Genomic DNA, 56,151 nt, shown 5'->3' with positions numbered 1-56,151 from the left:
CGGCTGGTCGCCCGTATAGGAATGGATGGTCGTCATCATGCCCTTCTCGATGCCGATGGCATCGTTCAGGACCTTGGCGACGGGCGACAGGCAGTTGGTCGTGCAGGAGGCGTTGGAGACGACCTTGTGCTCGCTCGTCAGCTTCTTGTGATTGACGCCATAGACGACGGTGAGATCGGATTTGTCGCCCGGCGCCGAGATCAGGACCTTCTTGGCGCCGGCCTCCAGATGAGCGGCCGCCTTGTCGCGCGCGGTGAAGAGGCCGGTGCATTCCATGGCCACATCGACGCCGATCTCGCCCCAGGGCAGGGCCTTGGGGTCGCGCTCGGCGGTCACCTTGATCGGGCCGCGACCGACATCGATCGTGTCGCCCTCGACCGTGACCGTGCCGGGGAAGCGGCCATGGACGCTGTCATAGCGGATGAGATGGGCATTGGTCTCGACCGGGCCGAGATCGTTGATCGCGACGACTTCGATATCGGTGCGGCCCGATTCGACGATCGCCCGAAGCACATTGCGACCGATGCGGCCAAAACCGTTGATTGCGACGCGAACTGCCATGAGGGGTCCTCCGTTGAGACACGCCGCGGCCGCGGCGGATCGGGATGGGGCCGGGCATCCCGGCCATGGGTGGCTAGGCTCTAAACCCGCGCCGGCCGGCGATCAATAAGCGGCAGGCCCGGCTTTGCCCGAGTTCGCCCAACAAGGTCGGGCGGACGGGCCCGGTCTTCAACCTCTGGCCTCTCTCAAGCGGCTGGTTCGCCCGGTTCGCCCTCGTCCGCGCCGCGAATTTCGGCGTGGCGCGCCAGGACAGCGTCCACGAGGCGGTCGGCGGTGATGCCGAAATGGGCGTAAAGCTGGCCGGCCTTGCCGCTTGCGCCAAAGCCCTCCATGCCTATGAAGAGGCCGTCCGGCCCGATCAGCGCGTCCCAGCCCTGGCGGATACCGGCTTCGACCGCGACCTTGATCGAGGCGTCCTTCAGAAAGGCCGCCCGATATTCCGGCGCCTGGCGGGCGAAAGTCTCAAAGCATGGCACCGAGACGACCCGCGTCGGCAGGCCAGCCTTCAAGAGCACGGGGCGGGCCGCCGCCGCAATCGCGACTTCCGACCCGGTGGCGAAGATCGTCACCGCGGCTTCGCCCTCGGCCGAGAACAATTCATAGGCGCCGCGCGCCGTCCGGTTCTCGTCATATTCGTCCGTGCGAAGCGCCGGCACGCTCTGGCGCGACAGGACGATGGCTGTCGGATGGTCGGATGCGGTCAAGGCAAGGTGCCAGCATTCGAGCGTCTCGACGGCATCGGCCGGCCGCATGACGTCGAGGCCGGGAATCGCGCGCAGTGCCGCCAGATGCTCCACCGGCTGGTGGGTGGGGCCGTCCTCGCCAAGACCGATCGAATCATGGGTGAGCACATAGACGACCCGCAATCCCATGAGCGCCGCGAGGCGGATGGCCGGCCGGGCATAGTCGGAAAAGACGAGGAATGTCCCACCATAAGGGATGACGCCGCCATGCAGGGCTAGACCGTTCATGATGCCGGCCATGCCATGTTCCCGGATGCCGTAGTGAACATACCGGCCGGTGAAGTCCTCGGGCGTGATTGCCGGGGTTGCCTCGACCTGCGTGTTGTTCGAACCGGTCAGATCGGCCGAGCCGCCGAGAAGCTCGGGCACCGCCTCGGTGACGATCTCGAGCGCCATCTCCGAAGCCTTGCGGGTGGCGACTTCGGGCCGCTCCTCGTTGAGCCTCCGTTTGCCGCGCTGAACGGCTTGCAGAAGACCGCTTGGCAGATCGCCGCGCATGACGCGATCGAACTCGCCGCGCGTCTCGGCGTCGAGCTCGCCATAGCGCTCGTCCCATTCACGCCGACCGGCGCCCGAGCGAAGCCCAGCAATGCGCCATTGATCGAGCGTTTCGGGTGGGATGTGGAAGGGCTCGTGGGTCCAACCGAGGGTCTCGCGCATTTCTGCGATCTCGGATGACCCGAGCGGTGAGCCATGGGCGGCCTGAGTGCCCGCCTTGCCCGGCGCGCCGAAGCCGATTGTGGTCTTTGCAGCGACCAGGGTCGGTCGGTCGCTCTTGATCGCCGCCTGCAGCGCCTCGGCGATCGCATCGTGATCATGGCCGTCACAGGCGATCGTCTCCCAGCCGCAGGCGGCAAAGCGCGCGAGCTGGTCGGTCGAATCGGCGAGCGAGACCTTGCCGTCGATGGTGATGCCGTTGTCGTCCCAAATGAGCGTCAGCTTCGAGAGCTTCAGGTGACCGGCCAGCGCAATGGCTTCCTGGCTGATGCCCTCCATCAGGCATCCGTCGCCGGCCAGACAAAAGGTGCGATGATCGACGATCGAGCCGAAACGCGCGGCGAGATGCCGTTCGGCGATAGCCATGCCGACGGCGTTGGCGATGCCCTGGCCGAGCGGCCCCGTCGTCGTTTCGATACCGGCAGCATGGCCATATTCGGGATGGCCGGCGGTCTTGGCGCCGAGCTGTCGGAAGCGGCGGATCTCGTCGAGATCGATGTCCTTGTAGCCCAGGAGATGAAGGAGGGCGTAGAGGAGCATCGAGCCGTGACCGGCCGACAGCACGAAGCGGTCGCGATTGGCCCAGGCGGGCGCCGTGGGATCGAAGGTCAGGAAGCGGGTGAAGAGGACGGTCGCGATGTCGGCGGCGCCCATGGGCAGACCGGGATGGCCGGAGCCCGCCGCCTCCACCGCGTCAGCGGCCAGAAAGCGAATGGCATTGGCCATGTCGCGCCGCGCCTCGGGTGTCGTCATGGATGGCAAACTCCCTTCCCGCGCCAGATAGAGGCCGGAATGCCGCCGGGAGACACCACAGGTCACAAAGGGTGTCAACATCGGCACGCGAGCGCGCGACGCTTGGCAAAGCGTTGGGCAAACCGATCTTTTCATGGCGCCGGCAACGGGTTACAGCGGGTCGTTCAGCCGCCGGTCGCCTCGCGATCGTCATGGGCCGAGGGGAGTCTTGTCAGGGTGAAGCGTGACGAAGAGTTCGAGGCTGCCGAACAGCGCCTGCACGCGGCGGGCGAGGCGCTCGGTGCCGCTGTCGAGGCGCGCCTGGCGCGCGAAGCCGTGCTCGTCGATGCCGAGGCCGAGATCCAGCGCATGACCGCCGATCGCGGTCGTCTGGCCCGCGAGCTCGACACGGCGCTGGCTCGCGGCCAACGCCTGGAGCGGGCCAATCGCGAAGTCTCCAAGAGGCTCGTCGACGCCATGGAACGGGTGCGGCAAGTCCTCGCCCCGCGCGAGGATTAGGAGGCCGACGGCTCATGCCGCAAGTGGTCGTGACGATCGACGGCAAGACCTATCGCATGGCCTGCGGGCCGGGCGAGGAGGAGCATCTGCAGGGCCTTGCCGCCGATATCGAGGGCAAGATCGCCTCGCTAAAGGACGATGTGGGCCAGATCGGGGATCAGCGCCTGACGATCATGGCCGCCATCATGACGGCGGACGAACTCTCCGATGCGCGCCAGCGCATTGCCGCGCTCGAAGCCGAGAGCGAGACTTTGCGCGGCGAGATCGCGGCGGCCGAGGCCGGAAGGGCGGCCGATCGGTCGCGTTTTCTGCGCGCCATGGACGAGGCAGCGCTCTTCATGGAACGGCTGACGGCAAGGCTCGGCTCGGGCCTTTGACCGCCGATTGGGCAACGGCTCTCCCAATGAGACGATCGAGCCTCATTGCACCGCACGCGTCCGGCGATAGATCACTCGTCTATGAGCCAGTCAGTTTCCACCTCTCCAACCCCTGAGCCCTGCGACGAGCAGTGGCCGGCGCGACGGCGCGGCTTCAGTCGCAGCGCCCGTGCCTTGCGATTCATTGCGGCCATCCTGCCGGCTTTCGCATTGACCGCTTGCGCGGCGGTGCTCAATGCCGTCACCAGCGGCGCCGGCTATGACGTCGTTCGCAACGTGCCTTATGGCGATGGCGAGCGGGCCAAGCTCGATCTCTATATTCCAAATCGAACCACGCCGACGACACCCGTCGTCGTCTTCGTCCATGGCGGGAGCTGGGATACGGGTTCGAAGGACATTTATCTCTTCGTCGGCCAATCTTTGGCGAGCGAGGGGTTCATCGTCGCCATCCCGAATTATCGGCTTTACCCACAAGTTCGCTTCCCCGCCTTTGTGGAGGATGCGGCCAAGGCTGTCGTCAAGGTCGAGCGGATGATGGACGGGGGAGTCTATGGCGTGCCGGGCGGCGACCATCCCATTGTCCTGATGGGCCACTCGGCCGGCGCCGAGATTGCCGGGCTTCTCGCGACCGATGGCCGGTATCTGAAGGCGGCCGGCGGCTCCATCGGTTCGCTCGCCGGCTTCATCGGCCTGGCCGGCCCCTATGATTTTTTGCCGCTGACCGAAGAGCGCTACAAGCGCATCTTTCCGGAAGCGACGCGCGAGACGAGCCAGCCGGTCAATTTCGTCTCCGGTGACGAGCCGCCCATGCTTCTGATCCATGGAGCCGACGACACCACGGTCGATCCGAAGAACACGCTTTCGCTGGCCGAAAAGGCGAGGGCGGCGGGCGTCTTTGTGCGCGATCGGATCGTTCAAGGCGTCGATCATGTGGGTGCGATCACGGCGCTCGCGACGGCGATTCCCTTCAATGACGAGACGATCCGGCGTGATATCGTTGCTTTCGTGAAAGCGCGCTCGGGCAGCGGCGAGACGGGCGATCGCGCGAAAGCCGAGCGAGGGGAGACTGCACGATGACGAATGAAGAAGACGGGTCCGCCGATTTGACGGCCTATGCGCCACGCCGCTTTCCGCCGGTCGAGACCCTTGACGGGCGGAGCGTCGCGCTGGAGCCGATCGTCGACGAAAGCCGATTTACCGAGCTTTGGGACGCCTTTTCCAAGGATAGCGAGGGGCGGATCTGGGATTGGCTCGCCGGCGGACCCTTCGCCGATTTCGAAAGCTTCAGCCGTTATGGGCGCGAAGCCTATCTGGCCGCTGGCCACCGCTTCTACGCCTTCGTGCCTCGCGAAAGCGGGAGGGCGGAAGGGGTCGCCGCGCTGTTTCGGGCAGACCTTGGCAACGGCGTCATCGAACTCGGCCATATCTGCCTCGCCCCCTCGCTGCAAAGAACCGTGGCGGCAAGCGAAGGCTTCTTTCTGCTGATGGAGCTCGTCCTGGGATCGCTCGGCTATCGACGGCTCGAATGGAAGTGCAACGACGGCAATCAGGGCTCGAAGCGGGCAGCTGCGCGGCTCGGCTTCACCTATGAAGGGCTCTTCCGCCAGCATATGATCGTCAAGGGCCACAATCGCGACACCGCTTGGTTCTCGCTTCTGGACAGGGAATGGCCGGCGCAGCGCAAGGCATTTCAGGCTTGGCTCTCGCCAGATAACCTTGATGCGGATGGTCGGCAGCTGCGGAGTTTGAGGGATTTCGGCCCGTCGCGATGAGCTTGTCGCCGAGCATCTTCGTCATCTATGTCGCGGCAGCGCTTGCGGAAATCGGCGGCTGCTTCGCGGTTTGGGCCGTTCTGCGCCTCGATCGCTCCGCGCTCTGGCTCATCCCCGGATGTCTCTCGCTCGCCCTCTTTGCCGGGCTCCTGACCTTGATCGACAGCGCTGCCGCCGGCCGAGCGTTTGCGGCATATGGCGGCGTCTATATCGCCGCCTCTCTCGGCTGGATGTGGCTTATCGAGGATGTGCGCCCGGATCGCTGGGACGTTGCAGGTCTGGTGCTTTGTCTCATCGGCGCCTCCACGATTTTGTGGGGGCCGCGCGGCGCTTGAACGAAAGCCCCTTGAGAAGGCGCGAGACGCTTATAGACGCCGAACGGGCTCGTCCGGCGTCGTGTCGATCACGTCACGTTCGATTTCCGATGCAGATCAGCTCTTGGCCGGAACGATCGTCACGATCGCCTGGGCGGGATAGACCGACTCGTAGAGCACGCCGTCGCCGGGCATGAAGCGCAGCACGGGTCGCTCGCCCGCATCGGCCATTTCCAGATAGCCTTCCGCCGTACGGCGCCATTTGGTGACCCGGGCAAGATCGGGCGAGCCCTGGCAGTCCGGCCCGACTGGGGCGAAGCTGAAATTCTCCGACAGACGATGGGGATAAGGCATCCGGCAGGTCGCGCCGCTGCGAAGGTCGATCAGGCGGATTGCTTCGGTCGGACGCTGCTCGGGAGCGGCTGGAATGCTCGTGATCGTCATCGGATCGAGAAGGGTTGCCCCCGCCCGCGTGGTCTCGTCTTTCGGAAGCGGCGCGCCCTGGAGATTGGCGACCAGGACGATGGCGGCGAGACCCGCGCCGGCGACCGTTGCAGCAAAATTCAACATCACACCTCTCCACACGCTCGAACACTCGACATTCTCGGCGCCGGGCCCTTGGGAGCGGCCGCGCCAGCGGAACGTCGCGAGGTGGCGAGGAAGGGTGGTTAGAGAATCCTTGACCCTTCAACTCGCTTACGGGCCATTATCCACTCGGAAAGCTTAAGCGAAGGTTGAGGCGTGAAAGCCCTTGTTAGCTTTTCACTGGGTCGTGATCGCGAGGTGGGCGATCTTCCGATCCTTTCGTGCCCGGTGGTGGCGTCCCGGTCGCAAGCCCTGTCTGCTCAGCCGGCGGCTTGGCCGCGTTGGGACATCTCCCAATGTTCGCTCGAAGCACGCACTTTCAGCACGGGGCGGATCAGCACGGTCTCGTCGCTCGCCGGCTGGCCGGAGAGGCGATCGAGCAGCGCGCCGGCAGCCCGATGGCCGACTTCGGCTTGGCCATTGGCCACCGTGGTCAGGGAGGGCATGGCAATGCTCGCCTCGTCGATATCGTCATAGCCGATGACTGCGACGTCGATTCCGGGTCTCAGGCCTTCGCGCGCCAGACCATACATGAGGCCGAGCGCGACGAGATCGGAGAAACAGACTGCGGCCGTTGGCAAGGGATCGAGACCGGCGAAGGTCTTGGCCGCATTGAAGCCGGCATGACGCGAGCGTGGGCCCTCGATCCGCCATTCGGGTCTCGGCTCGATTCCGGCCTTCATCAGCGATTGGCGCCAACCTTCGGCCCGGTCTCGGCCGGTCGAGGTCTGATGGGTGCCGCCGATCATGGCGATCGAGCGGTGGCCCTTGGCGATCAGATGATCGACGGCGAGCGACATTCCATAGGTGTCGTCGCCGCGAAAGCCGCAGACGCCCGAGCCTTCGATCGTGCGGGCGATCAGGACCGCCGGCAGATTGTTGGCCTCGGCAAGGCGGATGTCATCGGCCGGCGTGCCGATGGCCGGCGAAAGAATGAGACCGTCGGCCCCGAGCTGCAAGAGCGTGTCGACGAAGGCGCGTTGCTTCGACAGATCGTCATAGTGATTGCACAGGATGAAGGTCTGGTGATGCCGGTCGAGCTCGTGTTCGATCGATTTCAGGATCTCGCCGAAAAACGGATTCATCACGTCGTGGACGCAGACCCCGACAATGCCGGAGCGGGAGGTGCGCAGGCTCGCGGCGCGGCGATTGTAGATATAGCCGAGCTCTCTCGCCGTCGCCTTGATGCGCTCGCGGGTGATATCCGCCACGAGAGGGCTGTCCCTCAGGGCAAGCGAGACGGTCGCGGTGGAGACGCCCAGCGCTTCGGCGATCGTCGACAGTTTGACCTTTTGCGCCACCGTTTCCTAACGCGCCCCTCGTGCGACCCAATCCATTGTCGATCTATGGCAAATGGCGAGGCCGAGCGTAAAGCCACGTGGCGCGCTTTGCCGCCGATCGACCCTCATTTGGCCGAAAGGAGATTGGCCTCGACCCGCTTCAGGAGTTTGCGCAAGGCCTTGCGCTCCTTGTCGCTGAGATCGGAAAGGGCGCTCTTCTGAACCCGTTTACGCACTTTCTCCAAATCTCCCACGATCGCCCGTCCGGCATCGGTCAAGAACACATGGCTTTGCCGCGCGTCGGCCTTGGAAGCGCGCTTTTCCACAAGACCCTGCGCCGAAAGCCGGGCAATGGTCTTGGTGATCGTCGGCGGGCGGACGGCCAGGAGGTCAGCGAGGCTCCGGAGCGCGATCCCATCCTTTTCCGCGATCGTCAGAAGCACCGTCTCCTGGCCCGCATGAAGACCCATGGCGGATAGCTCGGCTGTGAAGGCGGTCCTGACGGCGCGGGCGGTCAGGGTCAGCTGGCCGATCGTATCCTTCTTGCCGTTGGTCATTTCATCTCCCGCTTCATCCGACCATGTGCAAAGCTCAGTTTGCTTGTCCACATGCCGGGCGGGCAATCCACCGCAATCGCCTGGAGGCAAGCCTTGCTCTCACGCTTCTACGAGGATTGGACGAGCCCTGAATTGGCGGCAGCCGATCTCAGCCGTCTCGTTCCCATCCTCCCGATCGCCGCCATCGAGCAGCATGGCCCCCATCTGCCGCTCGGCACGGATGCGATTCTGGCCCGTGCCATGGTGGCAAAGGTCGCAGCGGAAGCCCCGTCCGACTGGCCTGGGATCTTCCTGACCGTTCAAAGCATCGGCTGTTCCAGCGAACATCACAGCTTCTGCGGCACGCTGGATTTCGGGTGGCGCCTGACCACAGAGACGATCCTTGCCATTGGCGAGAGCCTCAAGCGCTCGGGCTTTTCATCTCTCGTGATCGTCAACGCCCATGGCGGCAATTCACCGATGATGGCCCAAGCGGCGGTCGAACTTCGCGCGCGCCATCGGCTGTTCGTCGCGACCTCGTCCTGGCTGCGCTTCGGCTATCCCAAGGGGCTCCTGCCGCCAGAAGAGATCGCAGAGGGTATCCATGGCGGGGCGGTGGAGACGAGCCTCATGCTCCATTTCGCCGGCGCCCGTGTCCGCCGCGATCTAATGGCGGATTTCCCTTCACAGCAGCGCGTGCTTGCGACACAGAACCGCCATCTGACCGCACATGGCCGGCTCGGCTTCGGCTGGATGGCCGAAGACCTCAATGCGCAAGGCGTCGTTGGGGATGCAAGGCTCGCCAGCGCCGAGATCGGAGCCGCGATCGCGAGCTATCAGGCGCAGGGTTTTCTGCGTTTCGTGGATGAAGTCGCCGAGACGCATCGCCAGATCAGGCCATCTCTCCGACATGCCGAGGCATCCCCTCGATAAAATGGCATAACTATCAGGAATAATTGGCGTAAACGAACCGACCATGGCGCCGGGGCGGCGAGATCATTCGGTCGGCTCCAGGACATCGTGGGTTAAGTTAGCGTCAATCTCTTCACCCTATTTTTCATTCATACGATTTTGATCACGATTGTTCAGGCAATCTCAGGGTGGAACGCATGACCGGTTTTTGGGGAAGAGGGCCGCGAAGCGGTCGTGGACGAACGGCGGATGAGCAGTTTGCCTCGGTGATGATGCGGGTATCGCCTGATGCGTGCTACGTGTTTTCCGACGGCAAACTCATTAACTGCAATCCGGCGACGGAAGCGATGTTGAAGGGGCCTCGCGATAAAATCATTGGCCTGACGCCCCTCGACATCGCGGCGAAGACCCAAGCCGATGGGCGCCCCACCGCCGAGATGTTGCCGGGTATCATGGCCGACTTGAAAACGAATGGCGTCACGCGCTTTGAATGGCGGATGCGGCGCCTCGATGGCAGCGAATTTCCGGCTTTTGTGACCCTGATCGCCGACGAAATCGACGGCCGGGACGTCATTATGACCTTCACGGTCGACCTGACGATGATGGTCGAATTGCGCGAGCAGCAGGAGCGCCAGCGTGCCGAGGCCGACCGCGAGGCCCATGCCCGCGCCGAAGCGTTCGAACATCTGACGGAAGGTTTGGGGCGGATTGCCGAGGGCGATCTGACGGTGAGTCTGAAGGGACGTATGCCGGCTGCCTTCACCAAGGTCGCCGAAGATTTCGACGTCGCCGTCTCTCGCTTGGCCGAGGCGATCTCGGATGTCGCCTCCACGGTGCAGACCGTCGACGCGGCGACCCAGGAGATCGCCGCGCGATCGGGCGATCTCGCCCGCCGCACCGAGCAGCAGGCCGCCGCGATCGAGCAGACGGTCGCCTCCCTCTCGACCCTTGCCAGCGCCGTTGAACAGACCTCGAAGAACAGCGACAAGGCTGAGCAGATGGTCAAGTCGGCCGACACTCGGGCCCGGTCGGGCGGCGCGATCGTCGCCAAGGCGGTCGAAGCCATGCACCGAATCGACGCATCGTCCCGTCAGGTCACGCAGATCGTTTCGGTGATCGACGAAATTGCTTTCCAGACAAATCTCCTGGCCTTGAATGCGGGGGTCGAGGCCGCCCGCGCCGGTGAGAGCGGCAAGGGTTTTGCGGTGGTTGCTCAGGAAGTTCGGGCGCTTGCCCAGCGCTCTGCGGAAGCGGCCAAGGAGATCAAGGGCCTGATCGCCACCTCCTCGGAAGAGGTGCAGACCGGTGTCGGTCTGGTCTCCGACTCGGGCCGCAGTCTCGAAGAGATCGTCAACGACGTCTCGGCGATCACCGAGATCATCGACCAGATCGCTTCGTCCTCGCGTGAACAGGCCGGCGGCCTGCGCGAATTGTCGGCGACCTCTGATCAGATGGACAAGATCATCCAAGAGAATGCGGCGCTGGTCGAGGAGAACACCGCCTCGGCTCAGGCGCTGGCCTGCGACACGCGCCATCTCGGCGAGGTTGTCGATCGCTTTAGTCTTTCCGATGCCTCAAACACTACGAGCGCTCGAGGACCGAGCGCGCCGATCCGCCGCGCGGCCTAAAACCTCAAGCCGAAATACGGTCGACAATGAAGACCGGATTTCGGCTGCGTCCTTCTAAACACACTCCAAATCAGCCTTCCAGGCTGCGTGCCTCCGAGGCTAAGAGGATCGGAATGCCATCGCGGATCGGATAGGCGAGTTGCGCCTTTTCGGAAACGAGCTCCTGAGCGTCGCGATCATAGCGCAGCGACGCCTTGGTCAGGGGGCAGACCAGCAGTTCCAAAAGTTTTGGATCGGGCTGCCCCTTTGTTTCGCGATCACTCATTACTCTAGTCTCTCGGCTGCCGGACATGGCGCTGATCTAAGCTCAGCCGGGGATGATGAAAAGACGAAGCTGCCATCGGCACCTATTGCAGCGTGCGCGGCCCGCCATCCTCGTCATCGTCGGCGAGCGCCATTTCGGTGATCGCGATCAGCGTATCGGTCCGTGCGCTCAAGTCCTCGGCCTCGAGAAGCGCTTGGCGTTCGGCCGCGCCCGATGGGGCGATCATCATGCAAAGCGCTGAAACCAGGGTTTCGTCGTCGGCCTTGCGGATCGAGTCCCAATCGGCTTCGAGTTGGTTGGCTTCCAGATAACGCCGGAAGACGGTCAGAAGCCCGTCCCTGTCGATCTTGGGCGATCTCTCCGCCTGGTCGAGATCCCCGCTAAAGACCGCGATGCGGCATGACCGATAGGGCAGGCGGGTCTCCAACTCCTCCAGTAGCCGGAAACGGACGATCCCGCTAAGGGCCAGCAAATAGCGGCCATCGCCGCTCTCGGAGAGCGAGGTGATGCGGCCGAGGCATCCGACGCGGCAAAGTTCCGGCTCGCCATCCTCGCGCAGTCGTCCATCAAGGCTCGGCTGGATCATGCCGATGATCCGGTCGCCGGCGATCGCATCGTCGATCATCTTCAGATAGCGCGGCTCGAAAATGTTGAGCGGCAGCTGTCCGCCCGGCAGGAGCAAAGCGCCGCTCAACGGAAAAATCGGCACTTTCGAAGGGAGGTCGCTTTCCTTCGAATAGAAGCGATTGCCTGCCTGCACCACTCGTCCACTCCTTCGAAAGCCGCGCCTTTAAAGACCTCGTTTGAGCCCCTATCCCCCTGCAAGCCGGGCTCGCCGCTATCTTGAACGAGACGTGACAGCGAAGCCGCCGTCAAAGAGGCGGGGGAGGCGGATCGGGCCTGCCATCACCTCGGCCGTGCGCCTTGGGTCATGACAGATCTGTGTCGTCACCTCAGTCCATGCCCCGCATCTGGAACAGCGCCGCCCGAACGCAAGGGCGGCGCGCGACCTGTCGCAGATCGAAGCGTCTCGCCAGTGCTCCGCAGCGCCGCCCTATTTTCACCCTGTTGAAAACGAGCCCTGTACGGGTTGGATGTCGATGGTACGAGACGTGAACACAGGACCGGGACGCTGCCTCTAGCGAAAGAGCAGCGCGGAGAGTTTGCGGCGCGCATCCTTCGTCGCCGGATCGGTCGGACCCCAGACCTCGAAGAATTCCAAAAGCTTGCGACGGGCACCGTCATCCTCGAATTCGCGGTCGCGGCGGATGATCTCTAGAAGATGCTCGGCCGCCCCCGCCCGATCACCCTTCGCCTGGGCGATCAGCGCGAGATCGAAACGGGCCCGGTGATCCTCCGGATTGGCGGCGAGGCGCTGTTCCAGGCTCGCGGGATCGCCGAGCTTGGCGATCTCCTCGGCGAGCTTCATCTTGGTCCGCAGGGCGGTAACGGCGGGGTCGGCGGCCTTGTCGGCTGGCAGCGAATCGAGAAGCTCCTTGGCGCGCTGAGAGTCGCCGAATTGCAGATAGCATTCCGCAAGGCCAGCCGTCGCGGCAACGTGACCCGGCTCATGCTGGAGAATGGCGCCATAGAGTTGGGCGGCATTCGACGCGTCGCCAGCGGCGATCATCTCGGCTGCTTGCGCAAGCGCATCGGCGATCGGATCGCCCTCTTCGCCCGCGCCGCCGCCCGCCTGCTGAATCAGGCGGTCGATGAAGCCCTTCAATTCGCTTTCGGGAAGCGCGCCCATGAAGCCGTCGATGGGCCGCCCGCCGACAAAGGCGAAGACGGCGGGGATCGATTGAACGCCCAGCTGACCGGCGATGGACGGATGCTCGTCGATATTCATCTTGACGAGCTTGACCTTGCCGCGCGCCGCCTTGACCACCTTTTCCAGGATCGGCGTCAGCTGCTTGCATGGGCCGCACCAGGGCGCCCAGAAATCGACCAGGACCGGCTGGTTGCGCGACTCCTTGATGACGTCGTCGGCAAATTTCGCCGTCGTCGTGTCCTTGATCAGACCTTCGACGGGGGCCGCGCTCTGCTGGCCGAAGCCTTCGAGGGGAACGGCAGGCGTCTGTTCTGCCCCGGCATATCCGGCGGAAAGGGGATTGGCGTAAGGATTGTTGCTCATGCGGCGCTCGTTTCGTCCTGTTGGTCGTCGGCCCCTTCGGCGAGGGGAGCGACGAGAAACTCGTGACCCGTCAGATGGAAGAACCTCTTCAGATCGGCAAGCGCGATCGAGGTAGTCGCGGTGTTGGTCAGCGGGTGGCAATTCACGATATCGTATGTGGTCAGCTGCTCATCAAGCACGACACGGACGACGCCGTCACGATCGTTGATGACGCCGAAGGCGGTGACCGAGCCGGGCTCGACGCCGAGCAGCTCGCGCATCTTCTCGCCGCTCGCAAATGACAGGCGCCCAGATGCGCCGATCCGCCGATGCAGCTGTTTCAGATCGACCACCGTCTCCTCTTCCGCGACAACCAGGAAGATCGTGCCCTTCTTGTCTTTGAGGAACAGGTTCTTGGTATGGGCGCCGGCGATCTCGCCGCGCAGACCCTGCGACTCCTCGACCGTGAAAAGCGGCGGATGCTCGACCGTCGTGACCGGAATCTGATTCGCGGCGAGTGTCGCCATGAGGTCGTCCCGGGTCAGGGTCATTGGGGCTCTCCTTCTGATCGTCTTGAGGCGCTTTGGACCACCATCTGGCGATCGTTCAAGGGACTTCCATCGAAACGACCGGAACCCTATCAAAATCTGTCCCCTGCGCGAGCGCTTATCGGCTTTGCGCAAGCGCTGTTCGGCTTTCTGCCTCCGAGGCCCGTCGGCCGGTCCGACCCTGACGCCGTCTTGCCCGTGACGAGAGGGCCACAACGCCGAGCGGAGCCGCCAAGTCTGCCACTCTGGCCTCCGCTGACTGTCCGACATTGTCTGGTGCTGTCGGTTCTCGTCACGAAGCGAGGGCCCATCAAAACGCCGTCCCTCGCGCCAAGCTTCGTGCATCGTGACGTTCGTATGAATCGGGACGAGCCGCATTGTTACGCGCGTCTTCGCCGCGAAGGCGGAGCCTGTGCCCGCAAGCGAAAAGGCGCTCGCCGAATCGCACCATAAGGCCCGTGGCGACGCTCCGTCCTTGACTAAGTAACTGATTCCAATTGATTTTGAACCGGATCGAAAATTTCTGTCGCAGACCTGTTGCAATCGCCGCCGCTTTGAGCGATACACCGCTCGTCGCCGAGGCCAACCGCCTCCGGCGCGGAGCGGGCGGGTGTAGCTCAGGGGTAGAGCACAACCTTGCCAAGGTTGGGGTCGTGGGTTCGAATCCCATCGCCCGCTCCAAATTTTATCCAGAACGACTTTTCTGAAGAATGAAGACAACGTTCCTGAAGCATGGGCGACAAGCTCGTGCCGAGTATTGTCGATTGTCTGCCGGGTTGTCTGTTTCAGGCTGAAATATTGCAAGATCGTAGCGCTAGGCGCAGGCGATCGAAACGCCGTTCTCGGTTTCCTTTATTTCGAGCCTCTGACGGGCCGTGTCGATCGAAACGTCGAAGCTACCGGCTCTGCGAACAGGTCGCCGCCTGTGTTCGAGCGTTGTGTCTTGCACGACGATCCCGAGCGCGCGGGTCGTCGTTCAGCATTGAATTCGCTGACAAATTTGTTGAAGCGCGCTTGTTTCTGCCGACTGGTCCTCGGGGCGGACACGGGCGATGCACCATCGATCAGGAAAGACGGGCGGTCCGGTTGGACGGATGTTTCTCTGTCAGCGCGCCCAGCGCAGACATGGGAGGTGGTGATCGATCGTCACGCCGGTCTCGCGAAGCTTGGCGGCGCGTCTTTCCGCATTGGACCCGGCTTGGATGCCGGTGTGAACAAGGGCTTTGGCCGCGCCGAAGCCCTGCGCGCCGACGATGTCGTGGGAGATCGAATCGCCGACGCAGAGAATCCGCGTCTTCTCGATCGCCTGCAAATGGGAGTAGGCCGCCTCATAGATCTCGCCATGCGGTTTCCCGACGAAGGTCACGTGTCCGCCGAGCTCGCCATAGAGATCGGCAATGGCGCCCGCGCCGGGCGCAAGGCCGGACGGCGTAAGCATCTGGTGGTCGGGATTGGTGCAGATCGCCGGCACGCCGCGCTTGGCGGCCGGGCCCATCCGCTCGGCATAGGCGTCCATGGAGATCCGGTCGGCCTGGCTCCCGGCAATGACGATGAGATCAGCATCCTCCGCGTCATTGACGGCGATGCAATCGAGCCGTTCGGACAGATGCGCGTCCCCCGGGCTCGACAGGGTGAGGCATCGCGTACGGCGGCCCTGCGGCACCGCAATCGTGCCGTCTTCGACCAGCGCGATGGCGACGTCGCCAGAGGTGATGCAAGCGAGATAGCTGTGCCGCGCAACACCGAATTCGGCCAAGCGCGCCTCGTTGAAGGCGGCGGGACGCCCGGAATTGGTGACGAACAGGACCGGTTTGCCGAGGGATGCGAGCGCTGTGACGGCCTCGGCTGCTCCCGGATAGGCGCTGGAGCCATCATGGACGACGCCGAACTGGTCGAGAAAGAAGGCGTCGTAGCGCCCGGCGATATCGCGGAACTCGTCCAGTCTTTCCGTCGTCCCGCTCATTAAGCCTCGCCTCACCTCAGCCTGTCCATTCGAGGCCAAGCTCGCTTTGCCTTCTTCATATCTTAGATGAAATTCGCACGATCGCATCGCGATCCGAATCGTCAAACCCACTCGAGCACGGTCGCTCACGCCTGCCGTCCGCATGGCAAAGGCGAAAGTGATGGCGTTTCAGACGCGATCTTCCTCCTGCGCAGCGCCCGCGCGATCAAGATGATTATGTAAAAGCCCGGCGGGTTTTGGGTAGCCGGGCGCCGTGCCGGCGACCGTTATTGGGACAGGAAGATATGCAAGCCGTGGCGCCTCCGGGCGCCACCGGTCTGTCACGCAGCTGAAGCCCGACTTTGCCTCGCATTGCGCTGAGGAGGCTGTGAGGCTTGCCGACGCGGTTTTCTCGCTGACGGGTAAGCGCTTATGTCCGGTTTCCAAATGTCAGCGAGAAAATGCGTGAACGTCGTAGGGCGTGCGGGCGTGACACACTATTTTCGCTCTACGCTCGATCCTCATTTTCTTTTGCGCCGGATGCTCAGTGGCAAAGGCGCGCATCTTTGATGGTCATGCCGCTTTGGGGCCCAGCGGGCATCTCCTGCAAATCGATGCTGTCGTCTTGGCTGGACGGCCGATAGTCGATCTTTTCGGCGAAGACGCCGATGAGCTTCGTCATCACGGCAATCGTCACCCATTCGCCCGCGCAGCGATGGTCCTGGGCCGGATCGCCAGCACCTTGCGGAATGAGATCGAAAGGCGAGGGCTCGCGCGTGACAAAGCGCTCCGGCTGGAAATCTTCGGGATCGGGCCAGAGGGCGGAATGGTGATCCGTGCCATAGAGATCCAGAAGAAAGAAGCGGCCCTTCTCGAAATGGTGGCCGCGCCACTCGAAAGCCTGTCTCGCCACACCGCCGACTACAGGGAAGAACGGATAGACTCGACGCACTTCCTGGACGAAGGCATGGGCGAAATCGGCGTCTTTCGCGACGCGGTCCCGCATGTCAGGCCGCTGTGAGAGGGCATGAACCGCGAAGACCATGAAACGGGCGATGGCGACGGTCGGGCGCAGAATGTTGAGGAGTTCGACGACGCAAGTCTCCGGGGGCAGGAGATGGCCGTTGAGATCGCGATGCCAGACGATCTGCGAAAAGGGACTCTCTTGCTCGGCCTCTATGAAGCCCGCCCGAACACGGTCCACTGCGCGGCGAATCTTGCGCTCGGCCCGTCGTCGCCGGGCGCGAGCCCACCAGTTCTTCGGACCGACCGTTCCCGAATTGGCGATCATGGCGGCAAGCTCGTCGATGAGGCGCGGCAGCTCGTCCCGCGGGACCGGAACCTTTGCCCATTCAAAAATCGCCTGACCCAGGATCGTGTGAAACTCGTCGATCAGCCGCACCCTATGTAGACGAGGCCAAGCTGCCGCTCTGGTTTCGAGTTCCTCGGCCGCGCGTCGGGCGATCGCTTCGGCATGGGCGGGGGAGAGAAGATCGAGGAACATCGCCTTGCGATGATGGTGCGCCGGGCCGTCCAGCGTTGCGACGCTTCCCTTATCCTGGAGAAGCTTAAGCGTCGACATGGGCAGGGCGCCCTTGCGGGTCATGCGTTCGGGCTCGTAGAACATCTCGGCCGCTTGCGCGCCGCGCATGCAGATCGCCGGACCTCCGAGAAGCCGCGTCTCGAAGATGTCGCTCCCAAAGCGCTCGCAGCGATTGGAGACGAAGCGATAGCCCTCCTGAAAGAAGGCGCGCGTGGCGTCGATCGTCTCCTCCTTCGGAATAGTGTCGAGCGCCTTTGCGGATCCGCCCGTCCGGAGGCTCTCATCGTCCATTTGCGCGATCGGGCGATCAGGCTCGTCTCGGCTCGTGTCGTAGAAAGAGTTCATGGTCCGCGCCTCGCCCTCCTTGAATTCGTTCCCAAATGGCCATGCACCTGGCAAACTCCATCGGACGCTCGAAGTTCTGGCATGACGCTGTCCGGATTGCTTGGTCGGCCACTGAGATAGGGCGAGAGAGAAGAGGGAGCGACAGGATGCAGTGTTACGGCGGATGCCAATGCGGGGCGGTGCGCTTTGTCTGCGACATCGATCCCGAACGCGCTTCGATCTGCCATTGCCGCATGTGCCAGAAGGCCTTCGGCAACGTGTTCGCGCCCCTCGTTTCCGTGCGCGAGGGAACGCTCCGTTGGACGAAGGCCGAACCGAAGCGGTTTCAGTCATCGAATGTGGTCAAGCGCGGCTTTTGCCCGGACTGCGGCACGCCTTTGACCTATGAGGCGCCGGATGGGATTGCCATTGCGATCGGCGCCCTCGACGATCCTTCGATCGCGCCGCCGGTGATCCAATACGGCACCGAGGCGGAAATCCCTTTCGTCGCGAGCCTTCACACCCTGCCGCACCGCTCCACGATGGAGGATCTTCCAGCCGCACCCTTCTTGCGCGACATCGTTTCCTATCAGCATCCGGATCGTCCTGAGAAAGGCGAGAGCCAAGGCGGAGGCAAGGAGCTCAACACTCATCAATTCGAGTGATGTCCGGATCACCAGAAATCGGGCTTCGTCGTCATAAGACGCTGATAGACACGCCACTGAACGCAAGAACTTGCCGGATGGCCGCCCCATGCCCACAGCCTACACAGACACGAAGCGCGGCTTTGTCTACGCCGTCTCGGCTTATGCGATCTGGGGCCTCGTTCTGCCGCTTTATATGAAGGCGCTGAACCATGTGTCGCCCTTCGAGATCGTGGCTCATCGCGTGCTTTGGGCGGTGCCCTTTGCCGTGCTCCTCCTCGGGTGGCAGGGCACTCTGGGTGCGACCCTGCGGCTTCTCACGGACCTGCGCACGGTTCTGCTGGCGGCGCTCACGGCGACGCTGATCTCTCTCAATTGGGGGACTTACGTTTATGCGATCATCTCGGGCCAGGCGATCGATGCGGCGCTCGGCTATTACATCAACCCGCTTCTCAACGTGCTGCTCGGCGCCATCATTCTGAAAGAGAAGCCGACGCGCCTCCAAGCGATCGCCATTGGCCTTGCGGCGATCGGCGTCGTCATCCTCACCGTCAAGGCCGGGGGCCTTCCTTGGATAGCGCTCGTGCTGGCCTGCAGCTTCGGCACCTATGGCCTCCTGCGCAAGATGGTGAAGGTCGATGCCGCCGAAGGGTTCTTCCTCGAAGTCGCGCTCCTGTCTCTCCCTTCGATCCTCGTCCTCGCGACGCTGCCGCAGATCCGTTTTGGGGCCGACATGACCGAGACCAGCATGCTCGTCGTCGCCGGGCCTCTGACGGCTATTCCCTTGATCCTCTTTGCGGCCGGCGCCCGGCGGCTCCATTTCGCGACCATCGGCATCCTGCAATATCTTGTGCCGACGATGCTTTTCCTGACGGCGGTGTTCCTGTTCGGCGAGCCGTTCGGCCTCTGGCAGCTCATCGCTTTCGCCTTCATCTGGACGGCGCTTGCGATCTATACGGTGACGCTGATCCGCCAGGCGCGGGCCGAGCGGCGGCGCCTTCGCGGGGCCGCAAGCCAAGGCGGGGCGCCGACCCATGGCGCGCGTTTCAAGGAGGGCGATGAGGAGGGGCACGCGACCCGAACGCAGGCTTGAGGGCGCCGCCCGCGAACCCGCCGATTGCGCCAGCGGTTGAGGTCGGCTAAGCGGCAAGGCCATGACCCTCACCGTCCGTTTCGCCCCGTCGCCCACAGGCCGTATCCATATCGGCAATCTGCGCACGGCGCTGTTCAATTGGCTGTTCGCTCAGCGCGAGGGCGGCCGCTTCATCCTCCGTTTCGACGATACCGATCGCGAGCGCTCCACGCGGGCTTTCGCCGATGGCATTTCGGACGATCTCGCCTGGATCGGCATTCAGCCGGACATCGTCCATCGCCAGTCCGAGCGTGTATCGCTCTACGAAGCGGCTGCCGAACGCCTGAAGGCGCAGGGCCTGCTCTATCCCTGCTATGAGACCGCCGACGAGCTTGATCGCAAACGAAAGCGCCTTGCGGCGCGCGGTCTTCCGCCGGTCTATGGGCGCGAGGCGCTGAGGCTGAGCAAGGAGGAGCGCGCGGAGCTGGAGCGGGAGGGCCGTCGACCGCACTGGCGCTTCCTTCTGCCGAATTTCGGCAGCGATCCCTTCTCGCCCGAACGACGCTTCGTCACCTGGACCGATCTCGTGCGCGGCAAGCAGAGCGTCGATCTCGCTTCGCTCTCCGACCCGGTCTTGATCCGTGCCGATGGGAGCTTTCTCTATACGCTGCCCTCGATCGTCGACGATGGCGAAATGGGCGTCACCCATGTCATTCGCGGCGACGACCATGTCACCAACACCGGCGTCCAGATCGCGATCTTCCAGGCCCTCGGCCTGACCGCGCCGGGTTTCGGCCACCACAATCTTCTGACGACGCTCGACGGCGAAGGGCTTTCGAAGCGCTCGGGTGCCCTCTCGCTCGCGACCTTGCGGGAGGAGGGCTATGAGCCGATGGCGGTGGCCTCGCTCGCCGTGCTCGTCGGCATGTCGGGATCGATCGAGCCGATGGCCGATCTCGAAGCTTTGCAGTCGCGCCTCGATCTTTCGGCCGTCTCCCAGTCGGCCTCGAAATTCGATCCGGCGGAGCTCGATCGGCTGAACCACGACTTGGTTCACCAGCTGCCCTATGCGGCGGTGGCGCCGCGCCTTGCCCATCTCGGCCTGCCGGAGGGCGAGGAAGAGCCGTTCTGGCTGTCGGTGCGGGCCAATTGCACCTTCGTCAACGAGGCTGCGGGCTGGGCTAAGATCGTCTATGGCGATCTGCCGGGCGGGCGCGATTGGAGCGACGAGGATCGGATCTTCCTCGACGAGGCGCTGGCCTGTCTTCCAGACGGCCCCTTCGACGAGACGAGCTGGAAGGATTGGACCTCAGCCCTCAAGGCCAAGACCGGGCGCAAGGGCAAGGCGCTGTTCATGCCGCTGCGCCTGGCGCTGACCGGGCTCGACCATGGGCCAGAGCTCGCCGGCCTTCTGCCGCTTATTGGTCGGGAAAGAACCGTGGCCCGACTCGGCGGATGACCTTCGGACGGCCGGTCACATCGGCGATGTCGCCGCCGGGGCCCCGCAGATCACTGACGAGAACGGCTTCCGGGTCGGGGCGCCAGCTCGGGCGCGGGATCGGCGATTGGAAGGGCAGGGGCCCGAGATCGGGCCGCTCGGCGACGATCTGTTCGGGCTTGGCCCGGCAAGCCTCGGCCGCCTCTCGCGACAGGCCGACCGTCTTATAGGCAAAGGCGGTGGCAAGATCCGTATAAGGCTCGTCCGTGGTGAAGCTCATCATGTCCTGCGGCTCCTCGCGAAGCACACGATGGACATAGAGATCGACATCCGTCGTCGGACAACGCGCCTGACAGGCCTCCAGGTCCTGCTGAAAATATTCGGCCGTCGTCGAAAAGCTCATCGGGAAGAAGAAGCCATCGGCCTTTCGCACGCAAAGCGTTCGGTAATAGGCAACGCTTTTGGGTCGGCTCGGCCGGCTTTGCGACTGGCTGCGGCTCGGCGCGCGGCGGGCGGTCGTCCGCTCCCGATAGACGCGCTTGCGCACGACGCGCCGCTGCGGTTCATGACGCTGGATGGTCGAGCGGCCGAAAAAGACGTCGAGAAGCGTCTGGGCCGAGGCCGGCGTCGCGGCGATCGGACTGATCCCCGTCACGGCGACCGCCATGGCCACAATCACACTCGTGCCGAAGCCCGCACGCTTCGTGCTTGCCGCCATGTCGGATACTCCACCATCACCTGCTGAGACCCTCGCGGGCTTCTGAACGAGCCCTTCGAGGCAGTGTCGATTCGTGTCAGACACCTTTCGACCACGATTGGATGAGGAAGATATCCCAGTCGGCGAGGGCGGCAAGAGGTAAGATTACCAAACAGTTAATTCGTGGCGCGTTTCGTTCCTCGCCCGCTTTTCGCTTCGTGCCGCGAAGCCGTCGAAGGGCACCCGCTACAGCGCCTTTTCATAGATGGCGAGCGCCGCCTCATAGGTCATCTTGCGCGGATTGTTCACGAGCAGCCGCTCCTGCTTCATCGCGTCCTCGGCGAGTTTCGGCAGATTGTTGTGGCTGACGCCGACATCGCGCAGGCGGGTCTTCATGCCGAGTTCGGGGCCGAGCTTGCGGAAGCCTTCGACGAGGCCGTTGGCGGCCTCCGCTTCGGGGCGGCCGGCCAGCTCCGGAAAGACGATCGGGCCGAGCGCGGCGTAATGGGCCTGCGCCTCCGGCATGTTGAAGTTCAGCACATGCGGCAGCACGAGCGCGTTCGACAGGCCGTGTGGCACATGGAAATGGCCGCCGAGCGGATAGGCGAGGGCGTGGACGGCCGCGACGGGCGCATTGGCGAAGGCCATGCCGGCCAGGAGCGAGCCGAGCAGCATGTCGCCCCGCGCCTGACGGTTCTCCGGTTCGAAACAGGCGGTGCGGATATTGGCCCCGAGAAGCGCCAGCGCTTCGCAGGCGAGGCAATCGGACACCGGGTTTTTCTTATGAACGGAGGTGAAGGCCTCGATGGCATGGACCATCGCGTCGATGCCCGTCGCAGCGGTCACATGGGCGGGCAGGCCGACGGTGAGTTCGGCGTCGAGGATCGCCCAGTCCGGCAGAAGCTGGGGCGCGACGACGCCCTTCTTTTCCGCTTCGCCGGTCGTGACGATCGCGATCGGCGTGACTTCCGATCCAGTGCCGGCCGTCGTCGGCGCAAGCACCAGCGGCATGCGCCCGCCTTTGACCTTGCCGACACCATAGATATCGGCGATCGGCTGCTGGCCGGACAAGAGCACGGCGACGAGCTTGGCGGTATCGAGGGAGGAGCCGCCGCCCACCGAGGCGACGCCATCGCAGCCGGCTTTGCGCGCCATTTCGACCGCCGAAAGGATCATCGCCTCCGGCGGGTCGGCCTCAACGTCGGAAAAAACGACGGTCTCGATGCCGGCCGCCGAAAAGCTGTCGAGGGCCGCTTTCGCCAGACCGAGTTCGAGAATGCCCCCGTCGGTGACGAAGAAGACCTTGCGGCATCCCGCTTCGGCCATGATCGCGCCGATCTTACCCGTGGCGCCGACCTCCGAGAGGATGGAGGGCGTCGTCTGAAAGGTGAAAGCGGTCATGATGTGTCCTCCCCTCGGGCCGCCCAACGCGTCGCTCGATAGTCCTTCAACTCCGCGGGAAGAGATCGGCCATAGAGGTCATGCCGTCAATGGCGCTGCGATCCATCGCAGAAACCCAAGCGATGCATGGTCGTGAACGAAACGGAGAAACCTCAAAGTTTCAAAGTATTATCATGGTTGAATGCCGCGGAGCGCAGGTGCGTCTACCCTGTCTTCACTCCAACCCCTCAGGAGACGCCCCATGGATATGCCCCTCACTTTGACCGCCGAGGAGGCGGTCCTGCTCGACCACCTGTTCCGGCATGGTCCGCGCCAGACCGAAGGCAATCCGGCCGCTCTCGGTCTCGTCGAAAAGGGCCTGGCGCGCTGGGCCGATGCGTCGGGTACGATCGAGATCACCGAAGAGGGCCGAGGCCCGTCCGGCATCTATCGCATCGATTGACCCCTGCTGGTTGGGTTCTCGAACGGGCAGCCGTAAAGGTTAGGCGAGCGCTCGGATTGCGCGGAGCGTTCGTCTCACGCAATCATCGCCCCTATGAGTGACCTCGACCGATTCGACATCGCCATCATGCGCGCCCTGGAACGGGAAGGGCGCTTGTCGAACCTCGCATTGGCCGAAAAGGTCGGCCTTTCGCCCTCGGCCTGTTCGCGCCGCCTCGACCGTCTGGAGCGCGAGGGCGCGATCAACGGCTATCACGCTCGCCTGTCGAACCGCCATCTCGGCCATCCGGTGACGGTCATCGTCAACCTCGCTTTGTCCGGCCAGAGCGAACGCCATCTGGCGGAGTTCGAGGCGGCCGTCCGTCTCTGTGCCAATGTCCTCAGCTGTTTTCTAATGTCCGGCGAGTTCGACTATATCCTGCGCGTCGCCGCCCGGGACCTCGAGGATTTCGAGCGCATTCACAAGACCGCTCTCTCCGCCCTGCCGCATGTGGTTCGCATCAGTTCCTCCTTTGCCTTGCGGCAGGTCGTCGACCGCCCGGCCGTCTATCTCGACCCGGTTTCCTGACGCGCGATGGCGGTCTATATTCGAAAAGAACCCTTGAACCCCGCCAAGCCATGACCGAATTGCGCGTACCCTTCAGTGACTTGCAGCAGCCGCTCGACGATCGCTCGCGGGAGATCTTCCGGCTCATCGTCGAAAGCTATCTCGACCAGGGCGAGCCTGTGGGCTCGCGCATGTTGTCGAGGCTTCTGACGACCTCGCTGTCGCCGGCCTCCGTGCGCAACGTCATGAGCGATCTGGAGGCGCTGGGCCTCATCTATTCGCCCCATGTGAGCGCGGGCCGCATGCCGACCGAGCTCGGGCTGAGGTTCTTCGTCGATGCCTTTCTCGAGACCGGCGATCTGGGAACGAGCGAGCGGGCGGAGATCGAGGAAAAGGTGCGGCTGGCCGGCGACGGACGCCCCTTCGACACGGTGCTGACCGAGGCGAGCCATCTTCTGTCGGGCCTGTCGCGCGGGGCCGGCATCGTCTTGACGGGCACGGCCGATCTACGCCTGAAACATATCGAATTCATCCGCCTGGAGCCGACAAAGGCGCTCGCCGTCCTTGTTGGCGACAATGACGCGGTGGAGAATCGCATCTTCGACCTTCCGGCCGGCACCACCGCTTCTCAGCTCGTCGAGGCCAGCAATTTCCTGAACGCCCATGTGGTCGGGCGCACCCTTCGCGAAGCCCAGAGCCGCATCGCCGCTTTAAAGAGCGAGACTGAGACGGCGCTCGATCTCTTGTCGCGCCAGCTGGTCGATCAGGGGCTCGCGGTCTGGTCCGGCGCATCGGCCGGCCAGCCTTCGCGGCTGATCGTGCGGGGGCGGGCCAATCTCCTGGAAAATCTCGCGGCGGCCGAGGATGTGGAGCGGCTGCGCCTGCTCTTCGACGATCTGGAGACCAAGAGCGGGCTCATCGAGCTTCTGGGTCTCGCCGAGAAGGGCAACGGCGTTCGCATCTTCATCGGCTCGGAAAACAAGCTCTTTTCCCTCTCCGGCTCGTCCCTGGTCGTTGCGCCCTATACGGCCGCCGGCACCGATGGCGGACCCGAGCGGATCATCGGCGCGGTGGGCGTCATCGGGCCGACGCGCCTCAACTATCGGCGCATCGTTCCGATGGTCGACTATACGGCGCGTCTGGTCTCGCGGCTGCTTTCGCGCGGTGGCGGAGCCGGTGGGCAGGCTTGATTTTCCGGTCCGCCAATTCGATATGCGCGGGCGAGGTTACAGGCGTCGGTGCCACTCTTGAAAAAATGGCTCCGCGGGGGCGATCCATGTCCGGCGGGGATGATCGGGCCGACGCGCGATGAAAAGAGAAGGTGACAACGGGAATGACGAGCGAGACAGGCAAGCGAGACTTCGAGGCGCCCGAGACCGAGGCCGAGACCGAGCTGCCGGAGGGCTTCGACACGACCGGTTTTGACGCAAATGTCGACACCAGCGGTTTTGCCGGTGGTGCGGGGTCGGCCGCCGATGCCGAGCGCATTGCCGAGCTCGAGGCCGAGAATGCCGACGTCAAGGACCGCCTTCTCCGGCTTGCGGCCGATATGGAAAATCTGCGCCGGCGCACCGAGCGGGAAGTGAAGGACGCACGCACCTATGCGGTGACGAGCTTTGCCCGCGAGATGCTGTCGGTCGCCGACAATCTGCGCAGAGCCATCGACGCCGTGCCGGACGAGGCGCGCGAAAGCGGCGATAGCGGCATGACGTCCCTGATCGAGGGCGTCGAGATGACCGAGCGCGGTCTGCTGGCATCCTTGGAAAAGAACGGCGTCAAGAAGCTCGAGCCGGAAGGCCAGAAGTTCGATCCGAACTTCCATCAGGCGATGTTCGAGGTGCCGAACCCAAACGTGCCGGCCAACACCGTCGTCCAGGTGGTCCAGGCCGGCTATGCCATCGGCGAACGCGTGCTGCGTCCGGCCATGGTGGGCGTCGCCAAGGGTGGCCCGAAGCAGCCGGCGGACCGTTCCAAGCAGCCGGCCGCGAACCAGGATGGCGAGGCCGGCGACGCCGCGTGACATCGGCATCGAAATAGACGGACAGAAAGCCCCGCGCGCCGAACGGTTCGCGGGGTTCTTTATATGGGCGCGTGAGCGAATTTAATGCCCGCTCTCCCGATCGGCACCCTTGAGAATGCCGGCCGAGAGGAAGACCGCCGAGATGATGATGGCAAGCGCCAGATAAATCGTCGAGAAGCCATAGGCCGAGGCGACGAGGCCGACGATGGAAGGCGCGATCAGGCCGCCGGAATAGGCGATGGCCGAGGCGATCGAGATGCCCGTTCCGTTGGCGAGGCCTCTGACGTTACCGGCGGCCGAAAAGGCGATCGGTACGAGATTGGCGAGCCCGATGCCGAGGACGAGATAGCCGGCGAGCGCCATGGAGAGGTTCGCGGCGATGGCGAGAAGGATCGCGCCGGTCAGGGCGAAGAGCAGGGAGAGCCGCACGGTGCGCACCGCGCCGAGCCTGTCCCGGATTCTGTCGCCCAGAAACCGCAAAGTCGCCATGGAGACCGAAAAGGCCGCGAAGCCGAAGCCGGAGGCGGCGACCGAGACGCCGAGCTCGCTGCGCAGATAGACCGCGCTCCAGTCGATGACGACGCCCTCCTGCATGAAGCCCGCCAAGGCGATGACGCCGATGACGAGGGCGAGGAGCAGAGGTTTGCGCTTGCGCGACAGGATCGAGCGCCAGGATTCGCGAGCGCCTTCTTCGGACGATGGCCTATCCTCGGCGAGCGCGCGATCGTCGAGAAGGCCGGGCAGCATGGCCAGAAGGATGCCGGCGCAGAAGAGGCCCACGAGGCTGGTGTGACCCACGGGCCCGAAAAGGTCGATGAGCGATCCGCCGATGCCCGCGCCCGCGAAGGCGCCGAGCGACCAGAAGCCGTGGCAGGAGGACATGATCGAGCGATCGAGGCGCCGCTCGACCGAGACCGCATTGGCGTTCATCGCGACGTCGAGACCGCCGAGCCCGATCCCGAAAAGAAAGAGCGCCGCGCCGATGGCGATCGGATGGGGCGCGAGCGTCAGGAGAGGGAAGGCGGCGGCGAAGGCGATCTGGGTCGCGATGACGACCGGCCGGCTTCCAGCGCGGGCAATCATCGCACCGACGAAAGGCATCGCCATGACGGCGCCGAGCCCAAAGATTAGGATCATGAAGCCGTAGGTCGCTTCTGTGAGACCGAGGCGGGCACCGATGATTGGCACTTCCGGGGTCCAGGAGCCCATGCCGAAGCCGTTCACGAAGAAGGCGGTCGAGATCGCGATGCGGGCGCGCGAGCCGGTCGGTCCGGCCTGATGTGACAGGTCCTGCGTGGCGGTCATGAATTGATGTCCATGGATGACGTGGTAAGGGCGCGCTCAGGAAGAAGCGGCATGGCCGGAACGCGTTTCGCTGATGATCGATGCGCCGAGTTCGGCCAGCTCCCGGCATAGGGGATGGTCCGGATCGTCGGTCACGAGGTGGCTCACGGTTTCAGTCCCGGATATCTGAAACGGCGCGGAGAGGCCAAGCTTTTCTCCCGTCACCGCGACCACAAGCCGGCGGGTGCGCGCGGCGACGATGCGTTTCAAGGCCGCTTCCTCAGCCGAGAAGGCGGAAAGCCCGGCCTCCAGGGAGAGGCCGCAGGTGCCGATGAAGGCGATGTCCGGGAAAAGCCGTTCGAGCCATTCGATGGTTTGGCCGCCGAGACAGGAGCCGAGGCGCGGATCGAAACGGCCACCGACCATGGCGATCTCCACCCCCGTCTGGTCGCTGAGTGCTTCGGCGACGGAGGGCGCATTGGTGACGACGGTCAGGCCACGATCGCGGGGCAGGTGCCGGGCGATCTCCAGATTGGTGGAGCCGGCGTCGATGAAGACGGTCTGGCCGCTCTCCGTCAGGCTGGCCGCCAGCCGCCCAAGCCGTTGCTTGGCCTCGCTCGCCTCGCTCATGCGCCGGCGAAGCGTCGTCGGCGCATGACGCGGCCGGATCGCTCCGCCATAGACGCGCTCGCAATGGCCCTCTGCGGCCAGCATGCGCAGGTCCCGGCGGACCGTATCCTCCGAAACGCCGAATTCCACAGCGAGGACCGCCGCGACGACGCGGCCCTCGGTGCGGATACGCTCCCGAATGGCGTCGAGCCGTTCATTGGACAGAAGTGTTTCGGCAGACATGGCGCTCCTTTCTGGCTTCTGCCCGTTCAATGCATGATTCGGAAAAAACATGCAATATCGCGCATGATATGGAAGCCGGTCGCGGCGAGACGCAGAGCCGTCTATCGAAACAGCCACGCGGATCGACGGCGCTGCCTGGAACGGGCGGTGCCCGCCTGGTGTTCGCCGAACACGACTGCCGGGCTCGGTACGAACGCTTGATCATAATCTCTCAAGCCCGGCCGCTTCTCAGTTTCGAAAGGACGACCCATGGCCCGCGATCCGCGCAACGCCTACCCCCAGCCACGCCAACCCGAACAGGAACAGAGCATGCCAGGGCACACCGGGCCGATGAGCCCGCAGCCCGATCACGGCGAAGACAGCTACAAGGGGTCCGGCAAGCTCGAAGGCCAGGCCGCGATCATCACCGGCGCCGATTCGGGCATCGGCCGCGCCGTCGCCATCGCCTTTGCCCGCGAAGGCGCCGACATTCTCGTCTCCTATTATTCCGAGCATGGGGACGCCGAGGAGACCAAGAAATGGGTCGAGAAGGCCGGCAAGCGCTGCGTTCTCATGCCGGGCGACGTGAAGGACGAGGCCTATTGCGAAAAACTCGTCGAAACCTGCATGTCCGAATTCGGACGCCTCGACGTGCTGGTCAACAATGCCGCCCATCAGGCGGTCTTCTCCTCGCTCGAAGACATCTCGGCCGAGGAGATCGACGTCACCTTCCGCACCAACATCTTTTCGCTGTTCTATCTCTGCAAGGCGGCGCTGAGGCATATGCAGCCAGGGGCGACGATCGTGAATTCTTCTTCGATCAACGCTTTGGACCCTTCGCCGGGCCTCCTGCCCTATGCCGTCACCAAGGGAGCGATCTACAACTTCACCGCCGGGCTCGCCCATATGCTGGCCGAAAAGGGCATCCGGGTGAACGGCGTCGCGCCCGGCCCGGTCTGGACGCCGCTGATCCCGTCCACCATGCCGGATGAAAAGGTGAAGAGCTTCGGGTCTTCGACGCCGATCGGCCGCGCCGGCCAGCCCGCTGAACTGGCCCCGGCCTATGTCTATCTCGCTTCGGACGATTCCACTTATGTCACCGGCGAGGTCATCGCCGTGACCGGCGGGCGCCTGATGATCTGAGCCATCGCTCGCCCTTCACGCCGCCATGATCTCGCGCAGCGCCGTATCGGGATCGTGGCGGCGGCCCTGCCATTGCTTCGGATAGCCGAAGGACACTTCCTCGAAGCGGGTGTCGTCGAGAAGCCGGGTCGACGGCATGTGCAGATGGCCGGAGACGACCGCCTTGGCCCGGTAACGCCAATGCCAGTCGGCAGTCTTCACCGTGCCGCACCAGAGCGAAAAGCGCGGAATCCTCGGCGGCACGGCGAATTCGTGCCGCAGGGGCCAGTGATTGATGAGAATGGTCGGCAGAGCCTCGTCGAGCGCCTCCAGCCGCGCGCGCGTCGCCTCGACCCGCGCATGGCACCAGGCCGAGCGGCTGTCATGGGGCTTTGGCGAGAGCAGAAGTTCGTCCGTGCAGACGACGCCGCTTTCCCGAGCCCAGGCGACCGCGTCGTCGAGCGCGACATGGTCGGGCCGGAAGGAATAGTCGTACAGGAGGAACATCGGCACGAGCCGCACGGGACCGCCAATAAGGTTCAGAACCGGATAGTCGTCCTCCGGCGTCAGCACGCCATAGGAGCGGCAGAGTTCGACGAGATGGGCGTAGCGGGCCTCGCCTCGCACCGCATCCCGCCCTGGCCGTGTCCAAAGCTCGTGATTGCCAGGGACCCAGACGAGCTGCCGGAATTTCTGGCCGAAATGCTCGAAGGCGAGGCGGATATGCTCGTCACGCTCGGCGACGTCGCCGGCAAGAATCAGCCAGTCGTCCGGCCGGGGCCGGATCGCCTCGATCGCTTCCCGGTTCGCGGCATGGCCGAGATGGAGATCGCTGACGGCAAAGAGGCGATGGGGGCTCATCAGGTTGCTGCCCGTCCAATCATCGTGCCGAAGGGCTCGGCCCGCTTGGGTTCGACGCGTGTCGGATCGCCCACCTGCGGCACATATTCGGCGAAGGCGACGGGCTTGCCGTCGGCGGGACATGCCAGCGCCAGCCGATGGTCTCGGCCGAGAATGCGTCGCTCCAGATGCCAGCGCTCGCCAATATCCTCGATCCGCGCCGTGTCGAAACGCACGCCTATGTCTTGGCTCGAACAGTCGAAGACGAAGGCGTCCAGCGGCAGGGCAAGCCCCATACCGCGCGCCTTGATATAGGCCTCTTTCAGCGTCCAAAGGGCGAAGAAGCGTTCGCTGCGCTCGCTGTCATCCGCGCCGGCTTCGATCTCGTCCGCCTCATCGGCGGTGAAATAGCGCCGTGCCACGTCCCGACCCGGCGCTCCGCGCCCGATCCATTCCACATCGACGCCGATCCGCTCCTCGGGACCCGTCACGAGAGCGACGAGACCGCGCGTATGGGACAGGTTGAAATGAACCGGGGCGGGCAGGGGATGGCAGACATGCGGCCGGCCATAGGCATTCGTCGAAAAACGCCATTCGGCCGGTGCAATATCTGTCGCATGAAGGCTCAAAACGCTGCGAAGAAGCGCACGTCCGACCAGAAATTCTGTTCGTGCGCCTTCCACCTTGAAGCGGTCGAGCCGTATCTGTTCGCCGTCGTCGAGAAGCGCGCGATAGGCCGCGAGCTGGTCGAGGGCGAGGCCGTCGAGGAATGTCAGCCAGACCGTCGTTCGGCCAGCCGTCCCGGTCATGGTGTCGGACGGGGAACGCTCAGCCATCGGCAGGCGGCATGGTCGTGGTGCTATTCTGCGGTGCCGGTGCGGCGTAGCGTTTGGGTGGAGGCGGGGCGGCGCCTTCCATCCGATCGCGTTTGGAACGTCGCGTGGTCTGGCGCCAAGAGCCGGCCGAGCGACCGGCGATCAGCCAATAGGTGAGAGCGAAGACGAGTCCCGAAACGACGATCGCCGCCTGAACGCCTCCGCTCGGTGCCCCCTCGCGATAGGCGAGGAAGATGACCGCGATGCTTCCGACAAGTCCTGCCACCAGATGAAAGACGAGAGACGAGAGCCCGGCGATCTCGGTCACGGCCATGAAGATCGCCCAAGGCAATAGCAGGGTCGAACCGATCTGCGCGGCTTGAGCGAAATAGGCGATGGCCCATTGGAAAAGATAAACCGGATCGATGAGGCGGCCGTCCGCCCCACGTTCGAAATAGGGCCAGAGCAGCGCGAAGGCGCTGGTTCCGCAAGAGACCACGAAGGCCAGCGGAAGCAGGAAGATGAAGCGCAGAACGGTCATCATGCTCAGCGACGCGCCTGAAACGCCTGCGGGCCGGTGTCGACCCACAGGTTTGACGTTGCTCCGCGAGAGGCGCAGGCCGCATCGACCAAAGGCGTGGCTGAAGCGCTGGTCAGCGCGTGAAGGATCTCTGTCATCGCGGTCAAATTATGGGGCTTTGCCGAAATTTCGATCCGCGTTCAGGCGCTCGCCGCCTCGAGCTTCATCCGGTCGGACTTGCGCATGCGCTCCGATTCCGACTTCAGCTGGCCGCAGGCGGCGAAGATGTCACGGCCGCGGGGCGTGCGGATCGGCGAGGCATAGCCGGCCTGATTCACATAATCGGCGAAACGCTCGATCTGGTCCCAGTCGGAGCATTCGTAGCGGCTTCCCGGCCAGGGATTGAACGGGATGAGATTGATCTTCGCCGGAATGCCCTTCAGGAGCCGCACGAGCTCGCGCGCATCCTCCATCCGGTCGTTCACATCCTTCAGCATCACATATTCGAAGGTGATGCGCCGGGCGTTGGAGAGGCCTGGATAGGCTCGGCAAGCGTCGAGAAGCGCCTTGAGCGGATATTTCTTGTTGATCGGCACGAGCTCGTTACGCAACTCGTCATTGACCGCATGGAGCGAGATGGCGAGCATGACGCCCATTTCCTCGCCGGTGCGCGCGATCTCCGGCACGACGCCGGAGGTCGACAGGGTGATGCGGCGTTTGGAGAGCGACAGACCTTCGCCGTCGGAGGCGACGGCGAGCGCCTGTTTGACATTGTCGAAATTATAGAGCGGCTCGCCCATGCCCATCATCACCACATTGGAGACGAGGCGCCCCTCGGAGGGCACGATCGCGCCGGCAGGCGTTGCCGCATCCGGGAAGTCGCCGAGCCGGTCGCGCGCGAGCAGGATCTGCCCGACGATTTCATCCGCCGTCAGATTGCGCACCAGACGCTGGGTGCCAGTGTGGCAGAAGGTGCAGGTGAGGGTGCAGCCGACCTGGGAGGAGACACAGAGCGTGCCGCGCCCTTCCTCCGGAATATAGACCGTTTCGATCTCCACGGGCCGACCGGCGCCCTTGGGCGGGAAGCGCAGAACCCATTTGCGCGTGCCGTCGACCGAAACCTGCTCGGTGACGATTTCGGGCCGGGCGATCGAATAGGCCGCGTCGAGCTTCTCTCGCAATTCGCGCGAGACATTGGCCATCTGGCTGAAATCCGAGACGCCGCGCACATAGAGCCAGTGCCAAAGCTGGGCAACGCGCATGCGCTGCTGCTTCTCGGCAACGCCGATCGCGCCGAGGGCTTCGGCCAAGCCTTCGCGTGAGAGTCCGATCAGCGAAGGCTTCTCCTCGCTTGCCTGCGAGACGAGGCCTGCGCCGATGACGGCGTCCGATTTTGCGGCGGGCCGGGTCTTCGGATCGGCGAGATCGATGGAAAGGGCCATGGTCGCGGTTGCCTTCGGGCTTTCGTGAAATATCGGTCGGCGCAGCGGATCGAGCCGGCCGGATGCGGACGCGCCTGCGGGCCGCTTCAAGATGATGCCGGTTCGTCGAGATTGGACCGGTAAATGCCCCTTTTACCGCGAAAATTCAAGGCAAGCCTGCATCGCGCCGGCGCGCTCTCGTGTCATGGCCTTCGCTGGATAAAGAAAAGGCGCCCCCTTAGTCGGGAACGCCTCGATGTTAAACCGACCGAATTTGCTTCGTCCGATTCCGCTTATTTGCAGTCCTTGATCGAGTTCAGCGCCGCCGTCACCCCGGAGAGGGAGTAGGTGTAGCTGGTATTGGTGCCACGGCGCGAGGTGGCCGAGACCGTCATCGAGCGCCCCGCGCGAAGCGCGGCGACCAGCTGCGGCTCTTCGGCGGCATTCTCCATCCAGGCGGAATCGGCCTTGGAGAACATGCTGTATTTCTTGCCGTCCACATCGACGACGACCTTCGCGCCTTCCTTGAGCTGATAGCCCATCACCACCTGCGGCTCATAGGCGATGCCCTGGCCCGGCTTCTGCGAGACGATGAAGAAGATATCGCCGTGATCGACGTCGGCTGGACGCATTTCGGTCGGCGTCGACAGGATGTAGCAGACCTTTCCGCTCGTATCCGAATAGGAATACGTGCCCCAGGCATTGTACTGGTTCATCCGGGTCGGTGTCTGGGCCGCCGTCGCCGCGCTCGAAACGATGAAGATCGCCGCCGCCGTCGCCAGGATCTTATGAAACTTCATGGTTCCCCACTTCCATTGCGTGTCCGGTTTGGCCGTTCGGGTTTGAAAGTCCCGTGTCGCGGTCGCGCCACCGGGACGGTCACCAATCGGACACTTACACCCCTAATCTTTACCGCCGGTTAACGGTGATCGGAGGGCCTTCGGACCTGTTGTCGATCAACCGCCATAACCCCGTATGCGAACCGCCCGGCGACGGCCCAAAGATACCGAGAGGAAGCCGCGAAGCCGGCCCAAGCCGGAAGACGGCACCCCTGCCGAAACTATCAAGCCATCGTGACGCCAACCCGTGCCTCGGCAAAACCCCAGTACCCACGGCCGAAGGCGGACGCCCCATCGCCGGATGACGGCCAAACCATGGCATCCCGTTCACGTTCCCTGAAGAACGGAAAGAATCGGGCGAGAGTGCGGCGGTAAAACCACGCTCAACCAATTTGCCACGCTCGGCACCGCGAGTTCGCTCCCCGCTCCGGCGGTGACACGGAGGCGGACGAACCCGCTGGCGACCGCCTCAAAGCTCGTCGAGCGTTTCGCGAGCCTTCTCGTAATGCTCGGGCCGGATGTTCGCCTGCACGGCCTGGAAGGCTGTGATCAGAACGGCGATGTCATCCGTAAAGCCGAAGCCCAGAAAGACATCCGGGATTATGTCGAAGGGCAGGATGAAATAGGCAAGGGCCGAAAACAACAGCGCCCGGCTCGTGGCCGGCGTCCGGCTGTCGAGCGCGCAATAATAGGCGGCGACCACATCCTCCATGAAGGGGATGTGCTTGAGGCTCGACCGCACCTTGTCGAAGAATGAGGCCCGCACGCGCTCTTCGCGCCGCTTCTGCTCGCCTTCGCTGCCGGGCGTTAAGATTTCGCCGATCCTGATCTTGTCGAGCGCCATGCGCGTCCTCCGCAGTTTTCTTGAGAGGAAGATGGGACGGAAGGCTTTGTCGCTCAAGGGGATGGCGCGCCGACGGGCGTGCGCGCCGCGCGCCGACACCCGATCGTGATACCACTCGGCTCGCCGCCCAACGACCGAAGACCGTCAGAAGGCGATGCCGCGCATACTGCGATAGACGGGAAAGGCTTCCTCCTCGGTCTCGCTTCGCGCAGAAGCGCCGCGCCCATAAAGATCGAAGGGCTCTTCGAGAATATAAGGTCCGCCGCCGACCGAGGCCTTGGAAGAGAAGAGTCCGAAGCGCTTCACCTCGAAGGGCGGAGAGCGATAGCCGCCGCGCAAGGCGAGATAGCGCGCAGCATCCTCGGGCCGGGCGTTCTTCAGCCGCGCAATCGTGACATGGGGCACGAATTTGCGCTGATCGCCGGGTAGGCCGAGCCGTTTGGCGATCCGATCGATCTCCGCCTGGAGGTCGGCGAGTTCCGGCGAGGCGGTCACCCCGGCATAGATCGAATGGGGCTTCTTGTTTCCGAAAGCGGCAAGGCCGGCCAGCGAAAGGGTGAAGCGCGGGCGCTCGATGCGATCCAGCGCCTCCACCAGATCGTCGGCCGCTCTCGCCTCGATATCGCCGAAAAAGCGCAAGGTGAGGTGATAGTTCTCCTGCTCGATCCAGCGAGCCGGCGGCAGGCCGCCCTTCAGGAAGGAGAGGGACAAAGCGACGTCGGGCGGCACCTCCAGAGCGGTGAATAGACGCGGCATGGGCACCTCCCTCATCGTGATCATGTCACACGGGGCCTTGCATCGGGCGTCGAACGTCCGCTGAAGGACACGCATACTCCAGCGTTTCACCTGAGAAGCCATGTGGCAAGGACAAGCCTGCCTTGCTCACAGCGATTTCGTGATTTTTCTGCCGCAGTGCACAATGGGTTCGAATAAGACCCTGCGGCTTTCGCGGGTCGTGCGTGGTTGGGAGGGGCGCCGACCTGCGATGGGCCTTCGACCGGAGATCAGCCCCATGGCGATCGAGACGAATCATCCATCCTCCCGCGGCCATGCCCGGCTTCTGTCCCGGTTCGGCCAAACCCAGCAGCGCTTTGCGCTCGGCAACGCCTCCGCCTTCAAGCGAGAGGCGCCTGCGCCCATGCCGAAGACCTCCGATGGTGCGATCACGCTCCGCCGGCTGACCAGCTCCGATAGTGTTCTTCTGCGGGATCATCTCTTGCGCCTCGACAAGGAGACCCGGCGCCTTCGCTTCGGCACCATGGTCAATGATGGCTTTCTCGTCCGTTACGCCAGCCTCGCCCTCGTCTCGGACGCCCATGTGCGTGGTGTGTTCGTCGAGGGCGTCTTGCGCGGGGTTTCGGAGCTGCGCTTCTTGACCGGAAGCCATCAGGAAGCCGAGGCGGCGTTCTCGATCGAAAAGGCATATCAGGGTCGCGGTCTTGGCGATCTTCTCTTTGCCAAGCTTGTCGCAGCCGCCCGTAATCGCGGCGTTCGGCGTCTCTTCCTCACCTGTCTGCGCGAGAATGGTCGCATGCAGGCGATCGCCGCCAAGCACGGCGCCGATCTGAGCTTCCATGAGGGGGACGTGATGGCCGAATTGCGTCGTCCCTATGCAGATCTGACCTCGATCCAGAGCGAGCTGGCCGACGAGGCGCAGGCTTATGTCTTCGCCCTGATCGATTGGCGCCGGGATCGTTGGCGAAGCTTGACGGCGCCGCTGAAGCGGTTTGGCGACGCGCTGAGCGGACGGATCGCCGGGCATTGACGCGGTTGTGTCAGACGGGCGCGCTTAAGAACTGATCGAAGCCTTTTTAAATCACTCGTCATCCTCGGCCCGCCAGGGCCGGGAACCCGTGCCTCAGCGCTGTTAGCTCCAATGACCTGGGCAATGCGCTGCTTTGCAGGACCCATCCGACCTATCTTACCGCTGCCGAAGCCTGTTTCTCGCCCAGCGATTCTTCGATCAGAGGCTTCATCTTCTCGACGATCACCGCGACACCCTTGGCGTTCGGGTGCATGCCGTCGTCTTGGTTGAGGTCCCGCTCGGCCGCGACCCCTTCCAGGAAAAACGGATAGAAGGTGACGTCGTGCTTTTCAGCCAATTCGGGAAAGATCGGGTTGAAACTCTTGGCATAATCCTCGCCCATATTGGGCGGCGCGAGCATTCCTGCGAAAATGACCTTCTGGCCACGCTCGCCCAGTCGCGTCAGGATCTCATCGAGATTTTGCCGGGTGATCTGAGGATCGACGCCGCGCAGGGCGTCGTTGGCGCCAAGCTCGACGATGACGAGATCGGCGCTCTCGGGGACGGACCAGTCGAGGCGCGCAAGACCGCCGCTCGTCGTATCGCCCGAAACGCCGGCATTCGTCACGGTCACCTCGTAGCCGTCCTCGCGAAGTGCGGCCTGAAGTTGTTCCGGAAAGCTCTCGCCGGGGCCGAGGCCATAACCGGCCGACAGGCTGTCGCCGAAGGCGACGATCTGCCGCGCGCCGTCGCCGCCAGCCCCTTGCGAAAAGGCAGGCGGAACGAAGGCCAGCGGTAACAGAAGCGTCAGAAGGCCGAGGATCGGTTGGAAGCGCTGCATCATGGACCCCATATCGCCAACGGGCTGTCCGGCAGCCCCTTTTTCGAAACCTCCATATAGGTGGCACGCTTCGTGGCAGAACCGGCGATCCGATTACGAAAGGTTCAACTGACCCTCGGCTCGGGCGCAAGCTCGGTTCACGTCTTGAAGGGGATCGATCTGGAGGTCGCGCGCGGCGAATCCGTCGGCATCGTGGGGCCGTCCGGTTCGGGTAAGTCGACCCTTCTGATGGTGCTCGCCGGCCTCGAACGCCCGGACGAGGGCGAGGTGGAAATCGCCGGCCAGTCGCTGATCGGTCTGTCGGAGGATCGGCTTGCCGCCTTCAGAGGCCGCAATGTCGGCATCGTCTTCCAGTCCTTCCATCTCATTCCCAATATGACGGCGCTCGAGAACGTCGCGGTGCCGCTGGAACTCGCCGGGGCGGACGAGCCCTTCGAGCGGGCGCGGACCGAACTTGAGAATGTCGGGCTCGGCGATCGCGCGACTCATTATCCGGGCGAACTCTCCGGCGGCGAGCAGCAGCGCGTTGCGCTTGCCCGAGCGCTCGCGCCCCAGCCGGCGATCCTTATTGCCGACGAGCCGACGGGCAATCTCGACCAGACGACCGGACGGCAAGTGGCCGATCTTCTCTTTGCCGAAGGGGAGCGACGCGGCATGACCCTCGTCCTCGTCACCCATGATCCCAATCTCGCCCATCGCTGCGGGCGCGAGATTGGTGTGCGTTCGGGGCGGATCGAGAAGGCCGGCGAAGCGGCTGCCATGGAAGCGGCCCAATGACAGCGATCGACGCCGGCCACATCACCCGATCCGAAGGCGCCTCGGAGCGCAGCCTTGGGCCGACGCTGAAACTCGCCTGGCGTTTTGCCCTGCGCGAGATGCGCGGCGGGCTCTCCGGCTTCGTCATCTTCCTGTCCTGCATCACCCTCGGCGTCGGCGCGATCGCGGCGGTCAACTCCGTCGCGGCGATGATGAGCGACGGGATCGCGCGCGAGGGCAAGACGATCCTCGGCGGCGATCTGCGGTTCCAGCTCGTCCAGCGACAGCTGACGCCGGACGAGGCGGCCTATATCGACAGTCTCGGCACGGTGTCCGAAAGCGCCGCGCTTCGCTCCATGGTGCGACTTTCCGATGGCTCCGATCAGGCGCTCGCCGAGGTCAAAGCCGTCGATAGCGCCTATCCGCTCTATGGTTCGGTCGAGACCGAGCCCGATATTGCTCTGTCGACGCTTTTCGAGGAGCGAAACGGCCATTATGGTGCGATCGCCGCCCAGGAGCTTTATGACAGGCTCGGCGTCGAGCCCGGCGCCATCGTGCGTCTCGGCAATATTCAGATCGAGCTGACCGGCGTCATCACCCGCGAGCCGGATATTCTCTCAGACGGTTTCGTCTTCGGCCCGAGGCTGATGCTGTCGCGCGCCGCCCTCGATGCGAGCGGCCTCGTCCAGCCTGGCTCCCTCGTCGAATATGACTGGAAGGTCCGTCTGCCCGCAGGCCAAAACGCCGAGACGCTGAAGGAGGAGGCGAATGAGCGCTTCCCGACCGCCGGCTTTCGCCTGCGCACGGCCGAAGACGCCGCTCCTTCACTCCAACGCAATATCGACCGGTTTTCACAATTCCTGACGCTAGTGGGTCTGACGGCTCTTATCGTCGGCGGTGTCGGCGTCGCCAATGCCGTGCGCGCCTATCTCGACGGCAAGCGGCCGGTGATCGCGACCTTCAAGAGCCTCGGCGCTTCGGGCCGGCTCGTCGTCTTCGTCTATCTCTTTCAGATCATGACACTTGCGGCCGTGGGCGTCGTCATCGGTCTCGTCCTTGGGGTGGTCGCGCCCTTCGTGACCGCGCGCTTTCTGGAAAGCGTCATCCCGGTTGCGGCCGAAGCCTCGTTCTATCCCGGCGCACTTCTCATTGCCGCCTTGTTCGGCTTTCTGACGGCGGCAACCTTCGCGCTTCTGCCGCTGGGGGCGACCCGCGACATCGCCGCGACCGCGCTCTTCCGCGATGCGGGCGGCACGGCGCGGGGGCGCCTCCGTTGGACCTATATCGGTCTCACCGGCCTTCTTACCGTTGCGATCGCCGGTCTCGCCGTCTTCATGGCGCGCGACAAGGATGTCGCCCTGATTTTTCTGGGTGGGACGGCGGCCGCCTTCGTCATCCTGCGACTTGTCGCGACCGGCATCATGGCAGTGGCGCGCCGCGCGCCGCGAGTCTCCTCCACGCCCTTGCGCCTTGCCATCGGCAATATTCACCGGCCCGGCGCGCTGACGCCCTCCGTCGTTCTCTCCCTGGGGCTTGGCCTGACGCTGCTCGTGACCCTTGCGATCATCGATTACGATTTGCGACGGGAGGTCGGAACGGGGCTCGCCAGCCGCGCCCCGAACTTCTTCTTCGTCGATATTCAGAACAACGAGATCGACCGATTCCGTACGGCCGTCGAAGAGGCCGCGCCCGGCTCCACCCTCAACGCCGTGCCCATGCTGCGCGGCCGCATCACCCATCTGAAGGGCGAGGATGTCGCGACGATGGAAATCCCCGCCGAGGGCGGTTGGGTCCTTCGCGGCGATCGTGGGATCACCTATTCGCCCACCGTGCCGGACAATTCGAGCCTGACGGCCGGCGAGTGGTGGCCGGAAAACTATAGCGGCGAGCCGCTCGTCTCCTTCGCTGCGGAGGAGGGGGGCGAGCTGGGCCTGAAGGTGGGCGACAGCCTGACCGTCAATGTTCTCGGGCGCTCGATCACGGCGAAGATCGCCAATTTCCGGGCGATCGAATGGGAGAATCTGTCGATCAATTTCGTCATGGTCTTCTCGCCCAACACCTTTGCCGGGGCGCCCCACGCCTGGCTCGCGACACTAAGCCTGCCCGATGGACAGGCTGACCGATCGGACGCGGCCGTCGAAACGCGTGAGAAGGAGGTGGTCAATCGCATCACCAACGCGTTCCCGGCGGTCACCACGGTCAGGGTCAAGGACGCGCTCGATGCGGTCAACGGCCTGATCGCCCAGCTCGCGCTCGCCATCCGGGTCGCCGCCGCCGTCGCACTCGTCGCCTCTGTGCTGGTTTTGGCCGGTGCGCTCGCGGCCGGCAATCGGGCTCGCATTCACGATGCCGTCGTTCTGAAGACACTAGGCGCGACCCGCGTCACGCTGATCCGCGCCTTTGCGACCGAATATATGCTGCTCGGTCTCGCGACGGGGATCTTCGCCGTCGCAGCCGGAGCCATCGCCTCCTGGTTCGTCGTCGACTTCATCATGACGCTGCCATGGGTCTTCGATTGGACGGTGGCTCTGACGACGCTTCTCGTCTCGCTCCTTCTGACCGTCGGCTTCGGCCTCGCGGGCACCTGGCGCGTGCTCGGCCAAAAGGCGGCGCCCGTGCTGCGGAATTTGTAACGAACCCGTCCATGGCACCCGCCCTTGTTCGCAAACGGCGGGTGCCGGAGTGCCGGGTCAGTGCTCCGGCCGCGCCTTCACGGACAAGGCTCGCTGATGGCATGGAGAGGCTCTCGCCTGTTTTCCGACGAGCGGACGACGACACCGGACACCTTGATGTCGGGATCTTTGACGCTGAAATTTTTAGGAAGTCTGGTGGGCGCGACAGGGATTGAACCTGTGACCCCCTCGGTGTGAACAATGTAAGCGAAGGCTTAATACCAACGGGTGCTGATCAGAACCCATGCTCCCAGTCCCGCATTCCGATTGACATGATAATCCATGGCTGCTCGACGAGCTTGTTCCAGGCATGGCAGCAATGGGCGAGAATATCGTCGTAATCGAGGAAGATGCGGTTCGAGAGCCAGTTGTCGCGCATGAACTGCCAGATGTTTTCCTGCGGGTTCAATTCGGGCGCCTTTGACGGCAGAAACATCAGGGTGATGTTGTCCGGGACCTTCAACTTAAGCGTGGTATGCCAGCCGGCCTTGTCGACGATGAGAACGGCATGGGCGGCGGGATCGACCATGAGACTGATCTCGCTCAAATGCTCGTTCATGGCAGCGATATCGCAATAGGGCATGACGAGACCGGCGCCCTTTCCCTTCTTCGGGCAGATGGCGCCGAAGATCTAGGCTGATGCGGTGCCGAGGTCGTTTGGCGCCGAGGGGCGCGTGCCACGTCGCGCCCAGCGTCGTGTTCGCTTGTTCTTATGTCCTATCCGAGCTTCATCGGCCCACCAGAGTTCGATCTCGGTGCCTTTGGGGAGGCTTTGCTGGATCGCCGCCAACTCGGCGGGGAAACTTTTTTAAAATCCTCCACTTCGAACTCGTTCTGGGCGTGGTGGCGCGGCCGGGCGGATAGCTTGGCAAAACCGATGGCACGAAGCTCACGACCGACGGTCGTCTCGTCGACCGTGATCCGGAATTCCTCGAAGATCCAGCGCGCCAGGTCCTTTCGCCGCCATCGCACGACGCCATGGATCGCGGTGATCGGTCCTCGCTCCACAATGTCAGCCAGGGCCTTGCGCTGCTCGTCGTTCAGCTTTGGCTGGTTTCCCGGCGCCTTGCCGGTCATCAGGCCCTCCGGGCCGCGGGCGTTGAAACGCAATACCCAATCGCGAACGATCTGAAGGGTGACCCCGCCTATCCGGGCCACGTCATTGCGTGAGCCGCCGTCATAAATCTCGGCCAGTGACAGCAGGCGACGGGTCTGGTCGGCACTCTGGCTGACGCGCGCAAGCCGGCGCAGCTTGGGGCCATCAAAATCCGATCGCAGCGCAATGGCAGACGACATGGCAAACCTCCGTTTGCCATAGGGAGTCAGAGTTTCGCGTCTTTGGGAATCCCAGAGAGTCGGAAATCGCTCCCGTTGGTATAAAATCGGCCTGCCCGCACTTCACGTGCTCCCGGTGCCCCCTGTCCCGGATGGTCTCACCATACGCCACCGCTCAACGAACCGCAGCCGGGTGAAAAGGCACCGTCACCGTCATACCGGTTACCAATCCGATCGAGCGGCTTAACGGCGAGATAAAGCGGCGTACCGATGTCGTCGGGATCTTTCCACACGCGAAGGCCATCACCCGGCTCGTTGTAATTACCCACCCCCTTGCCGGCGGACCGGTTCTCTGAATCCATACGGTCATGGACCGGGATGATCTCAATCGGCTTTCGAAGGACGAATTGATCGATCTGGTGCTGCGGTTGCAGCGCCCGGCGAAGACGTCTCGCACGTCGTCCAAGCCGCCTTCGATGGACCGCAAGGAGCGGCGCGAGAAGGCGAGGCCGGGCGGTGCGAAGCCTGGGCACGAAGGCAAGGCGCGGGCGATGAGCGATCGGTTCGATCGGCTGTTTGAGCATCGTCCCGACACATGCCCATGCTGCCAGTCCCCTCTCTCAGCCGATCTTTCCGCCGAGACGGTCAGCGAGCACGAGAGGGTCGATCTTCCGGAAGTTCGCCCTGTCGTCGAACGTCATAGGCGGCTGGCCGTCGTCTGCCCCTCCTGCGGCGAGCGGGTCACCGCGCCGATCCCGGAAGCGGTGAAAGGCACGCCGTTCGGGCTGCGGCTTCATGCGGTCGCGACGTATTTGAAGACCTTCCAGGCCTTTTCCTATCAGCGGCTTCAGGCTGCGTTCCTCGACCTCTTCGGGCTCACGATCAGCCAGGGTGGGCTGATGAACATGCTTCAGCGTTCGCAAGCCGCCTTCGCGCCGCAGCGGGACGCGGCCATCGCCGTCCTGCGCCGAGCCGACGTCGTGGTCTCCGACGAAACCGGCGTCCGGATCGAAGGCTGCAACGCCTATTCCTGGGTATTCGTGAGCGACGATGCCGTCGTTCATCGCGCCGCCATGACCCGTGGCGCGGTTGTCGCCAGCGATCTCATGGCTGGTCATCGGCAGAAGGTCTGGTGCTCGGATCGCTATTCGGCCCAGCAGGGACACGGCCAGTCCCATCAGACATGCCTGGCCCATCTTGCCCGCGACGCAGCCTACGCTGTCGAGGCGAGCGACGACTTCCTGCCCGTCCGCCTGAAGCTGTGGCTGGGACAGGCCTTTGCCCTGTCGCATCAGATCAAAGAGGCGGCCGCCTCGACCATCGCCGCCAAGAGGAGAGCGTTGGAGCGAAGTCTGGCTGCCATTCTGACGACGCCAACGGCGTGCGATCTGTCAGCGGCCCTCATGCGCAAGATCGCCAACGCCCGCGATCAACTCCTGACTTTCGCCGATCATCCCGGCGGCGTCGCGCCGACGAACAACGCCTGCGAACGGGCGTTGAGACCGGCCGTCATCCAGCGCAAAGTCACCAATGGCTACCGCTCGAGATGGGCCGCCTACGGTGAGGCTGACGTCAGAACCGTTGTCGATACGGCAAAGCTCACGGCCAAAGCCAATCCGTTCGCAACGATCCTCTCGACCGTCAGCGCATAAGTCGGCGCTGAATAAGGGGTGGGTAATTACGGCTCGTTGGCGCCATTCTCATGGAGCAGAACGAGGAATGGGCTGTCCAGCAATCGAGATACATAACGCTGGAAACGCTCCCTCCCGTCTGCGATGATCCCATCATTAGCCTGCCTGCTGCATGGCAGGCTAATCAGCGCGACGCTGCCGCGATCCGTGAGGCCAAACGTCAGCTACACCACACTGTGGAACACAATCCCTACTTCTCTAGGAAAGCGCGATCCATGGAGTCTCGAACGGGTTTCATGAGATACTCAAAAAATGTCCGCGACGACGTTTGGATGAAAACGTCGGCAGGCATTCCGGGGGTAATCTTAAGCTTAGCAATCTTCCGGCGATCCTCGTCTCCGAGCTCAATTCGCGCGACATATACGTCTCCGGCGCGGCCGGCGCGGGGATCGGGAACCGTGTCGGCTGATAAGTAGACAAGCTTTCCAGTGAGTTGAGGCGTTGTACGTTGGTTGAAGCTCATCAAGCGAATTGACGCTTCCTGTCCGACATGCACATCGTCGATGTCATGAGGATCGACCACCGTCTCGATAAGCAGATTTTCGCGATCAGGCAGAATTTCCGCAATTGTTCCTCCGCTCTCGATCACGCCCCCAGACGTATGATAATTAAGCTTTACGAGTATGCCTGACACGGGCGAGCGTATCTCGACACGCTCAAGTACTGAGCGCGCATTCATCAACTGCTCTCGAATGTCGTCCGTTTCAGCGAGGACCGATTGTATTTCGTCGGCTGCTTTCTGACGATATTCTTTGTGGACCAGCTCAATCTGGCCATCGAGACGCTCGATCTGGCTTGAGAAATCGCCGATATCGCTTTCGAGCTTTCCGATGAGTCCCTCAGCTTGCGCTCCTGCCCGTTCAATCGTGAAAAGATCCGATCGTCGATAAAGACCTTGATCAAACAAGCGCTGCTTACCGGCACGTTCCTCCGCGATCAGCGCAAGCTGCCGTTCGGCGGCGGCCTTCTGGGCCATGGCACCTTTGAGACGGGCCTTAAGAGAGTCGCGATTTCGCTCGATCACGGCAATAGAGCCCTGCAGCCCTGCAAGATCGGCCTGAAAGACACTTCTCTGAGCTGCAACGATGCGATTGCGCTCCGTCTGGTCCTCTACCTCGGCGGTGACATTCGAAAAATCCACGTCGACAGTTCCAAGCATCATGGCCTGGAGCCGTGCGCTCTTGGCATCGAGAAGAGCCAAGCGCAACGAGAGCCGGCGCACATCCATCTTCGGCCGGGTTTCGTCCAAGAGAACGAGGTTCTGTCCTTCTTGAACATGCTCCCCCTCCTCGACGAGGATTCTGTGGACAATGCCGCCTTCGAGGTGCTGCACCTGCTTGTTTCGCCCCGTGACCATGAACGAGCCCGGAGCAACGATCGCGGCGGACAAGGGCGCGGTTGCCGCCCAGGATCCGAACCCGCCGAAAATGATTACAACAACGACCGTGCCACCAATGACGGCACCGCGGATCGAACGAGGAACGTCCTGGTACCATTCTTCCACGTGAAGCTTCTTCGTCATGCGCTGACGCCTTCCGCCTGGGAGTTCGCTTGAGGAGGTGCGATCTTCGTGCGCCCTGTAAGAACGTTCAACATTCTCGCACGGTCGCCGATCGCCGCGATCGTACCGTTCTCGAGCACCATGATCTTATCGACGTGCTGGAGAAGCGAATGCCTCTGCGTAATCGCGACGATGGTGGTTCCCCGATCGCGAGCCTTGCGCATGGCGTCCGCAAGCGCTCGCTCGCCGGCCGTGTCGAGATTGGAGTTCGGCTCGTCGAGGATCACAAGACGAGGATTGCCAAAAAAAGCCCTCGCCAGCCCGATCCGCTGCTTCTGGCCACCCGATAACGGTGCACCATCAGCAGCGATCAGCGTTTCGTAGCCTTGAGGGAAAGACGCCACCAGTTCGTGGATGCCGGCAAGCGCGGCTGCTTCGAAAATGTCCTCATCGGAGGCGTCCTCTCGCATGCGGGCAATATTGGCTTTGATGGATGCGGGGAAGAGTTGGACGTCCTGGGGAAGATATCCGATGTTCTCACCGAGTTGGCGCTGGTCCCAGTTCCGCAGATCCATCATGTCAAGTTTTACGTTTCCGGCGGTCGGAGCGAAACTCGCCACCAGCATCTTGCCGAGGGTCGACTTGCCCGCGCCGGAAGAGCCGATCACGCCCAGTTGTTCTCCTGGCTTGAGCGAGAACGAAATGCCGTTGAGGATCACCTTCTTCGTCGTTTGTGGGACGTAGAGAAGGCGATCGACATCCAGCCGTCCATTGGGAGACGGCAGTCGGAGCCGGTCGATGTTGAGGGGCGAATTAATCAGCAGGCCGCTTATGCGCGCCCAAGCCGTGCGGCATTGAGACCAGTGCCGCCAACCCTCGATCGTCCCCTCGACCGGCGCCAGAGCGCGGCTGGCGATGATCGAGGACGCGATGACCATCCCACCGGTCAGATGACCGTCGAGGGCCAGATGTGCCCCCCATCCCAGCATCGCCACCTGGGTGACGAGGCGCGTGCCTCGGGAAAGGCCAGAAAGCCAAGTGTTTCGATCCTGACCGATCGTCTGGGACTTCAATGAATGAGCGTTGTCGCGCCCCCATAGACGGACAGCCTCAGGGATCATGCCGAGCGCATTGACGATCTGCGCATTGCGGGCAAGCGAATCGAGGGTGAGATTGGAGCGTGCGGTGAAACCGGCTGCATCCGCAAAAGGCATCGCCGTCATTTTCCGGTTGACCCAAGCGATACCCAAAAGAAGAACGATCGCGGCACAGACGATCAATCCCAGTTGAAGATGGATAATAAGGACCGTGACCACAAAGAGCGGCGCGAGGGGCGCATCGAGCATCGCGATGAGCGTCGGCCCGGTCAGGAAGCTGCGGATATGCTGCATGTCGCCCAGGACCTGAAAGTCTTTCCCCGTTCCGCCGATGGCATTGCGGGCGGCGGCGGACAGGATTGGTGAGCAGAGCGTCGACTCCACTTGAACGGCAGTCCGCATAAGGATGTTACGACGGTAGCTGTCGAGCAGGACCTGCCCAATAACAGCACCCAGTACGACGATCGTCAGCATCACCAGAGTATCGGTGGAGCGCGATGTCATCACGCGGTCCGAAATCTGAAAGAGATAAAGGGGAACCGCAAGAACAAGGACATTGACGAGTAGCGTGAAGAAGATGACGACCGCCATGTTCCGCCGGATGCCCTGCCGGGCCACGTGCAAGGCGAGACGAAAATTGACCGACGTTTCTTTCGCTGCCAGCGGCGGCTCGCGATCCAGCGACGCTGCCTGCCCGGTGGCGCTCTTCTCACGGCGTCGATCCGGCGCTCGGGTCGAAGTGGGCGCCACACTTTCCGATTTTTCCGGATTTGCGATCACGAGCGAGTGTTCGCGGTGGGGCCGCTCAGCCGCTTCCGCCGGCTTGTTTTGTTGCTCGGAAACCCTCGCATCGACCGGCTTGACGGTCGGTTTCTCTGCGTTCGCCAACCTTTCGATGCCAGATGGCTCCCGCCGTGGATCGGGCTCCAAGGACCCTATGGCCTCAAGATCCTGGTTCCCCTCCCGTTTTGCATTGCGCACGGCCTCTTCCATCTGCCGCATGATGCGCTCTTCCTCTTTGCGCATGGCTTCGCTCGGCCGGAGCGTCGTGTGGTTCGGATCACCATCCATAAGGCGCTACCTCTTACCCAATGCTCAAGCAGTCATGCCGCTGAGACCGTCGTAGTGGCCGGCCGCGAAATCAGATGCAGACCAGTGATGTTGGGGGGAATGCTCTTCGTCGCTCTCATCGTCCATCGTCGTGAAGGCGACGATTTCCGGAACGAGCTTGCTGGTGTCGAACTGGCGAACATCTTCGAGGGTATCAGCGACCAGTTCGGCCTGAGCCAGCATGGATTGTGAGTAGTAGGAGCCGTCGAGATACCGGTCGACGGCGACGTCATCGACATCCAAAATGGTCGCAGAATTTACGACGGCGTTTTCCCCCGTCGAAATGCGCCAGTCCAGGAAGCGATCTTGTGAGAGACCGTCCGCAAGCCGTCCCGCGACTTGAAGGCTGTCGGAATCGTCCAGAATGGAAACCTGATCGACCACGTTGAGTTCGTACACGTCACCGTCGAGGAAAAGGACCTTCAGATCCGAATGTCCGAGAAAGGACAGTGCGGGTCCAGTTCCCTCGCCGGCGGGCTGGCCGGTCGTCACCCGATTGACCAGATCACGCATGTCTTCGCCCATAGAGGAGAAGTCCAGCGTGCCGTAATTGATGATGGCGCCGTCATTGGCGACGAGATTGCCACCAGTCTTCGCGGACAGGCCCCTTCCAATGGGACTGTCGATCCAGTCCGTATCCGAGAGGACCGCGATCTGCCGCAGATAATTGCCCTCGAAGACACTTCCGCCGATGACGACGATGTCGTAGCTCCCGAGGAGATCGGTCACGTCGAAGGTCGTAAGGGAGGAATTCCCCCCGACGGTGAATGTCGCCTCATGATCGACGGCGGACAGGACCACGCTGTCACCGTCGAACACGGTATGCATTTGGACCATGTAGTTGACGATCTTCAGATCGGCATGAACAGTCTCGACCGTATAAGTGACGGGGAACGGGAACGTCCCCTTCGACACTTCGATGTCTGCCATCCGGTCGATGCGTTCAAAGCTTGCATGATTATAGGCGGTGTCCGCCAATGTCTCCACGCCGCCGACGGAGACCTCAGTGCCCGAGCGCAGGATGACCTGTGAGATCGAGTTCGTCTCGTGCCAATCGCCAAGCACGACCGAAACGGGCGCAAGCATGCTGTAGTTAGAAAGAAGAGTTTCGGCAACGACCACATTGTTGCCTGTCGAAAGGGTGGCTCCACCGTCCTCGCGCGCGAACATGTCGCGCATCGCCTGGATGAGTTTGCCGGTCTGCGGAACCTCTTCTGGATCGATCTGCACGCCGTTCAAGTAGCTTCCGGCATGTTCGGCGAGTGCCGGGTCGCGCCCTGCCCCTTCCGAAGAGAGGGTCAGATCGCTGCGCAAAGCCTCGATCGTGTCAGGTTTCTCCGGAACCGGCGTGAATTGCGGTTCGGCTGCGACCATTTCGCGAAAGCTCTGCGCGATCGAGTCGATAAATGTCGCCGCGGTTTCGTCGGCGCCTCCCATCGTGAGGATGTCCCGGTCGTCCAGAAAGGCTGATTGCTCGTACACAGAAAGGATCGAACCGAGCGTTCCGGACTTGTGAAGCATCTCGTAACCGTATTCGGGACTCCCGTTCGACGGTTCGGGCATCGGCGGTGAACTGATCGAGTGATGCGGATGACCATAGGCCCTGACCGCATGAACATTGACTTCGATCTGTTCAGGACCGGCGATTCGTTTCGTGAAGGCTGGAACGATGTCAAAGCGGTCGTTCTCAAAGGCAATTGTCCAGTCTGACAGGCGTGACTCAATGAAACCCTCTACATGGACGTCGCCGAGAGTTCCGACCTTTGACAGGATGAGATCGCGGGCAGCTAGGGTGTCGCCCTCAAGCTCAGGATCCACCCACTGATCCAGATAGGCAGTGAGCCGCATCCCGACGAAATGATAAATAATCTCTTCGGTGGGTGAGAGGAGCATGGTCCTGAAGTCCCGATCCGAGGCCTACATGCACGGATCCGGGGACGGACACACCGCCCCCGGAACAAGTCGTGTTACAGATGATCAGGAATGATCGCCGTAGACGTCTTCGGCATCACCACCACCCACGACAGTCATATCGACCGTTGTGTACTGGACATTGGCGCCAAGAGCGATCGACTGTGTGAAGGCCTCGTGGCCTGCCGACACGCCGGCTGCTGCGTCCGCCGAGGCCTCGATGTCCGAGCCTGAGCCGGTCGTCGAGATCGCACCATTGTCGGTGCGGGCGTCCCCACCGTCATTGCCACCTGCCGACATGCTCCAGTCGCCGCTATCCGCCGCCATGCTCAGGCTGACATTCGGGCTCGACACGGTGTCCTGATCGTTCATTGAGAGGGCTTGATCGATCGAGAAGGCGTTGCCGTCGCCAATCATCCCAATCGACCCGTTATTGGCAAAGAGACCGTCGCCTCCAAACTCACCCATCAGGCCACTGATATCTCCCGTCATTCCCTCGATGTCGATCAGGTCGTCATCGGAGTTGAAGGAGTTCGCCCAACTCTGATCCGCAGACTTGAACGAGTCCGCAATGTCGACGGCGAGATCGAGACTTGCATCGGTCTGATTGTAGCTGCCTGTCGTTGTCGAATTATCCGAACTGTCGTTGAACGAGTCCGCCAGATCCACTTCAACGGTCGTGTCGTTGGAGTTGTCCGAGCTGTCGTTGTTCGAGTCGGCAGTATTAACCGAACTGTCCGAATTGTCGTTCAAGCTGTCGTCGATATCGACAGTAACATCCGTTGAATTATCGGAGTTATTGTCATTCGAGTCATGGGTGGAGTTGTCGGAATTGTCGTTCAACGAATCTTCGATGGCGACATCCAGCTTGGCTGAGTTGTCGGAATTGTCGTTGCCAGAATCGGCGACATTCAGCGAATTATCCGAGTTGTCGTTGAAGGAATCTTCGACCGCAAGGTCGAGGTCCGTGTTGATCGAATTGTCAGAACTGTCGTTCCCGGAATCATTGACGGAACTGTCCGAACTGTCCTTAAAGGCATCGGTGACGGCAAGATTGGTGGAGTTATCGGTATCCTCATTGAAGGAATCCTCAATGCCGACGTCCACGTCCACATCCGTCGAACTGTCGTTGTTCGAGTTCGCCTGCGACTGGTCGTTGAGAGAATCCTCGACAGCGAGATCAAGATCCGTATCGATCGAATTGTCCGAGTTGTCGTTGAGCGAATCTTCGACGCCGACATCCAGATTACCGGAGTCGTTCACTGAGTTATCGGAATTGTCATTCAGTGAATCCTCGACACCGACATCGAGATTGCCAGAATCGGTGACGGAGTTGTCGGAGTTGTCATTGAGCGAATCCTCGACGGCAACATCGACATTGGTGTCGTTGCTGCTCGAGTTGTCGTTCTCCTGATTGTAGCTGTCCTCGACCGTATTCGTATTGTCGGAATTGGCGTCGAAGCTGTTCGTCTCCGTGACCTGACTGTTCTGATAGGCGTCACCGAGGAGGGCGGCATTCAGATTGCGATCGTTGTTGTCGACTGCCATTGTGATTCTCCATCTGTTGGGCAGCCGCGTCGTCCATCCAATATCTAAAGGATCGGCACAAAGCGGCTCTTGGTTTTTTTGCGTTAGGGTATCAATAGAACCGGACGAGATTATTCCGACACGAATTACTTATGTCGACCGGTTTTTACTTGTCCAAGGAAACCTGGATTGCCTCTATTCGAAACCTTTTCTCGATATTGGCTCCACTACTCTGCGCCAACGCAGAGTGCGATGTCTGTCAGGAAGATTCCTATTCCTGAGGGGAATTTTCTGACACGATTAGATAATGCTGCGACGCAATATAGATTTAGGGCTGATATCATGCCAATGAGCGAATGTAACGAGAGACAAACTGTTCCAGTTGCCGAGGTTTATCGCGCCATTGGGGCGTTGTGTTGTGCTTTCTCGAACAACGAAAGCGTGTTGACGCTTCTAATTGAGAAATTGATGATTACGGATCGAACAAGTGCAATACTTGTTTTTGGAACTCTTAACACCACAAGAGCGAGGATTGATCTCACGCGCCGCTTGGCTCGAGCGCGCTTGCGCCGGGCTCCTTGTCTGCTCCGGCAGACGGAGAAGCTTCTATCAGGCCTAGAAAAGGCGACGCGCATGCGCAACGAAACCCTTCACGCGATGTTTGTCTATGACGAGAAAGGAAAAGACATCGTCGAAACCCAGGCCATGCGGATCGACGAGCGACGTGGCGACGTGAGCTATGGCAAGTCACGCCCAATGGATCGAGACCGCATTGCCTCGATCGATCGTGAAGTTGAGCATCTTACGGAATGGAATCGCATCATGTGGATCCACTTGGCAAGCGTAAGCAACTTCGTTTCCGGCAACGCCTCAATGGGCGGTAACGAACCAACCGACATCATGGGCGAATCGAACGATGTCAGCTCTTGACTGCAGATTCAATTTCGCAGCGCCCCGCGCCTTATAGGTTTCGACCGATTTCTGGCTAAGCTCAAGATCACGCGCGATCTCCTTCGCACTGAAGCCGTAAGCGATCCTTTTTAAAACGTCGACTTCTCTTTTTGTCACACGGATTGCTTCGTCGACGACACTCATGGGATCGTGCTTGCCGGGCGCGCGATGCCCTTTGCCAACGAGCCGAGGCACGAGGGCCGGATCAAGATAATTCTCGCCCGCAGCGATCTTGGCCACAGCCTGAGCGATATCGCTCGGAGGAGCAGAGGAGAGGAGATATCCGGCGATGTTACATTCAAAAGCTTGCTTTACAATATAAGGCTGGTCGTAAGCGCTGATTACAAGGATGGGGTAGCGTCTCGCAATCGTTCGCGCCAAGCGAAGGCATTCGTCTGGGTCAATACCGGGCCGGGATACATCGACAAGAATGCCGTCGACCCCACGAGTATTGATCGATCCGTAGGCTGCTTCCACACTTGTCGCTTCGACCAATTCAAAATTCGCAGTCGACTCAAAATTTTCTAGTATTGTTTTCAATCCAAAATAAAAACACGGCTTTTGCGTTATCGAAAGAATTTTTAGGTGCCCGCTCATGCTCGCCTCCATTCCGAAGTTAAGTATATGCTCGCAGGGTTCAAGTCTCGTCAGAGCAGAAAAAGGCGTCGAATGGCTCGCCAAGAAGCAAGATCAATTGGGCTAAATCGACAGATGTACGCGCGGTTTCGAACCAAAGCGCGCCGGCCTGTACGAGACCTCTCCTTTATGCCCGTCGCTCGAAAGCGGCGAAGCGAATGGGAGCGTGCGATCTGACGGATGATGCGCGGAGCGAAAACGAAATAGCGCTGCGTCTGTGCTTCGAACTGACAGGAGGTCGGTGGAGCTTGACGCATCCACGGCATGATCAGCGCGAGAACGGTACGCGCATTCAAACGGGAGATGATGTCGGTGCCGAGCGCGATGCGGCCAGACCGCAATTTCTCATCGCCGCGGCGAGCGATTCGTTTCCGCCAGCGAACCATTGGCGTCCCGCCGCGCAAGACGCGGCGTTGCGTGATCCAATATTGTTGATTCAGGGTAGCGGCGCTGGCTTTTTCAAGGCCGGATCGCGAGCGAAAATCAATCTCGTCACAAAATTGCGATAGCATAATAACCATTGTCTTCATTCGCCGTCGGAATTTATGATCGTGGTGATGGAAGCATTAATCGCAGCGGCTATCGTTGCCCTAGGTTAAGCTTCGAAACAGGAATGGAGAGCGTAGAACTGCGGAACGCAAAGCGGCCACGGCCTCATTCCGGCGGATCAGGTGATGGCCGGCTAGGTTCGGCGCGAAAACCAACAGCGGAGCAGAAGTGGTTTTATGGGCTGCCGAGCGATCCTTGCCGCATAGCAGACGGTCCGACGGATTTGCTCCCGCCCAACCCTCTTCCATTTAGCGCATCTCAGAACGCGAAACGGATAGAGGTTTGCGCCTCGCAATGCGTATTCCGATCAAAAATGCCGTTTAAGTTGAATTTTTCCAAAGATGAACGCGCGGTTTTCGCTCATTTTTTGGCCACGCCATAATCGAAACAACATTTGTCCCAAAACGATCCAGCACCGCTAAAGGCAGGTAGCCTTATAAATGCCGACAATTGTCGCTGTGCCTCAAATGGGTTTGCAATCTGTCGCCCATACACTCGTATTCAAAGGTAATATGAAGGTCGATCTAGAGGCGCTGAATGGGACCTGTTCGCGTATCCCAAGTCAATGAATGTCAGTAGGAATCTCAGTTCTAGAATGGTCACGCAACCCTGCGCTTAATCGGCAGGAGTATCATTCGATCATCAAGAAAGCTTCTTAAAGAGGTTTAGAAACACTCGCGCAGCTGGACGAAAAACGAGAAAACGTGACGGCAGGACAACCTTAGCGATTATGGATATCGAATGAGCTTCGAGGATTGGCGAGAACGCCGATCAGCCCATTCGATCCTCGGTCGGTTCGAGGCAAAAACTGTCAGCCGCATGTCCAGGGCGCGATGATAAAATCTGCTGGAGATGCAATGAGCACGAATTCCGATCACTTCGATCTTTCGAATTGGAAGATCACCTTACCCGTTGATAGCAGCGGTCGCACGGACGGCACCGCTGTCGAGGTCCAGGGGCTCGAGGGCTATGAGGACCCTCGCTTTTTCTACGATAGCGCCGACGGCGCGATGGTCTTTCGCGCAAGCACCGACGGTGCGACGACGTCGGGGTCAAAATACCCGCGAACCGAACTTCGCGAGATGAAGGGCGACGAGCGGGCCGCTTGGGATCTGAAGCAGGGTGGAACGCTTACCGCCACCTTGAAAATCGACGAAGCCCCAATCGTCAACGGAACGCCCGGCCGCATCATTGTCGGGCAGATCCATGGCAAGGCTGATGAACTGGTTCGCTTGTACTGGGAGAACGGCAAGGTCTATTTCAAGAACGATCAAGCCGGCTCGAACAACAAGGAACTGCGCTTCGACCTGACCAACGATGCGGGCGAGAACCCGGACATATCGATTGGAGAGAAGTTCTCTTACAAGATCGAGGCACGCGGCGACAAGCTGGTCGTCGAGGTTCACACGGACGGACAAATCTACAAATCCGTTAGCGACATCAACGATGTATGGCAATCCGACCAATTCTATTTCAAAGCCGGCGTTTACCTAGGTGTGAACGATAGCCAAGGGTCCGGCGTCGGACAAGCATCCTTCTACGGACTGGATTTCGGTCACAAACCCGGGGAAGGTCTAGGCGGCTTGGTTGACTACACGGCCTCCGAACAAAATGCGAGACCTCAGCCCGAAGATCCGCAGAAGGAAGAAAGCTTCTCCCCGGATGAAAGCGGAACGAACGAACAGGCCGATAAGAGCGGAACCGAAAACGCGAAGGATCCCACCGAGGCGGACGATGGACAAAGCCAGGTCGGCGTGAATCTCGGCGGCACGGATGCGGCCGACACGCTTCAAGGCACCCGCGGCAGCGACAAGCTCTACGGCCGTGAAGGTGACGACATCATTCGTGGCGGGGACGGGAACGACACGCTCTGGGGGAATGGCGGCGCTGACCTTTTGGATGGCGGTGTTGGCGATGACTGGCTCAAAGGTGGAGACTCGAGCGATTCCTATTACTTCGGCGCCGATCATGGACATGATACGGTTCATGAGTTCCGGACATCCGAGACGCTGATCTTCGATGACGACCTCTTCGGATCGAAAGAGGACTTTCTTGCCGCGTTGAGCAAGACGCCAGACGGTATCCGGCTCGTCACGGGCGACAACTCAAGCATTCTCTTCACCAAATCAACGATGTCGGAGGTCCAGTCGGCGTCGATCGTGATCGCCCATTCAGCCGAAAGCAGCGTCAAGGAAGTCGCCTTTCAGATGATCGAAGATACATCGATCATTTCAACGTCCGAACCGGAAACAGAGATCCCGGAGATTGCCGAGCCGATCCTGGTATCTCAACCCCAACCCGACACGGTATCGCCCAAGGTCTCGCACGAAGACGCCATGGCGAACGGAACGTCCGCCGATGACGTGGTCGACGGGACGGACGCGTCCGACGTCCTGAAAGGTCGGGCTGGGGACGACGCCCTGTACGGCTTTGCCGGAGACGATACGCTTTTGGGCAACTCTGGAGACGATATTCTCGTCGGCGGCGCCGGAAACGATTGGATCAAGGGTGGAAACGGCGCGGACACCATCATCTTCACCGGCGCGCATGGCGCGGACATCGTCCACCAGTTCCGAAGCAACGATACGCTCATCCTTGAAGGCAGTCGCTTCGCGAACGCTCGGGAAGCCAAGGATGCGTTGGTTATGACGGATGAGGGCATCGAACTGGCGACCGCCAACGGGGCTTCCATTCTGTTCACTGGAACAAGCATGAACCATCTGCAGAATGCCGATTGGATATTGAACTGATCGGCAGAGCTTCCGTGAAGAACCGGGGTGGGCCGTCTGCCACCGGGCCGCTACGACCCCGTCCGGCAAATCAGTCGGACGGCTTGGCCAGAACCATCCATCAGCTGAGCGAGGATATCGACCTTGAATGGGTCGATATCGCCCATACCGGCGGACCTTTGAAGCCATCGGTTTCATGGGTCCGTCCGCAGCCCTGACAGGACTGGAGCTCATAAGTACCCTGGTCCGCGCATGAGAGCGAAACGCGATAAATCGGAATCATCGTTTCGCTCTAAACCTTTGTTTTGCCGCATGATATGATCGAAAAAATCAAGCAACCTTGCCGCATCATCGTAAGCGTCGTCCTACGCCACGACGGCGAGGTTGACTTTCCGCTTGAAGGTCCACGGCATGAGCTCGTCGATCGCGCTGTTGGGATGGCCATCGACGATGCAGGTGATGACGGCGCTGAGATAGGCGTACGGATCGACGCCGTTCAGCTTGCAGGTTTCGATGAGCGAGGCGACGACGGCCCAGTGCCGGGCGCCTCCGTCTGAATCGGCGAAGAGCGCATTCTTGCGCGTCAGCGCCAATGGGCGGATCGAGCGCTCGATGGTGTTGTTGTCGATTTCGATCGTTCCGTCACCAGCGAACCGGCAAAGTCCCTCCCATCGCGACAGGGCATAGCGGATCGCCTCGGCGAGCTTGTTCGGCGGGCCGATCGGGTCACAGGCCCCGATCGGCGTTCACCGCCTCATTCTGGCTGATCAGGGCGAGTTTCTCGCGCAGGAAGGCTTCGAGCGCGTCGAGAAGGGGACGGCTCGTCTCCTGCCGAACTTTCCGACGCTCGTCAGGAGACCGGCCGCGGATGGTGGTCTCTGACGTTGCCCCCAAGTTTTATCCAGCCGAAAGTTCGTTTCCGGCGGTTGGGTTGCTTGGCTGGGCGGGGTGAGCGACGGGCGGCGGCGCGGAGC

The 56,151-nt window shown here is 62.2% G+C and carries 50 protein-coding genes, 1 tRNA gene and 4 pseudogenes (1 of these 55 only partly in view); 24 read left to right on the top strand and 31 right to left on the bottom strand.

The genetic code is table 11. From position 1 onward, the window contains the following. Positions 1-561: the 5' portion of a type I glyceraldehyde-3-phosphate dehydrogenase gene (gap, locus tag B9A15_RS15900; RefSeq protein ID WP_084411488.1), read on the bottom strand. Its footprint begins 447 nt before the window's first position; 561 of the gene's 1,008 nt are visible here — the first part of the coding sequence; the start codon lies at positions 559-561; its stop codon lies beyond the left edge, outside the window. Between the two features lie 185 nt (positions 562-746). Then, on the bottom strand, positions 747-2,774 hold the full coding sequence (gene tkt / locus B9A15_RS15895) for a transketolase (protein WP_084411486.1): 2,028 nt from the start codon (positions 2,772-2,774) through the stop codon (positions 747-749). Positions 2,775-2,990: 216 nt separating this feature from the next. On the opposite strand from tkt, the gene B9A15_RS23700 reads away from it, so the two are divergent. The 5 genes from B9A15_RS23700 to B9A15_RS15870 all read left to right on the top strand — a co-directional run bounded on the left by B9A15_RS23700 (position 2,991) and on the right by B9A15_RS15870 (position 5,756). After that, positions 2,991-3,272, top strand: a complete 282-nt coding sequence (locus tag B9A15_RS23700; RefSeq protein ID WP_342170431.1) for a DUF4164 family protein — start codon at positions 2,991-2,993, stop codon at positions 3,270-3,272. Positions 3,273-3,286: 14 nt separating this feature from the next. Next, positions 3,287-3,649 (top strand): cell division protein ZapA, encoded by a 363-nt coding sequence (locus B9A15_RS15885; protein WP_084411482.1) that lies wholly within the window; start codon positions 3,287-3,289, stop codon positions 3,647-3,649. Between the two features lie 81 nt (positions 3,650-3,730). Beyond that, positions 3,731-4,726: an alpha/beta hydrolase gene (locus B9A15_RS15880; protein ID WP_084411480.1), complete on the top strand. Its 996-nt coding sequence runs from the start codon at positions 3,731-3,733 to the stop codon at positions 4,724-4,726. Then, complete coding sequence (locus B9A15_RS15875) at positions 4,723-5,421, top strand: GNAT family N-acetyltransferase (RefSeq protein ID WP_084411478.1); 699 nt, start codon at positions 4,723-4,725, stop codon at positions 5,419-5,421. Before B9A15_RS15880 ends, B9A15_RS15875 begins: the two co-directional genes overlap by 4 nt. Next, positions 5,418-5,756: a YnfA family protein gene (locus tag B9A15_RS15870; protein WP_084411476.1), complete on the top strand. Its 339-nt coding sequence runs from the start codon at positions 5,418-5,420 to the stop codon at positions 5,754-5,756. The genes B9A15_RS15875 and B9A15_RS15870 overlap by 4 nt, the downstream gene beginning before the upstream one ends. Positions 5,757-5,852: 96 nt before the next feature. Here the strand turns inward: B9A15_RS15870 and B9A15_RS15865 are convergent, their stop codons facing one another. The 3 genes from B9A15_RS15865 to B9A15_RS15855 form a co-directional block, all read right to left on the bottom strand. Beyond that, the gene (locus tag B9A15_RS15865; protein WP_084411475.1) at positions 5,853-6,305 is read right to left on the bottom strand and encodes a hypothetical protein; all 453 of its coding nucleotides are present in this window, start codon (positions 6,303-6,305) and stop codon (positions 5,853-5,855) included. 275 nt (positions 6,306-6,580) lie between these two features. Further along, a complete protein-coding gene (locus tag B9A15_RS15860) occupies positions 6,581-7,621 on the bottom strand; it encodes a LacI family DNA-binding transcriptional regulator (protein ID WP_084411473.1) in 1,041 nt (346 codons plus the stop codon). A 104-nt stretch (positions 7,622-7,725) separates the two neighbouring features. After that, complete coding sequence (locus B9A15_RS15855; protein WP_084411471.1) at positions 7,726-8,157, bottom strand: MarR family winged helix-turn-helix transcriptional regulator; 432 nt, start codon at positions 8,155-8,157, stop codon at positions 7,726-7,728. Between the two features lie 93 nt (positions 8,158-8,250). Between B9A15_RS15855 and B9A15_RS15850 the strand changes: the two genes are divergently transcribed. Next, complete coding sequence (locus B9A15_RS15850; protein WP_244556985.1) at positions 8,251-9,069, top strand: creatininase family protein; 819 nt, start codon at positions 8,251-8,253, stop codon at positions 9,067-9,069. A gap of 176 nt (positions 9,070-9,245) precedes the next feature. Next, positions 9,246-10,676, top strand: a complete 1,431-nt coding sequence (locus B9A15_RS15845) for a methyl-accepting chemotaxis protein (RefSeq protein ID WP_084411467.1) — start codon at positions 9,246-9,248, stop codon at positions 10,674-10,676. Positions 10,677-10,746: 70 nt separating this feature from the next. Here the strand turns inward: B9A15_RS15845 and B9A15_RS15840 are convergent, their stop codons facing one another. The 4 genes from B9A15_RS15840 to B9A15_RS23030 form a co-directional block, all read right to left on the bottom strand. Then, entirely contained in the window at positions 10,747-10,941 is a 195-nt protein-coding gene (locus B9A15_RS15840; protein WP_084411465.1) for a Trm112 family protein, read from the bottom strand. A gap of 82 nt (positions 10,942-11,023) precedes the next feature. Further along, on the bottom strand, positions 11,024-11,701 hold the full coding sequence (locus tag B9A15_RS15835; RefSeq protein ID WP_084411548.1) for an LON peptidase substrate-binding domain-containing protein: 678 nt from the start codon (positions 11,699-11,701) through the stop codon (positions 11,024-11,026). Positions 11,702-12,079: 378 nt separating this feature from the next. Then, entirely contained in the window at positions 12,080-13,075 is a 996-nt protein-coding gene (gene trxA / locus B9A15_RS15830; protein WP_084411463.1) for a thioredoxin, read from the bottom strand. Continuing rightward, complete coding sequence (locus B9A15_RS23030) at positions 13,072-13,605, bottom strand: prolyl-tRNA synthetase associated domain-containing protein (RefSeq protein ID WP_170923332.1); 534 nt, start codon at positions 13,603-13,605, stop codon at positions 13,072-13,074. Before B9A15_RS23030 ends, trxA begins: the two co-directional genes overlap by 4 nt. 603 nt (positions 13,606-14,208) lie before the next feature. Between B9A15_RS23030 and B9A15_RS15820 the strand changes: the two genes are divergently transcribed. Next, positions 14,209-14,283, top strand: a tRNA-Gly gene (locus tag B9A15_RS15820). A 424-nt stretch (positions 14,284-14,707) separates the two neighbouring features. On the opposite strand, the gene B9A15_RS15815 is transcribed toward B9A15_RS15820, so the two are convergent. Together B9A15_RS15815 and B9A15_RS15810 are read right to left on the bottom strand one after the other, a co-directional pair. Beyond that, entirely contained in the window at positions 14,708-15,565 is an 858-nt protein-coding gene (locus B9A15_RS15815) for a TIGR01459 family HAD-type hydrolase (protein WP_170923331.1), read from the bottom strand. A gap of 523 nt (positions 15,566-16,088) precedes the next feature. Next, positions 16,089-17,432: a cytochrome P450 gene (locus tag B9A15_RS15810; RefSeq protein ID WP_210190534.1), complete on the bottom strand. Its 1,344-nt coding sequence runs from the start codon at positions 17,430-17,432 to the stop codon at positions 16,089-16,091. Between the two features lie 146 nt (positions 17,433-17,578). Here B9A15_RS15810 and B9A15_RS15805 point away from each other — a divergent pair, with 146 nt between their 5' ends. The 3 genes from B9A15_RS15805 (at position 17,579) to gltX (ending at position 20,586) form a co-directional block, all read left to right on the top strand. Then, positions 17,579-18,076, top strand: coding sequence for a GFA family protein (locus tag B9A15_RS15805; protein ID WP_084411458.1), 498 nt, complete (start codon positions 17,579-17,581; stop codon positions 18,074-18,076). Between the two features lie 88 nt (positions 18,077-18,164). After that, entirely contained in the window at positions 18,165-19,148 is a 984-nt protein-coding gene (gene rarD / locus B9A15_RS15800) for an EamA family transporter RarD (protein WP_084411456.1), read from the top strand. 61 nt (positions 19,149-19,209) lie between these two features. Beyond that, entirely contained in the window at positions 19,210-20,586 is a 1,377-nt protein-coding gene (gene gltX, locus B9A15_RS15795; protein ID WP_084411454.1) for a glutamate--tRNA ligase, read from the top strand. Here the strand turns inward: gltX and B9A15_RS15790 are convergent. Together B9A15_RS15790 and B9A15_RS15785 are read right to left on the bottom strand one after the other, a co-directional pair. Next, on the bottom strand, positions 20,546-21,283 hold the full coding sequence (locus B9A15_RS15790) for a DUF2865 domain-containing protein (RefSeq protein WP_084411452.1): 738 nt from the start codon (positions 21,281-21,283) through the stop codon (positions 20,546-20,548). The two genes, gltX and B9A15_RS15790, sit on opposite strands and share 41 nt — an antisense overlap. 225 nt (positions 21,284-21,508) lie before the next feature. Then, positions 21,509-22,663, bottom strand: a complete 1,155-nt coding sequence (locus B9A15_RS15785) for an iron-containing alcohol dehydrogenase (protein WP_084411450.1) — start codon at positions 22,661-22,663, stop codon at positions 21,509-21,511. 241 nt (positions 22,664-22,904) lie between these two features. On the opposite strand from B9A15_RS15785, the gene B9A15_RS15780 reads away from it, so the two are divergent. From B9A15_RS15780 to grpE, 4 genes are all read left to right on the top strand, one after another. Continuing rightward, positions 22,905-23,105 (top strand): hypothetical protein, encoded by a 201-nt coding sequence (locus B9A15_RS15780; RefSeq protein WP_084411448.1) that lies wholly within the window; start codon positions 22,905-22,907, stop codon positions 23,103-23,105. A gap of 93 nt (positions 23,106-23,198) precedes the next feature. Then, positions 23,199-23,672 (top strand): Lrp/AsnC family transcriptional regulator, encoded by a 474-nt coding sequence (locus B9A15_RS15775; protein WP_084411446.1) that lies wholly within the window; start codon positions 23,199-23,201, stop codon positions 23,670-23,672. Between the two features lie 50 nt (positions 23,673-23,722). Beyond that, positions 23,723-24,841: a heat-inducible transcriptional repressor HrcA gene (gene hrcA / locus B9A15_RS15770; RefSeq protein WP_084411444.1), complete on the top strand. Its 1,119-nt coding sequence runs from the start codon at positions 23,723-23,725 to the stop codon at positions 24,839-24,841. 143 nt (positions 24,842-24,984) lie between these two features. Beyond that, positions 24,985-25,671 (top strand): nucleotide exchange factor GrpE, encoded by a 687-nt coding sequence (gene grpE, locus B9A15_RS15765; protein ID WP_084411442.1) that lies wholly within the window; start codon positions 24,985-24,987, stop codon positions 25,669-25,671. Positions 25,672-25,752: 81 nt separating this feature from the next. Here the strand turns inward: grpE and B9A15_RS15760 are convergent, their stop codons facing one another. Together B9A15_RS15760 and B9A15_RS15755 are read right to left on the bottom strand one after the other, a co-directional pair. After that, entirely contained in the window at positions 25,753-26,976 is a 1,224-nt protein-coding gene (locus tag B9A15_RS15760; protein WP_084411440.1) for an MFS transporter, read from the bottom strand. A 36-nt stretch (positions 26,977-27,012) separates the two neighbouring features. Then, a complete protein-coding gene (locus B9A15_RS15755; protein WP_170923330.1) occupies positions 27,013-27,807 on the bottom strand; it encodes a DeoR/GlpR family DNA-binding transcription regulator in 795 nt (264 codons plus the stop codon). A 249-nt stretch (positions 27,808-28,056) separates the two neighbouring features. Here B9A15_RS15755 and B9A15_RS15750 point away from each other — a divergent pair, with 249 nt between their 5' ends. Beyond that, positions 28,057-28,929: an SDR family oxidoreductase gene (locus B9A15_RS15750; protein WP_084411436.1), complete on the top strand. Its 873-nt coding sequence runs from the start codon at positions 28,057-28,059 to the stop codon at positions 28,927-28,929. A 15-nt stretch (positions 28,930-28,944) separates the two neighbouring features. Here the strand turns inward: B9A15_RS15750 and B9A15_RS15745 are convergent, their stop codons facing one another. The 7 genes from B9A15_RS15745 to thpR all read right to left on the bottom strand — a co-directional run bounded on the left by B9A15_RS15745 (position 28,945) and on the right by thpR (position 34,943). After that, positions 28,945-29,769, bottom strand: a complete 825-nt coding sequence (locus tag B9A15_RS15745; RefSeq protein WP_084411434.1) for a metallophosphoesterase family protein — start codon at positions 29,767-29,769, stop codon at positions 28,945-28,947. Next, positions 29,769-30,584 (bottom strand): 4'-phosphopantetheinyl transferase family protein, encoded by an 816-nt coding sequence (locus B9A15_RS23250; protein WP_084411432.1) that lies wholly within the window; start codon positions 30,582-30,584, stop codon positions 29,769-29,771. The genes B9A15_RS15745 and B9A15_RS23250 overlap by 1 nt, the downstream gene beginning before the upstream one ends. Next, the gene (locus B9A15_RS15735; RefSeq protein WP_210190533.1) at positions 30,577-31,107 is read right to left on the bottom strand and encodes a hypothetical protein; all 531 of its coding nucleotides are present in this window, start codon (positions 31,105-31,107) and stop codon (positions 30,577-30,579) included. Before B9A15_RS15735 ends, B9A15_RS23250 begins: the two co-directional genes overlap by 8 nt. A gap of 176 nt (positions 31,108-31,283) precedes the next feature. After that, positions 31,284-32,525, bottom strand: a complete 1,242-nt coding sequence (rlmN, locus tag B9A15_RS15730) for a dual-specificity RNA methyltransferase RlmN (RefSeq protein WP_084411546.1) — start codon at positions 32,523-32,525, stop codon at positions 31,284-31,286. A 272-nt stretch (positions 32,526-32,797) separates the two neighbouring features. Then, positions 32,798-33,304 (bottom strand): invasion associated locus B family protein, encoded by a 507-nt coding sequence (locus B9A15_RS15725; protein ID WP_084411430.1) that lies wholly within the window; start codon positions 33,302-33,304, stop codon positions 32,798-32,800. A 508-nt stretch (positions 33,305-33,812) separates the two neighbouring features. Then, positions 33,813-34,187: a YkvA family protein gene (locus B9A15_RS15720; RefSeq protein ID WP_084411428.1), complete on the bottom strand. Its 375-nt coding sequence runs from the start codon at positions 34,185-34,187 to the stop codon at positions 33,813-33,815. 144 nt (positions 34,188-34,331) lie between these two features. Next, complete coding sequence (gene thpR, locus B9A15_RS15715; protein WP_084411545.1) at positions 34,332-34,943, bottom strand: RNA 2',3'-cyclic phosphodiesterase; 612 nt, start codon at positions 34,941-34,943, stop codon at positions 34,332-34,334. 256 nt (positions 34,944-35,199) lie between these two features. On the opposite strand from thpR, the gene B9A15_RS15710 reads away from it, so the two are divergent. Then, the gene (locus tag B9A15_RS15710) at positions 35,200-35,952 is read left to right on the top strand and encodes a GNAT family N-acetyltransferase (RefSeq protein ID WP_170923328.1); all 753 of its coding nucleotides are present in this window, start codon (positions 35,200-35,202) and stop codon (positions 35,950-35,952) included. 151 nt (positions 35,953-36,103) lie between these two features. Here B9A15_RS15710 and B9A15_RS15705 read toward each other — a convergent pair whose 3' ends face one another. After that, entirely contained in the window at positions 36,104-36,784 is a 681-nt protein-coding gene (locus B9A15_RS15705; RefSeq protein WP_084411425.1) for an arylesterase, read from the bottom strand. A gap of 60 nt (positions 36,785-36,844) precedes the next feature. Here B9A15_RS15705 and B9A15_RS15700 point away from each other — a divergent pair, with 60 nt between their 5' ends. Together B9A15_RS15700 and B9A15_RS15695 are read left to right on the top strand one after the other, a co-directional pair. Continuing rightward, positions 36,845-37,549, top strand: coding sequence for an ABC transporter ATP-binding protein (locus tag B9A15_RS15700; RefSeq protein WP_084411544.1), 705 nt, complete (start codon positions 36,845-36,847; stop codon positions 37,547-37,549). Further along, complete coding sequence (locus B9A15_RS15695) at positions 37,546-40,161, top strand: ABC transporter permease (protein WP_084411424.1); 2,616 nt, start codon at positions 37,546-37,548, stop codon at positions 40,159-40,161. Before B9A15_RS15700 ends, B9A15_RS15695 begins: the two co-directional genes overlap by 4 nt. Before the next feature lie 274 nt (positions 40,162-40,435). Here the strand turns inward: B9A15_RS15695 and B9A15_RS15690 are convergent. After that, a pseudogene (locus tag B9A15_RS15690) lies at positions 40,436-41,496 on the bottom strand (IS630 family transposase). 194 nt (positions 41,497-41,690) lie between these two features. Here B9A15_RS15690 and B9A15_RS15685 point away from each other — a divergent pair. The 3 genes and pseudogenes from B9A15_RS15685 to B9A15_RS22640 form a co-directional block, all read left to right on the top strand. Beyond that, a pseudogene (locus tag B9A15_RS15685) lies at positions 41,691-41,792 on the top strand (transposase); the annotation flags it as partial. A 51-nt stretch (positions 41,793-41,843) separates the two neighbouring features. Next, positions 41,844-43,127 (top strand): IS66 family transposase, encoded by a 1,284-nt coding sequence (gene tnpC / locus B9A15_RS15680; RefSeq protein ID WP_084411422.1) that lies wholly within the window; start codon positions 41,844-41,846, stop codon positions 43,125-43,127. 29 nt (positions 43,128-43,156) lie between these two features. Next, positions 43,157-43,279 (top strand): annotated as a pseudogene (locus B9A15_RS22640) (IS256 family transposase); the annotation flags it as partial. 77 nt (positions 43,280-43,356) lie between these two features. On the opposite strand, the gene B9A15_RS15675 reads toward B9A15_RS22640, so the two are convergent. From B9A15_RS15675 to B9A15_RS15660, 4 genes are all read right to left on the bottom strand, one after another. Further along, on the bottom strand, positions 43,357-44,688 hold the full coding sequence (locus tag B9A15_RS15675; protein ID WP_084411420.1) for an HlyD family type I secretion periplasmic adaptor subunit: 1,332 nt from the start codon (positions 44,686-44,688) through the stop codon (positions 43,357-43,359). Next, positions 44,685-46,835 (bottom strand): type I secretion system permease/ATPase, encoded by a 2,151-nt coding sequence (locus B9A15_RS15670; protein WP_084411418.1) that lies wholly within the window; start codon positions 46,833-46,835, stop codon positions 44,685-44,687. Before B9A15_RS15670 ends, B9A15_RS15675 begins: the two co-directional genes overlap by 4 nt. 24 nt (positions 46,836-46,859) lie before the next feature. After that, positions 46,860-48,767: a hypothetical protein gene (locus tag B9A15_RS15665; protein WP_084411416.1), complete on the bottom strand. Its 1,908-nt coding sequence runs from the start codon at positions 48,765-48,767 to the stop codon at positions 46,860-46,862. Between the two features lie 84 nt (positions 48,768-48,851). Further along, on the bottom strand, positions 48,852-50,333 hold the full coding sequence (locus B9A15_RS15660; RefSeq protein WP_084411415.1) for a midas domain-containing protein: 1,482 nt from the start codon (positions 50,331-50,333) through the stop codon (positions 48,852-48,854). Positions 50,334-50,564: 231 nt separating this feature from the next. Here B9A15_RS15660 and B9A15_RS22635 point away from each other — a divergent pair, with 231 nt between their 5' ends. After that, positions 50,565-51,242 carry a hypothetical protein gene (locus B9A15_RS22635; RefSeq protein WP_139798431.1) on the top strand — a complete coding sequence of 226 codons (678 nt, stop codon included), beginning with the start codon at positions 50,565-50,567 and terminating at the stop codon, positions 51,240-51,242. Here the strand turns inward: B9A15_RS22635 and B9A15_RS15655 are convergent. Together B9A15_RS15655 and B9A15_RS15650 are read right to left on the bottom strand one after the other, a co-directional pair. Next, positions 51,183-51,860, bottom strand: coding sequence for a response regulator transcription factor (locus B9A15_RS15655; RefSeq protein WP_170923327.1), 678 nt, complete (start codon positions 51,858-51,860; stop codon positions 51,183-51,185). The two genes, B9A15_RS22635 and B9A15_RS15655, sit on opposite strands and share 60 nt — an antisense overlap. Before the next feature lie 50 nt (positions 51,861-51,910). Further along, positions 51,911-52,429: a hypothetical protein gene (locus tag B9A15_RS15650; RefSeq protein ID WP_139798429.1), complete on the bottom strand. Its 519-nt coding sequence runs from the start codon at positions 52,427-52,429 to the stop codon at positions 51,911-51,913. A 774-nt stretch (positions 52,430-53,203) separates the two neighbouring features. Between B9A15_RS15650 and B9A15_RS15645 the strand changes: the two genes are divergently transcribed. Then, positions 53,204-55,198, top strand: coding sequence for a polysaccharide lyase family 7 protein (locus tag B9A15_RS15645; protein WP_139798428.1), 1,995 nt, complete (start codon positions 53,204-53,206; stop codon positions 55,196-55,198). Between the two features lie 344 nt (positions 55,199-55,542). On the opposite strand, the pseudogene B9A15_RS15640 reads toward B9A15_RS15645, so the two are convergent. After that, a pseudogene (locus tag B9A15_RS15640) lies at positions 55,543-56,056 on the bottom strand (IS66 family transposase); the annotation flags it as partial. Positions 56,057-56,151 lie beyond the last annotated feature (95 nt).

The sequence above is a fragment of the Fulvimarina manganoxydans genome, from assembly GCF_900176465.1.
In the GTDB taxonomy this organism is placed as follows: Bacteria; Pseudomonadota; Alphaproteobacteria; order Rhizobiales; family Rhizobiaceae; genus Fulvimarina; species Fulvimarina manganoxydans.
The sequence above is the reverse complement of the archived record's forward strand: the minus strand, read 5'-3'. Positions and strand labels throughout refer to the sequence as shown.

Coding starts and splice junctions, on each gene's coding strand:
- tkt (WP_084411486.1), bottom strand. CDS start 2,774: ATGACGACACCCGAGGCGCGGCGCGACATGGCCAATGCCATTCGCTTT.
- B9A15_RS15885 (WP_084411482.1), top strand. CDS start 3,287: ATGCCGCAAGTGGTCGTGACGATCGACGGCAAGACCTATCGCATGGCC.
- B9A15_RS15880 (WP_084411480.1), top strand. CDS start 3,731: ATGAGCCAGTCAGTTTCCACCTCTCCAACCCCTGAGCCCTGCGACGAG.
- B9A15_RS15875 (WP_084411478.1), top strand. CDS start 4,723: ATGACGAATGAAGAAGACGGGTCCGCCGATTTGACGGCCTATGCGCCA.
- B9A15_RS15870 (WP_084411476.1), top strand. CDS start 5,418: ATGAGCTTGTCGCCGAGCATCTTCGTCATCTATGTCGCGGCAGCGCTT.
- B9A15_RS15865 (WP_084411475.1), bottom strand. CDS start 6,305: ATGTTGAATTTTGCTGCAACGGTCGCCGGCGCGGGTCTCGCCGCCATC.
- B9A15_RS15855 (WP_084411471.1), bottom strand. CDS start 8,157: ATGACCAACGGCAAGAAGGATACGATCGGCCAGCTGACCCTGACCGCC.
- B9A15_RS15845 (WP_084411467.1), top strand. CDS start 9,246: ATGACCGGTTTTTGGGGAAGAGGGCCGCGAAGCGGTCGTGGACGAACG.
- B9A15_RS15840 (WP_084411465.1), bottom strand. CDS start 10,941: ATGAGTGATCGCGAAACAAAGGGGCAGCCCGATCCAAAACTTTTGGAA.
- trxA (WP_084411463.1), bottom strand. CDS start 13,075: ATGAGCAACAATCCTTACGCCAATCCCCTTTCCGCCGGATATGCCGGG.
- B9A15_RS23030 (WP_170923332.1), bottom strand. CDS start 13,605: ATGACCCTGACCCGGGACGACCTCATGGCGACACTCGCCGCGAATCAG.
- B9A15_RS15815 (WP_170923331.1), bottom strand. CDS start 15,565: ATGAGCGGGACGACGGAAAGACTGGACGAGTTCCGCGATATCGCCGGG.
- B9A15_RS15810 (WP_210190534.1), bottom strand. CDS start 17,432: ATGAACTCTTTCTACGACACGAGCCGAGACGAGCCTGATCGCCCGATC.
- B9A15_RS15805 (WP_084411458.1), top strand. CDS start 17,579: ATGCAGTGTTACGGCGGATGCCAATGCGGGGCGGTGCGCTTTGTCTGC.
- rarD (WP_084411456.1), top strand. CDS start 18,165: ATGCCCACAGCCTACACAGACACGAAGCGCGGCTTTGTCTACGCCGTC.
- gltX (WP_084411454.1), top strand. CDS start 19,210: ATGACCCTCACCGTCCGTTTCGCCCCGTCGCCCACAGGCCGTATCCAT.
- B9A15_RS15790 (WP_084411452.1), bottom strand. CDS start 21,283: ATGGCGGCAAGCACGAAGCGTGCGGGCTTCGGCACGAGTGTGATTGTG.
- B9A15_RS15785 (WP_084411450.1), bottom strand. CDS start 22,663: ATGACCGCTTTCACCTTTCAGACGACGCCCTCCATCCTCTCGGAGGTC.
- B9A15_RS15780 (WP_084411448.1), top strand. CDS start 22,905: ATGGATATGCCCCTCACTTTGACCGCCGAGGAGGCGGTCCTGCTCGAC.
- B9A15_RS15775 (WP_084411446.1), top strand. CDS start 23,199: ATGAGTGACCTCGACCGATTCGACATCGCCATCATGCGCGCCCTGGAA.
- hrcA (WP_084411444.1), top strand. CDS start 23,723: ATGACCGAATTGCGCGTACCCTTCAGTGACTTGCAGCAGCCGCTCGAC.
- grpE (WP_084411442.1), top strand. CDS start 24,985: ATGACGAGCGAGACAGGCAAGCGAGACTTCGAGGCGCCCGAGACCGAG.
- B9A15_RS15760 (WP_084411440.1), bottom strand. CDS start 26,976: ATGACCGCCACGCAGGACCTGTCACATCAGGCCGGACCGACCGGCTCG.
- B9A15_RS15755 (WP_170923330.1), bottom strand. CDS start 27,807: ATGTCTGCCGAAACACTTCTGTCCAATGAACGGCTCGACGCCATTCGG.
- B9A15_RS15750 (WP_084411436.1), top strand. CDS start 28,057: ATGGCCCGCGATCCGCGCAACGCCTACCCCCAGCCACGCCAACCCGAA.
- B9A15_RS15745 (WP_084411434.1), bottom strand. CDS start 29,769: ATGAGCCCCCATCGCCTCTTTGCCGTCAGCGATCTCCATCTCGGCCAT.
- B9A15_RS23250 (WP_084411432.1), bottom strand. CDS start 30,584: ATGGCTGAGCGTTCCCCGTCCGACACCATGACCGGGACGGCTGGCCGA.
- B9A15_RS15735 (WP_210190533.1), bottom strand. CDS start 31,107: ATGATGACCGTTCTGCGCTTCATCTTCCTGCTTCCGCTGGCCTTCGTG.
- rlmN (WP_084411546.1), bottom strand. CDS start 32,525: ATGGCCCTTTCCATCGATCTCGCCGATCCGAAGACCCGGCCCGCCGCA.
- B9A15_RS15725 (WP_084411430.1), bottom strand. CDS start 33,304: ATGAAGTTTCATAAGATCCTGGCGACGGCGGCGGCGATCTTCATCGTT.
- B9A15_RS15720 (WP_084411428.1), bottom strand. CDS start 34,187: ATGGCGCTCGACAAGATCAGGATCGGCGAAATCTTAACGCCCGGCAGC.
- thpR (WP_084411545.1), bottom strand. CDS start 34,943: ATGCCGCGTCTATTCACCGCTCTGGAGGTGCCGCCCGACGTCGCTTTG.
- B9A15_RS15710 (WP_170923328.1), top strand. CDS start 35,200: ATGGCGATCGAGACGAATCATCCATCCTCCCGCGGCCATGCCCGGCTT.
- B9A15_RS15705 (WP_084411425.1), bottom strand. CDS start 36,784: ATGGGGTCCATGATGCAGCGCTTCCAACCGATCCTCGGCCTTCTGACG.
- B9A15_RS15695 (WP_084411424.1), top strand. CDS start 37,546: ATGACAGCGATCGACGCCGGCCACATCACCCGATCCGAAGGCGCCTCG.
- tnpC (WP_084411422.1), top strand. CDS start 41,844: ATGGACCGGGATGATCTCAATCGGCTTTCGAAGGACGAATTGATCGAT.
- B9A15_RS15675 (WP_084411420.1), bottom strand. CDS start 44,688: ATGACGAAGAAGCTTCACGTGGAAGAATGGTACCAGGACGTTCCTCGT.
- B9A15_RS15670 (WP_084411418.1), bottom strand. CDS start 46,835: ATGGATGGTGATCCGAACCACACGACGCTCCGGCCGAGCGAAGCCATG.
- B9A15_RS15665 (WP_084411416.1), bottom strand. CDS start 48,767: ATGCTCCTCTCACCCACCGAAGAGATTATTTATCATTTCGTCGGGATG.
- B9A15_RS15660 (WP_084411415.1), bottom strand. CDS start 50,333: ATGGCAGTCGACAACAACGATCGCAATCTGAATGCCGCCCTCCTCGGT.
- B9A15_RS22635 (WP_139798431.1), top strand. CDS start 50,565: ATGTCTGTCAGGAAGATTCCTATTCCTGAGGGGAATTTTCTGACACGA.
- B9A15_RS15655 (WP_170923327.1), bottom strand. CDS start 51,860: ATGAGCGGGCACCTAAAAATTCTTTCGATAACGCAAAAGCCGTGTTTT.
- B9A15_RS15650 (WP_139798429.1), bottom strand. CDS start 52,429: ATGAAGACAATGGTTATTATGCTATCGCAATTTTGTGACGAGATTGAT.